The 54,363-nt window shown below is 73.3% G+C and carries 53 protein-coding genes, 5 tRNA genes and 1 pseudogene (2 of these 59 cut by a window edge); 22 read left to right on the forward strand and 37 right to left on the reverse strand.

Going from position 1 to position 54,363, the window contains the following annotated elements; translation table 11 throughout:
* Positions 1-193, reverse strand: partial view of a TIGR02611 family protein gene (locus ACGF3H_RS30745; RefSeq protein WP_362498300.1) — the start only. The gene continues 260 nt to the left of window position 1, outside the view; 193 of the gene's 453 nt are visible here — the first part of the coding sequence; its start codon is at positions 191-193; the stop codon falls past the left edge of the window.
* Positions 194-384: 191 nt separating this feature from the next.
* Between ACGF3H_RS30745 and ACGF3H_RS30750 the strand changes: the two genes are divergently transcribed.
* Positions 385-798, forward strand: a complete 414-nt coding sequence (locus ACGF3H_RS30750) for an SsgA family sporulation/cell division regulator (protein WP_004002642.1) — start codon at positions 385-387, stop codon at positions 796-798.
* 613 nt (positions 799-1,411) lie between these two features.
* Positions 1,412-1,972 (forward strand): CGNR zinc finger domain-containing protein, encoded by a 561-nt coding sequence (locus ACGF3H_RS30755; RefSeq protein ID WP_362498298.1) that lies wholly within the window; start codon positions 1,412-1,414, stop codon positions 1,970-1,972.
* A 51-nt stretch (positions 1,973-2,023) separates the two neighbouring features.
* Here ACGF3H_RS30755 and ACGF3H_RS30760 read toward each other — a convergent pair whose 3' ends face one another.
* Together ACGF3H_RS30760 and ACGF3H_RS30765 are read right to left on the reverse strand one after the other, a co-directional pair.
* Positions 2,024-2,203, reverse strand: coding sequence for a hypothetical protein (locus ACGF3H_RS30760; protein WP_362498296.1), 180 nt, complete (start codon positions 2,201-2,203; stop codon positions 2,024-2,026).
* A 144-nt stretch (positions 2,204-2,347) separates the two neighbouring features.
* Positions 2,348-2,785, reverse strand: a complete 438-nt coding sequence (locus ACGF3H_RS30765; RefSeq protein ID WP_362498294.1) for a hypothetical protein — start codon at positions 2,783-2,785, stop codon at positions 2,348-2,350.
* A gap of 203 nt (positions 2,786-2,988) precedes the next feature.
* Here ACGF3H_RS30765 and ACGF3H_RS30770 point away from each other — a divergent pair, with 203 nt between their 5' ends.
* On the forward strand, positions 2,989-3,513 hold the full coding sequence (locus ACGF3H_RS30770) for a DsbA family protein (RefSeq protein ID WP_362498291.1): 525 nt from the start codon (positions 2,989-2,991) through the stop codon (positions 3,511-3,513).
* Between the two features lie 26 nt (positions 3,514-3,539).
* Here the strand turns inward: ACGF3H_RS30770 and ACGF3H_RS30775 are convergent, their stop codons facing one another.
* Genes ACGF3H_RS30775 through ACGF3H_RS30785 form a run of 3 tightly spaced genes read right to left on the reverse strand, consistent with a single transcriptional unit; the run spans position 3,540 to position 6,287 of the window.
* Positions 3,540-4,364 (reverse strand): GNAT family N-acetyltransferase, encoded by an 825-nt coding sequence (locus ACGF3H_RS30775; RefSeq protein WP_362498288.1) that lies wholly within the window; start codon positions 4,362-4,364, stop codon positions 3,540-3,542.
* Between the two features lie 52 nt (positions 4,365-4,416).
* Positions 4,417-5,238 carry an aminotransferase class IV gene (locus ACGF3H_RS30780; protein WP_393816562.1) on the reverse strand — a complete coding sequence of 274 codons (822 nt, stop codon included), beginning with the start codon at positions 5,236-5,238 and terminating at the stop codon, positions 4,417-4,419.
* Positions 5,235-6,287 carry a chorismate-binding protein gene (locus tag ACGF3H_RS30785; protein WP_362498282.1) on the reverse strand — a complete coding sequence of 351 codons (1,053 nt, stop codon included), beginning with the start codon at positions 6,285-6,287 and terminating at the stop codon, positions 5,235-5,237. Before ACGF3H_RS30785 ends, ACGF3H_RS30780 begins: the two co-directional genes overlap by 4 nt.
* A 178-nt stretch (positions 6,288-6,465) precedes the next feature.
* Between ACGF3H_RS30785 and ACGF3H_RS30790 the strand changes: the two genes are divergently transcribed.
* From ACGF3H_RS30790 to ACGF3H_RS30810, 5 genes are all read left to right on the forward strand, one after another.
* Positions 6,466-6,538 (forward strand) — tRNA-Gly (locus tag ACGF3H_RS30790).
* A 38-nt stretch (positions 6,539-6,576) separates the two neighbouring features.
* Positions 6,577-6,650: transfer RNA gene (locus tag ACGF3H_RS30795), tRNA-Cys, on the forward strand.
* 1 nt (position 6,651) lies between these two features.
* Positions 6,652-6,723 (forward strand) — tRNA-Val (locus tag ACGF3H_RS30800).
* A 19-nt stretch (positions 6,724-6,742) separates the two neighbouring features.
* A tRNA-Val gene (locus ACGF3H_RS30805) sits at positions 6,743-6,814 on the forward strand.
* Positions 6,815-6,828: 14 nt separating this feature from the next.
* Positions 6,829-6,900, forward strand: a tRNA-Val gene (locus ACGF3H_RS30810).
* Between the two features lie 55 nt (positions 6,901-6,955).
* Here the strand turns inward: ACGF3H_RS30810 and ACGF3H_RS30815 are convergent.
* From ACGF3H_RS30815 to ACGF3H_RS30825, 3 genes are all read right to left on the reverse strand, one after another.
* Positions 6,956-7,240 (reverse strand): zf-TFIIB domain-containing protein, encoded by a 285-nt coding sequence (locus tag ACGF3H_RS30815; protein WP_362498279.1) that lies wholly within the window; start codon positions 7,238-7,240, stop codon positions 6,956-6,958.
* Positions 7,241-7,340: 100 nt separating this feature from the next.
* Positions 7,341-8,300 (reverse strand): aminoglycoside phosphotransferase family protein, encoded by a 960-nt coding sequence (locus ACGF3H_RS30820; RefSeq protein ID WP_362498277.1) that lies wholly within the window; start codon positions 8,298-8,300, stop codon positions 7,341-7,343.
* A 566-nt stretch (positions 8,301-8,866) separates the two neighbouring features.
* Complete coding sequence (locus ACGF3H_RS30825; protein WP_362498274.1) at positions 8,867-9,049, reverse strand: hypothetical protein; 183 nt, start codon at positions 9,047-9,049, stop codon at positions 8,867-8,869.
* Between the two features lie 515 nt (positions 9,050-9,564).
* On the opposite strand from ACGF3H_RS30825, the gene ACGF3H_RS30830 reads away from it, so the two are divergent.
* Positions 9,565-11,043: a serine/threonine-protein kinase gene (locus tag ACGF3H_RS30830; RefSeq protein ID WP_362498428.1), complete on the forward strand. Its 1,479-nt coding sequence runs from the start codon at positions 9,565-9,567 to the stop codon at positions 11,041-11,043.
* A gap of 51 nt (positions 11,044-11,094) precedes the next feature.
* Here the strand turns inward: ACGF3H_RS30830 and ACGF3H_RS30835 are convergent, their stop codons facing one another.
* The 9 genes from ACGF3H_RS30835 to ACGF3H_RS30875 form a co-directional block, all read right to left on the reverse strand.
* On the reverse strand, positions 11,095-11,937 hold the full coding sequence (locus tag ACGF3H_RS30835; protein WP_362498272.1) for an RNA methyltransferase: 843 nt from the start codon (positions 11,935-11,937) through the stop codon (positions 11,095-11,097).
* A 1-nt stretch (position 11,938) separates the two neighbouring features.
* Positions 11,939-13,180: a uroporphyrinogen-III C-methyltransferase gene (gene cobA, locus ACGF3H_RS30840; protein WP_362498269.1), complete on the reverse strand. Its 1,242-nt coding sequence runs from the start codon at positions 13,178-13,180 to the stop codon at positions 11,939-11,941.
* 230 nt (positions 13,181-13,410) lie between these two features.
* Complete coding sequence (gene cobT / locus ACGF3H_RS30845; RefSeq protein WP_362498266.1) at positions 13,411-17,697, reverse strand: nicotinate-nucleotide--dimethylbenzimidazole phosphoribosyltransferase; 4,287 nt, start codon at positions 17,695-17,697, stop codon at positions 13,411-13,413.
* A gap of 346 nt (positions 17,698-18,043) precedes the next feature.
* Positions 18,044-19,264, reverse strand: coding sequence for a precorrin-6y C5,15-methyltransferase (decarboxylating) subunit CbiE (cbiE, locus tag ACGF3H_RS30850; RefSeq protein WP_362498264.1), 1,221 nt, complete (start codon positions 19,262-19,264; stop codon positions 18,044-18,046).
* Positions 19,265-19,381: 117 nt separating this feature from the next.
* Positions 19,382-20,020: a GNAT family N-acetyltransferase gene (locus ACGF3H_RS30855; RefSeq protein ID WP_362498261.1), complete on the reverse strand. Its 639-nt coding sequence runs from the start codon at positions 20,018-20,020 to the stop codon at positions 19,382-19,384.
* A 136-nt stretch (positions 20,021-20,156) separates the two neighbouring features.
* Positions 20,157-20,981 carry a MetQ/NlpA family ABC transporter substrate-binding protein gene (locus ACGF3H_RS30860; RefSeq protein WP_362498259.1) on the reverse strand — a complete coding sequence of 275 codons (825 nt, stop codon included), beginning with the start codon at positions 20,979-20,981 and terminating at the stop codon, positions 20,157-20,159.
* 118 nt (positions 20,982-21,099) lie between these two features.
* Entirely contained in the window at positions 21,100-21,837 is a 738-nt protein-coding gene (locus ACGF3H_RS30865) for a methionine ABC transporter permease (RefSeq protein WP_362498256.1), read from the reverse strand.
* Entirely contained in the window at positions 21,834-22,871 is a 1,038-nt protein-coding gene (locus ACGF3H_RS30870; RefSeq protein WP_239770026.1) for a methionine ABC transporter ATP-binding protein, read from the reverse strand. Before ACGF3H_RS30870 ends, ACGF3H_RS30865 begins: the two co-directional genes overlap by 4 nt.
* 422 nt (positions 22,872-23,293) lie before the next feature.
* Complete coding sequence (locus tag ACGF3H_RS30875) at positions 23,294-23,944, reverse strand: HAD family hydrolase (RefSeq protein WP_362498252.1); 651 nt, start codon at positions 23,942-23,944, stop codon at positions 23,294-23,296.
* A gap of 97 nt (positions 23,945-24,041) precedes the next feature.
* Between ACGF3H_RS30875 and ACGF3H_RS30880 the strand changes: the two genes are divergently transcribed.
* Positions 24,042-24,401: a hypothetical protein gene (locus ACGF3H_RS30880; protein WP_362498249.1), complete on the forward strand. Its 360-nt coding sequence runs from the start codon at positions 24,042-24,044 to the stop codon at positions 24,399-24,401.
* 1 nt (position 24,402) lies between these two features.
* Positions 24,403-24,831, forward strand: coding sequence for a hypothetical protein (locus ACGF3H_RS30885; RefSeq protein WP_362498426.1), 429 nt, complete (start codon positions 24,403-24,405; stop codon positions 24,829-24,831).
* A 15-nt stretch (positions 24,832-24,846) separates the two neighbouring features.
* On the opposite strand, the gene ACGF3H_RS30890 is transcribed toward ACGF3H_RS30885, so the two are convergent.
* The 3 genes from ACGF3H_RS30890 to ACGF3H_RS30900 all read right to left on the reverse strand — a co-directional run bounded on the left by ACGF3H_RS30890 (position 24,847) and on the right by ACGF3H_RS30900 (position 27,154).
* Complete coding sequence (locus tag ACGF3H_RS30890; RefSeq protein WP_362498423.1) at positions 24,847-25,344, reverse strand: GNAT family N-acetyltransferase; 498 nt, start codon at positions 25,342-25,344, stop codon at positions 24,847-24,849.
* A gap of 57 nt (positions 25,345-25,401) precedes the next feature.
* On the reverse strand, positions 25,402-25,896 hold the full coding sequence (locus ACGF3H_RS30895) for a sigma-70 family RNA polymerase sigma factor (RefSeq protein ID WP_362498247.1): 495 nt from the start codon (positions 25,894-25,896) through the stop codon (positions 25,402-25,404).
* 76 nt (positions 25,897-25,972) lie between these two features.
* Complete coding sequence (locus ACGF3H_RS30900; RefSeq protein ID WP_362498244.1) at positions 25,973-27,154, reverse strand: glycerophosphodiester phosphodiesterase; 1,182 nt, start codon at positions 27,152-27,154, stop codon at positions 25,973-25,975.
* Positions 27,155-27,712: 558 nt separating this feature from the next.
* Here ACGF3H_RS30900 and ACGF3H_RS30905 point away from each other — a divergent pair.
* Positions 27,713-28,384 carry a lysophospholipid acyltransferase family protein gene (locus tag ACGF3H_RS30905; RefSeq protein ID WP_362498241.1) on the forward strand — a complete coding sequence of 224 codons (672 nt, stop codon included), beginning with the start codon at positions 27,713-27,715 and terminating at the stop codon, positions 28,382-28,384.
* An 83-nt stretch (positions 28,385-28,467) separates the two neighbouring features.
* On the opposite strand, the gene ACGF3H_RS30910 is transcribed toward ACGF3H_RS30905, so the two are convergent.
* From ACGF3H_RS30910 to argH, 4 genes are all read right to left on the reverse strand, one after another.
* Positions 28,468-30,000, reverse strand: a complete 1,533-nt coding sequence (locus ACGF3H_RS30910) for an MFS transporter (protein WP_362498239.1) — start codon at positions 29,998-30,000, stop codon at positions 28,468-28,470.
* A 3-nt stretch (positions 30,001-30,003) separates the two neighbouring features.
* Positions 30,004-30,549: a helix-turn-helix domain-containing protein gene (locus ACGF3H_RS30915; protein WP_362498235.1), complete on the reverse strand. Its 546-nt coding sequence runs from the start codon at positions 30,547-30,549 to the stop codon at positions 30,004-30,006.
* A 106-nt stretch (positions 30,550-30,655) separates the two neighbouring features.
* Positions 30,656-31,627, reverse strand: coding sequence for an aldo/keto reductase (locus ACGF3H_RS30920; RefSeq protein WP_362498233.1), 972 nt, complete (start codon positions 31,625-31,627; stop codon positions 30,656-30,658).
* 73 nt (positions 31,628-31,700) lie between these two features.
* The gene (gene argH, locus ACGF3H_RS30925) at positions 31,701-33,128 is read right to left on the reverse strand and encodes an argininosuccinate lyase (RefSeq protein ID WP_362498230.1); all 1,428 of its coding nucleotides are present in this window, start codon (positions 33,126-33,128) and stop codon (positions 31,701-31,703) included.
* A gap of 119 nt (positions 33,129-33,247) precedes the next feature.
* Here argH and ACGF3H_RS30930 point away from each other — a divergent pair, with 119 nt between their 5' ends.
* The 5 genes and pseudogenes from ACGF3H_RS30930 (at position 33,248) to ACGF3H_RS30950 (ending at position 37,242) form a co-directional block, all read left to right on the forward strand.
* Positions 33,248-33,835, forward strand: a complete 588-nt coding sequence (locus ACGF3H_RS30930; protein WP_362498228.1) for a pyridoxamine 5'-phosphate oxidase family protein — start codon at positions 33,248-33,250, stop codon at positions 33,833-33,835.
* Between the two features lie 3 nt (positions 33,836-33,838).
* Entirely contained in the window at positions 33,839-34,546 is a 708-nt protein-coding gene (locus ACGF3H_RS30935) for a L,D-transpeptidase family protein (RefSeq protein WP_362498225.1), read from the forward strand.
* A gap of 76 nt (positions 34,547-34,622) precedes the next feature.
* Positions 34,623-36,005, forward strand: coding sequence for a ferredoxin reductase family protein (locus ACGF3H_RS30940; protein WP_362498223.1), 1,383 nt, complete (start codon positions 34,623-34,625; stop codon positions 36,003-36,005).
* Positions 36,006-36,032: 27 nt separating this feature from the next.
* Positions 36,033-36,470 (forward strand): annotated as a pseudogene (locus ACGF3H_RS30945) (FMN-binding protein); the annotation flags it as partial.
* A gap of 34 nt (positions 36,471-36,504) precedes the next feature.
* Complete coding sequence (locus ACGF3H_RS30950; protein ID WP_362498420.1) at positions 36,505-37,242, forward strand: FAD:protein FMN transferase; 738 nt, start codon at positions 36,505-36,507, stop codon at positions 37,240-37,242.
* Positions 37,243-37,608: 366 nt separating this feature from the next.
* On the opposite strand, the gene ACGF3H_RS30955 is transcribed toward ACGF3H_RS30950, so the two are convergent.
* From ACGF3H_RS30955 to ACGF3H_RS30980, 6 genes are all read right to left on the reverse strand, one after another.
* Positions 37,609-38,148 (reverse strand): arginine repressor, encoded by a 540-nt coding sequence (locus tag ACGF3H_RS30955; protein ID WP_362498220.1) that lies wholly within the window; start codon positions 38,146-38,148, stop codon positions 37,609-37,611.
* Positions 38,149-38,155: 7 nt separating this feature from the next.
* Positions 38,156-39,361: an acetylornithine transaminase gene (locus tag ACGF3H_RS30960; RefSeq protein WP_362498218.1), complete on the reverse strand. Its 1,206-nt coding sequence runs from the start codon at positions 39,359-39,361 to the stop codon at positions 38,156-38,158.
* Complete coding sequence (gene argB / locus ACGF3H_RS30965; protein ID WP_362498216.1) at positions 39,358-40,260, reverse strand: acetylglutamate kinase; 903 nt, start codon at positions 40,258-40,260, stop codon at positions 39,358-39,360. The genes ACGF3H_RS30960 and argB overlap by 4 nt, the downstream gene beginning before the upstream one ends.
* Complete coding sequence (gene argJ, locus ACGF3H_RS30970) at positions 40,257-41,408, reverse strand: bifunctional glutamate N-acetyltransferase/amino-acid acetyltransferase ArgJ (RefSeq protein WP_362498213.1); 1,152 nt, start codon at positions 41,406-41,408, stop codon at positions 40,257-40,259. The genes argB and argJ overlap by 4 nt, the downstream gene beginning before the upstream one ends.
* Positions 41,405-42,433, reverse strand: coding sequence for an N-acetyl-gamma-glutamyl-phosphate reductase (argC, locus tag ACGF3H_RS30975; protein WP_362498210.1), 1,029 nt, complete (start codon positions 42,431-42,433; stop codon positions 41,405-41,407). Before argC ends, argJ begins: the two co-directional genes overlap by 4 nt.
* 171 nt (positions 42,434-42,604) lie before the next feature.
* A complete protein-coding gene (locus ACGF3H_RS30980) occupies positions 42,605-45,079 on the reverse strand; it encodes an alpha-L-arabinofuranosidase C-terminal domain-containing protein (RefSeq protein ID WP_362498208.1) in 2,475 nt (824 codons plus the stop codon).
* A 135-nt stretch (positions 45,080-45,214) separates the two neighbouring features.
* Here ACGF3H_RS30980 and ACGF3H_RS30985 point away from each other — a divergent pair, with 135 nt between their 5' ends.
* A complete protein-coding gene (locus tag ACGF3H_RS30985) occupies positions 45,215-45,658 on the forward strand; it encodes a DUF6314 family protein (protein ID WP_362498418.1) in 444 nt (147 codons plus the stop codon).
* 198 nt (positions 45,659-45,856) lie between these two features.
* Here ACGF3H_RS30985 and ACGF3H_RS30990 read toward each other — a convergent pair whose 3' ends face one another.
* The 3 genes from ACGF3H_RS30990 to ACGF3H_RS31000 all read right to left on the reverse strand — a co-directional run bounded on the left by ACGF3H_RS30990 (position 45,857) and on the right by ACGF3H_RS31000 (position 48,449).
* The gene (locus tag ACGF3H_RS30990) at positions 45,857-46,441 is read right to left on the reverse strand and encodes a histidine phosphatase family protein (RefSeq protein ID WP_362500014.1); all 585 of its coding nucleotides are present in this window, start codon (positions 46,439-46,441) and stop codon (positions 45,857-45,859) included.
* A gap of 73 nt (positions 46,442-46,514) precedes the next feature.
* The gene (locus tag ACGF3H_RS30995; protein WP_362500013.1) at positions 46,515-46,955 is read right to left on the reverse strand and encodes a GNAT family N-acetyltransferase; all 441 of its coding nucleotides are present in this window, start codon (positions 46,953-46,955) and stop codon (positions 46,515-46,517) included.
* 39 nt (positions 46,956-46,994) lie between these two features.
* Entirely contained in the window at positions 46,995-48,449 is a 1,455-nt protein-coding gene (locus ACGF3H_RS31000) for a PLP-dependent aminotransferase family protein (RefSeq protein WP_362500012.1), read from the reverse strand.
* On the opposite strand from ACGF3H_RS31000, the gene ACGF3H_RS31005 reads away from it, so the two are divergent.
* The gene (locus ACGF3H_RS31005; protein ID WP_362500011.1) at positions 48,448-49,374 is read left to right on the forward strand and encodes a DMT family transporter; all 927 of its coding nucleotides are present in this window, start codon (positions 48,448-48,450) and stop codon (positions 49,372-49,374) included. The genes ACGF3H_RS31000 and ACGF3H_RS31005 overlap by 2 nt on opposite strands.
* A gap of 41 nt (positions 49,375-49,415) precedes the next feature.
* A complete protein-coding gene (locus ACGF3H_RS31010; protein ID WP_362500010.1) occupies positions 49,416-49,610 on the forward strand; it encodes a DUF1918 domain-containing protein in 195 nt (64 codons plus the stop codon).
* 1 nt (position 49,611) lies between these two features.
* On the opposite strand, the gene ACGF3H_RS31015 is transcribed toward ACGF3H_RS31010, so the two are convergent.
* Positions 49,612-50,874, reverse strand: a complete 1,263-nt coding sequence (locus ACGF3H_RS31015; protein WP_362500009.1) for a family 10 glycosylhydrolase — start codon at positions 50,872-50,874, stop codon at positions 49,612-49,614.
* 174 nt (positions 50,875-51,048) lie between these two features.
* Here ACGF3H_RS31015 and ACGF3H_RS31020 point away from each other — a divergent pair, with 174 nt between their 5' ends.
* Positions 51,049-51,921, forward strand: coding sequence for a 3-hydroxybutyryl-CoA dehydrogenase (locus tag ACGF3H_RS31020; RefSeq protein WP_362500008.1), 873 nt, complete (start codon positions 51,049-51,051; stop codon positions 51,919-51,921).
* Between the two features lie 193 nt (positions 51,922-52,114).
* Positions 52,115-52,372, forward strand: coding sequence for a hypothetical protein (locus tag ACGF3H_RS31025; protein WP_362500007.1), 258 nt, complete (start codon positions 52,115-52,117; stop codon positions 52,370-52,372).
* Positions 52,373-52,404: 32 nt separating this feature from the next.
* Here ACGF3H_RS31025 and ACGF3H_RS31030 read toward each other — a convergent pair whose 3' ends face one another.
* Together ACGF3H_RS31030 and ACGF3H_RS31035 are read right to left on the reverse strand one after the other, a co-directional pair.
* Positions 52,405-52,950, reverse strand: coding sequence for an NUDIX hydrolase (locus ACGF3H_RS31030; protein WP_362500006.1), 546 nt, complete (start codon positions 52,948-52,950; stop codon positions 52,405-52,407).
* A gap of 117 nt (positions 52,951-53,067) precedes the next feature.
* Positions 53,068-54,363 carry the 3' portion of a transcriptional regulator gene (locus tag ACGF3H_RS31035; protein WP_362500005.1) on the reverse strand. The gene runs 45 nt beyond the window's last position, so only the last 1,296 of its 1,341 coding nucleotides appear in the window; its start codon lies off the right edge, out of view; the stop codon is at positions 53,068-53,070.

Genomic DNA, 54,363 nt, shown 5'->3' on the forward strand with positions numbered 1-54,363 from the left:
TGATGATGCCGGCCACCACCACGGCCAGCCCCACGACGAAGACGCCGACCTGCCAGCTGACGTGCAGAGCGCGGCGCGCCTTGATGAATTCCGGTGCCCGCGACCCGAGCGCACGCTGGTCCGGAGCGCCGTCCGTCCCCGAACGGTCGTGCGCCACGGCGGCCTCGCCGGGCTTGTTACTCCCCGTGTTCATACGGCCAAACACTACCGGAGCGGAACCTGTCACCGGAATGGGCGCACACCGCGAACGATCTTTCGGCCGGAAGAGTTACGTAAACACACGCAAAACACTCAGAGGGGTTTACAACGGCACCGTAGGTGGCATGTCGATTTCGCCGACGTGCGAATCCCCGAGCGCACACTGAGCGAAAGGCCCTGGCGCTTATGAACACCACGGTCAGCTGCGAGCTGCACCTGCGCCTCGTTGTGTCGAGCGAGTCCTCCCTGCCTGTCCCCGCAGGCCTGCGGTACGACACGGCCGACCCCTACGCCGTGCACGCCACCTTCCACACCGGAGCCGAGGAGACCGTCGAGTGGGTGTTCGCCCGCGACCTCCTCGCCGAAGGTCTCCACCGCCCCACCGGCACGGGCGACGTCCGTGTCTGGCCGTCGCGCAGTCACGGTCAGGGCGTCGTGTGCATCGCCCTGAGCTCCCCGGAGGGCGAGGCGCTGCTCGAGGCCCCGGCGCGGGCCCTGGAGTCCTTCCTGAAGCGCACAGACGCCGCCGTGCCCCCCGGCACGGAACACCGGCACTTCGATCTCGACCAGGAGCTCTCGCACATCCTGGCGGAAAGCTAGGCGAGCCCCCGAAAGCCGCCCGGCGCCGTCGACTCGGGGTGACGGCACGGGCTCGGACAACCGCATACGGCACACACCGGCGTCACCACCGCGGAACCCCGCGGTGGTGACGTCGGCGCGCATGCGCGGCCCCTCCGGAGGCGCGGGTCAGGGACAGGGCTTGCGGGGAGGTGCGCGGCGGCAGCCGGGCGGAACGGCCCTGGCCGCGGGCCGGCGTGCGCGGCAGCGGGGGGAGGGCCGCCCGCGTGGATCGCGTGCGGCAGCCGGGGGCGGCGCGCGCGAAGGGCGGGGACCGAGCCGCCCGCGGGCTGTGTGGCGGAGCCAGGAAGCCTGCGGGCCACCGAGCCGGGGGCGGGGGTCTGCAGGGCTTGGATGGAGGCGCCAGGGCCCCTCGGCGTCACGGCGGGAGCCCGTGGGCCGGGGGACGGGGGCTGGGCGTCTGCGGGGGCGTGCGGTCGGGTGCGGGCGGGAACCGAGGCGCGTTCGGCGGCGTTGTACCGGCGACCGTGGGGTGGAGGCCGTGGGCGGAGCCGGTCCGGCCGCCTCGGAAGCCACTACCATCGGCCAGCATCGGCGGGCGCCCGCGCCCGACCCCCAGGCCAGGGAGCAGAACGTGCTGATCACCCACGACACCCGGTGCGCGCTCGACACCGTGGTGGATCTGGTGAACACCGTGCCGGAGGACGACTCGGCACCGGACGGGCTGCCGGATGTCGCGGCCCTCGAGGAATTCGTGGGAACGCACGAGATCAGCGACGTGGGCGTCCTCTCGGAGCTGGACCTCGCGGCGGTGCGCAAGATCCGCGGACGGTTCGCGGCCGTCTTCGCCGCCCCCGAGCCCCGTGCCGCCGCCGGGCTGATCAACGAACTGGTCGCCGCCGCCGGGACCACCCCCCGGCTCACCGACCACGACGGCTACGACTGGCACATCCACTACTTCGCGCCCGGCGCCTCGGTCGCCGATCACCTCGCCGCCGACTGCGGCATGGCCCTGGCGTTCTTCGTGGTCGCCGGGGAGCAGGAGCGACTGCGCCGCTGCGAGGCGCCTGACTGCCGGCGTGCCTTCGTCGACCTCTCCCGCAACCGCTCGCGGCGGTACTGCGACAGCCGTACGTGCGGGAACCGGCTGCACGTGGCCGCGTACCGGGCGCGGCGCAAGGAAGCCACGGGCTGATCAGGGGCCGACACGGCCCCGGCGGGTGACGCCGGGGACCGCGGGTACGGCTCACAGCAACAGCAGGTCGTGCAGCGCTGCCATGAGGATCAGACACCCGATCACCGCAAGGAAGATCATCAGCGGTGGCTGGGAAAGGGCGAAGAGGCAGCCGCGCGGTTCGTCCTGCGGGGGCGCGGTTTCGCTCTGTCTCGTGTCCAGCTGTGTGTTCAGCTGAGTCGGGTCCGGCATCTCGCGGCGATGATGACGCAGCGCGTCCGCCCGGCGCGATCAACACGCCCGTAAGGACCGGGTGGTCGTCGAGTTCCGCGATGTCCGGTCCGGTTCGTGATCATTCCGGAACGTCCGATGACAGGCCCGGACCGCTGTGTCGTTTCAGATGCCGTGCTTCTTCAGGATGGCCTCGATGTCGCTGAAGTCCTCGTCGCCCTGGGACGCCTTCGCGGGCCGGGGTGCGGTGGGGGTGGCGGAGCCGCCCACGGAGGGCCTGGCGGCCGAGGGGGCGGCATCGCGCCGTGCGGCGGCCCGGGCCTCCTTGCGTTCCTTGCGGGTGCCGCCAAGGCGGCGCTCCACGGCGCGCGTGGTCATGAACAGCACCCAGGCGACACCCAGCACGCCGAAGCCGGCCCAGGCCGTCGGGCTGAAGGCCGTGTCGGCGAGCCACTCCACGACGCCCGTCATCACCAGGCCGACCGGAATCAGTGCGTAGGCGGCGATACGGGCGGCCGTGAGGAATCGCCTGCGGTACGCGGTGACCGCCGCGATGCCCAGGCCGGCCGCGGACACCGCGGAGCAGACGGTCTCGGCAATCATCCGGTCCTCCAGGCTGGCACTCGGTCGGGCATGTGCACTTCGTCCCTTCCATCCTGCACCGCCGGGGCCCGGACGGGCCACGCCCCGGCCCGACATCAGGGAGATCTAGGGGTCGGCTCCTCCCCAGGTGCCGGTGACGGTGCACGCCGGCGACGGCCCGGGTCCGGTTGGGCCGCCCTCGCGGAGGCTGGGAGACTGGGGGCATGAGCGACTCCTCCCCCGTGCCCGCCGCCGTTCCCGTTCTCGACGTCTGGTGCGAGCTGCAGTGCCCGGACTGCCGCACCGCCCTCGACGACGTCCGCGCCCTGCGCGCCCGCTACGGCGACCGTCTCGAGGTGCGGCTGCGGCACTTCCCGCTGGAGAAGCACAAGCACGCCTTCGCCGCCGCGCAGGCCGCCGAGGAGGCTCTGGAACAGGGCCGGGGCTGGCCGTACGTGGAGGCCGTGCTCGGCAGGGTCGCGGAGCTGGACCGCGAGGGAGAACCCCTCCTGGTCGAGGTGGCCCGGGAACTGGGACTGGACGCGGAGGAGTTCGACACCGCCCTCGTCGACGGCCGGCACATCCTGATCGTCGACGCCGACCAGGCCGAGGGCAAGGCGATCGGCGTGAGCGGCACCCCCACGTACGTGATCGGCAGCGAGCGCCTCGACGGCGGCAAGAGCCAGGAGGGGCTGCGCGAGCGCATCGAGGAGATCGTGGACCGGCTCCTGGCGGGCCAGGAGTCCTGAACCACCGCACGCCACCGCTGCGGCCGCTACAGCAACGCCTTGTAGTAGTTGTACCGGGTGGTCTCGTAGCCGAGCGACTCGTAGAGCCGCTCGGCCGGGGTGTTGCCCACGAAGACGTTCAGGCCGACGAGCCGTCGTCCGGCGGCGAGCGCCTGGGTCTCCGCCAGCAGCATCAGCGTGCGGCCGTGCCCCTGCCCGCGATGGGCCGCGTCGGTCTCGACGTCGAAGACGTAGGCCCGGTCCGCGCGCAGCGCCAGCCACAGGATGCCGACCCGGTCGCCGTCGTGCCGGAGCACGCTGAAGAGCATGTCCTCGGTGTCCAGGCCCTGGGGCAGCAGCGTCCGGTGGTCGTTGCGCGCCTTGGCGCGGGCCTCGGCCTCCGGGACGCCCTGGTCCATCCAGGTGCGGGCGTACTGCTCGGACTGGTAGGCCTGCCAGGCGGTGAACTCGGCGGGCGTCATGGGGCGCGAGCCGCTGCCCGCGGGCAGGGCGGGCGGGGTGCCGCCGAGTGATTTCTCCATGCCCCGGGTGCGCAGTACGTAGCCGAGCGCCCGGGCGAGGTGCGGGCCGGCCTCGTCGGCGCCTCTGACGCTCACCTGGATTTGCCGGCAGCCCCAGCTCCGTGCCACCTCCTCCGCGGCGAGGGCGGCGACCGTGCCCCGCCCGCGCCGGCGGTCGGGTTCGTCGATGCGGAGCTGGTGGATCACGGCCACCGAGTCGCCGAAGGCCGCGGAGGTGCCGAGGTGTATCGCGCCGACGGGACGGCTGTTCACGCACACCTGGTAGCGGCGTGAACGGCTCCCGTCGGCCGCGCGCTGAAGCGGCTCGGTCGGCCGCAGGGTCGTGGTCATCAGGGGTGTTCTACCCCGCCGCGCGGCCCGCGGAGCAGCCGGACGACCCGGGTCACGGATCGAGGTCGTCCCCGGACCGCTCCTCGAAGATCCGCATGGCCTTGGCGGTCACCGGGCCCGGGGCGCCCGGCAGTTCACGGTCGTCGACCCGGTGCACGGCCTGCACGTCCCGCAGCGTGGAGGTCAGGAAGACCTCGTCGGCGCGCTCCAGGACGTCCAGCGGCAGGTCGGTCTCGCGGGCGCCGGTCCACTCGACGGCCAGGGCCCGGGTGATGCCGGCGAGGCAGCCGGAGGCGACCGGCGGGGTGTGGAGCTCGCCGTCGAGGACGACGAAGACGTTCGACCCGGTGCCCTCGCACAGCTGCCCGACCGTGTTGCCGAACAGGGCCTCGGTGGCGCCTCGTTCGCGCGCGGGGGCCAGGGCGACGACGTTCTCGGCGTAGGAGGTGGTCTTCAGGCCGGTGAGCGCGCCGCGCTCGTTGCGGGTCCAGGGCACCGTGATCACGGCCGTGGAGTCGGGACGGCGGCCGGTCTCACCGAGGGCGACCACCAGGGTCGTGCCGTGCTCGCCGCGGTCGGAGCCCAGCGGACCGTGGCCGCCGGTGTACGTGATGCGCAGCCGGCCGAGCGGCATGGGGTTGGCCTCGAGGACGGCGGCGCAGGCGCGGCGCACCTCGTCGAGGTCGGGTTCGGGCAGGCCGAGGCCGCGGGCCGAGCGGGCCAGCCGGTCGAGGTGCCGGGTCAGCGCGAACGGCCTGCCGTCCACCGCCTTGACCGTCTCGAAGATGCCGTCGCCCACGGTCAGCCCGTGGTCGAACACGGAGACACGGGCGGACTCGATGTCCTGCAGTCCGCCGTCGAGCCAGATCTTCACGTCTGTTGCGCCTCTCCACTTCCGTCCGCCTCGTACGCACCCGACGCTACCGCGAGCAGCCGGGACGCCTTCAGTTCGGTCTCCCGCCACTCACCCTCGGGGTCGGATCCCCAGGTGATGCCGGCGCCGGTGCCGAAGCGCAGCAGCCCCGCGGCCCGGTCGATCCAGAAGGTGCGGATGCCGACGGCCAGCTCGCCGGTGCCCCGGTCCGCGTCGACCCAGCCGATGCCGCCGCAGTAGGGGCCCCGGGGCGTGGTCTCCAGTTCCTCGATGATCCGCAGGGCGCTCGGCTTGGGGGCGCCGGTGACGGAACCGGGCGGGAAGGCGGCGTCGAACAGCTCCGGCCAGCCGGCGTCGGCGGGCAGTTCGCCGCGCACGGTGGACACGAGGTGGACCAGCCCCGGGTGCTTCTCCACCGCGCACAGGTCGGGCACCGTCACGCTGCCCGTGGCGCAGACCCGTCCGATGTCGTTGCGGACCAGGTCCACGATCATCACGTTCTCGGCGTAGTCCTTCTCCAGCAGGTCGGCCTCGGTCCGTCCGGTGCCCTTGATCGGCCCGGACTCGACGGTGCGGCCGTCCCGGCGCAGGAACAGCTCGGGAGAGGCGGTGGCGATCTCGACCCCGTGGCCGGGCAGCCGGATCGTTCCCGCGTACGGCGCGGGGTTGCCCCGGGCCAGCAGCGCGGTGAGGGCGTCCACGTCGACGTCGGGGGCGACGGGCGCGGACAGCACCCGGCAGAGGTTGGCCTGGTAGACCTCGCCGGTGGCTATGTACGCGCGGATGCGGCGCACGGCGGCGGTGTACGCGGCGCGGTCGAGGGAGGACGTCCAGTCACCGGCGGCCGGCCCCCGCCACCGGCCCGGCACCGGCGCGGGGACGGCGCACGTCCGCACGTCGGCGAAGCGTGCGCAGGTCAGACGGCCTTCGAAGTCCGCGCACACGGCCCAGAAGCCTTGGGAATCGAGGGCGGCGGGATCACTCGTGACGTCGAGCAGACCGGTGGCGAGCCGGTCGCCGAAACGGGCGAGGGGCGGGGCGTGGAGCACGTGGCCGAGTCTAGGCGGCGTGTCGCCGAGGTGACCCGAACGTGTCCTTCCGGGGGCCCTGACCAGGACCCTGCGCCGGGGCACCGCAGCACGCTGCACAAACGCGTTTTTGTGCTGGCTCCGGAATCCGCTAGAGTTCAACACGTCGCCGGGACGCGCAAGCGGACCGAACCGACAGGCGGACGTAGCTCAGTTGGTAGAGCGCAACCTTGCCAAGGTTGAGGTCGCGAGTTCGAGCCTCGTCGTCCGCTCGCAGGAACAGGGGACCTCCCGGGTCTCCTACACTCCTGGTGGAGTGGCCGAGAGGCGAGGCAACGGCCTGCAAAGCCGTCTACACGGGTTCAAATCCCGTCTCCACCTCCAAGGACGATTAGCTCAGCGGGAGAGCGCTTCCCTGACACGGAAGAGGTCACTGGTTCAATCCCAGTATCGTCCACCGGACCTTCGGGTCCCCCGCGCGATTAGCTCAGCGGGAGAGCGCTTCCCTGACACGGAAGAGGTCACTGGTTCAATCCCAGTATCGCGCACGCAGTATCTCCCAGGACGATTAGCTCAGCGGGAGAGCGCTTCCCTGACACGGAAGAGGTCACTGGTTCAATCCCAGTATCGTCCACAGCACCGGAGCCCCCGGCCGTCCCGTACGGCCGGGGGCTCCGTCGTGTCCGCGCTCAGCTGGAGAAGAGCATGCGGCCGAAGCTCTTCTGGCGGTGGTGACCGTAGTGACCGTGGCCGGCCTGCGGTGCACCCCAGGCGGGAGCCTGAGCGGCCGGGTACGCCTGCGGGGCGGCGGGCGGGGCCGGCGGCGCGGGCTGGGACCACTGCGCTTCCAGGCGGGTCAGCGCCTCCAGCTCCCCGTAGTCGAGGAAGATCCCGCGGCAGCCGCTGCACTGCTCGATCTGAACGCCGTTGCGGTTGTAGGTGTGCATCGGTGCGTGGCACTTGGGGCACTGCATGCTCGGCTCAACTCCTCGCCGGTCGGTCCTGCTTCGCGTATCGCCAGGACAGACTCTGTCCGGCGGCGGTCGGTTGCACCCTACTTCGGGAAATCCTGGCTCAACTCGGCGGGGAGGAGGGCGGGGCGGGGGCGACGGCGCCCATTCGCGCGCAGGCGTCGACCAGGGAGTGCTCCACCTCGTCCAGGGCCCGGCCGGCCGCGGCGGCCTTGGCGAGGGCGCGGGCCGCGGTCTGCGCCGTGAGGGCACGCGCCGGCACGTCCAGGGCGGGCCAGGGATCGCCGTCCGGCGGGACGGCCGGGCCGCCGGCCGCGCGGTAGGCGGTGAGGAAGCGGTCCCACTCGTCGGGCGGGAGCAGCCCGCAGGCGTACCAGGCCGCCGGCCGGGCCAGGTCCCAGGCGGGCACGCCGACGCCGAGGTCGTCCACGTCGATCAGCAGCCAGGGGCCGTCGGGGGCGGGGTGGCGGACGAGCTGGCCGAGGTGGAGGTCGCCGTGGCAGAGGGTGGCCGTGTCCGGCATGGCGGCCTCGCCCCGGGCCCAGGCGGGAAGCGCGGTCCAGGCCCGCAGTACCGGGGTGGTGCCCGGGTGGCGGGAGGCGGTCTCCCGCAGCCGGGCGATGGCGCGGGCGGCCTTCTCCGGGCCGCGCATGGCGGGTGTTCCGGCGACGGGCGACGGGGTTCGGTGGAGGCGGGCGAGCAGGGTCGCGGCGGCTTCCCAGGGCGCGGCGTCCGGGGTGTCGGGGTCGACGGGGGTGCCGTACGGCCAGTGCGTGACGAGCCGTCCGCGCAGGTCGGTGGGGGTGGGGTGGAGCGGACGGAGGAGGATGCCGGGGAGACGGGCGGCGACGGTGACCCGGAGCGCCAGCTCGGCCGGGTCCGTCTCCGCGGCGTGGGCCTTGGCGACGGTGCCGGCGTGGCGGACGACGGTGGCGTCGGGGCGGTCGGCGAGGGTGGCAGCGCCGCGGGGGCAGGGGCGGGGGCAGGGGGCGGGCGAGGATGCGTGGGCGGTGGCTATGGCGTGGGCCGTCAGGGCGGGGAGGAGGGCGTCGTCCGGGGTCACGGGGGTGAGGGTACGGGGGGATGGTGCGGGGGGCTGGGCGCGGGGGCTTGGTGCCGGGGGGGGTGGGACGCGTGGCCCGGCGCTGTCGGGGTGCCGGGGGGGGCGCGTGGCCCGGCGCTGTCGGGGTGCCGGTGTGGATGCGGGGCCGGGGTGGGGCGCGTGGCCCGGCGCTACCGGGGAGCGGTGTGGGTGCGGGACGAGGTGGGGCGCGCGGCCCGGCGCTGTCGGGGTGCCTCCCCCACTCTCGGCTTCGCTCGAGCGGGGGGACCCCCACCGCCCACCCGTGCCGCCCTGGGGGTGCCTCCCAGGCCGTTCAGGCACTGGGGGAGGCACGACTGCCGGCAGCTACGGCTGCGGGAGGGCGGTGGTGCGGCTGCGGGAGGGGGGCGGCGTGGGTGCCCGTGGCCGCGGTGGCGGACTCGCTGCCCGGGTGGTGGGGAAAAGCAATGCCGGCGCAGCTCCCCAGCTGCGCCGGCATTTTGCCGTCCGCCGCACCCCCGTCCCCACGGGGTTTCATGGGTGGATGTCCCCGCCCGGACCGCTCTTCCGGGCCTGGGGGTCGCTTCTCAGCGCCCCAGCATCACACCCACGGACGACGCCTGTGTGGCCACTGTCTCCCACCCGTCGAAGACGAGGAGGAGCAGGACCGCCAGGGGCAGGGCCATGAGCGTCGCCACCACGGGGTGGCGGCGTCCCTGACGGCGCTCTTCGCGCGTGCGGACCAGCGTCCGCGGTGCCGTCTGGGCCATGGTCCCTCTCCTGACCGATTCCGTTGTCCTTGGCAGCGGCGGGCGTCTGACCTCGGGGGACGAGTGCTGCACCCGCCGCTTGACCTCAAATCTAGGCGCCCGGGGACCACCGGACGTCATGCCCTCGTACCGATTGCCGGGCCTCCCGGAGGATGAGCCCTCCCCCGCCACGTACTCCCCTGGGTGGAGACCGGTGCGCGCGTTTCGGGGTCTTCCCGGAAGGGACACCCGCCGTCCGGTGACTTCGATCACGTGCGCGGCGCTCCCGTCGCGGTCTCGGCACCGGCCGGGGTCCCCACCCCGCATGATCGTCCTCCCGAGGACCAATCCCCGGCCTTGGCCCGGTGGTTGGGATCACCGGCCGCGGCGGGCGTGCATGCCCCCCGGGGGCCTGACCGACCTTCAACTCTCGCACCCCGTAACGACAATCCCTCGGCCCGAGAGGGCGCGGCCTCTGCGCGCGGGCGGCCGTGGAAACGTAAGCTGTGGCACGTCACAGGGACCGGGCAGCGGGGATGAACATGGCGATGATGCGCCTGAGGCGCGAGGACCCGCGCGTCGTCGGCTCGTTCAGGCTTCACAGGCGGCTCGGCGCGGGCGGTATGGGCGTGGTCTACCTGGGCTCCGACAAGAAGGGGCAACGGGTCGCGCTGAAGGTCATCCGGCCGGACCTCGCGGAGGACCAGGAGTTCCGGTCGCGGTTCGCCCGTGAGGTGTCGGCGGCCCGGCGGATCCGCGGCGGGTGCACCGCACGGCTGGTCGCCGCGGACCTGGACGCGGACCGGCCCTGGTTCGCGACGCAGTACGTCCCCGGGCCCTCCCTGCACGACAAGGTCGTCGACGAGGGCCCGCTCACCGCGGCGGACGTCGCCGCCGTCGGGGCCGCCCTGTCCGAGGGCCTGGTCGCCGTGCACGAGGCGGGCGTCGTGCACCGGGACCTGAAGCCGTCCAACATCCTGCTGTCCCCGAAGGGACCGCGGATCATCGACTTCGGCATCGCCTGGGCGACGGGCGCCTCGACGCTCACGCACGTCGGCACGGCGGTCGGCTCGCCCGGCTTCCTCGCGCCGGAACAGGTGCGGGGGGCGGCCGTCACGCCGGCCACGGACGTCTTCTCGCTCGGTGCCACGCTGGCGTACGCCTCGATGGGCGACTCGCCCTTCGGGCACGGCAGCTCCGAGGTGATGCTGTACCGCGTGGTGCACGAGGAGGCCCAGCTGCACGGTGTCCCGGACGCGCTCGCGCCGCTGGTCCGGGCGTGCCTGGCGAAGGACCCCGACGAGCGGCCCAGCACCCTCCAGCTGTCCCTGCGGCTCAAGGAGATCGCCGCCCGGGAGGCCCAGGGGATCGCCGACGTACGGCCGCCCGCGCCGCGTTCCGGGGAGGCGGACCGCCCCACGGGTCAGCTCGCCGACACCTACCCGGACCGTGAGCGGGTCCAGCGGCGCCCGCAGGGACAGCCGGGTGGCCAGGGCACTCCCCCGCCCCGGGGTGGATCGGGCTCCCGGGGCGGCACGCCCGCGCGGGGCGCCACCCCCTCACGCGGCAGGGGTCCCTCCGCGCGCGACGGTGTGCCGTCGCGCGGGGGCTCGTCCGCGCGGGGCGACGGCGCGTCCCGGGGCGGCGCCGTGCGCGGCGGTCGCGCGGGGTCCCGGTCCGGGGGGCGGCCCACGCCCGCGTCCCGCGACACCGGCCGGAGCGGTACCCGCTCCGGCGGCGGCAGTCGGCCCGGGTCGCGCGGTGGGTCCGGCCGTCCGGGGCCGAGGCCCACCGGGACCCGGCTGCGTCCCGCGAATCCGCGGCTGCTGCGGCAGCGGCTGACCGTGTTCGTGGTGGTGACGCTGCTGGTCGCCCTGGGCATCGCCGCCGCACAGGGGTGCCAGGGGCCGTCCCGGGGGCTCGGTGACGAGCGGGGCGGAGTACGGGTCCAGCAGGAGCAGGTGCGGGCCGACATGCGCGCCGAGGGGCCCGGGTTCGCGGCGTCCGGGCTCTGACCTGCCCGGTCAGGGTCGTCCCGGCGCTGCCGGGGCGTCTGCCACCCCAGGTCAGGTGGATCCCGGGCGGGTGACGTAGAAGACGACCGCCGAGGCGGCCGCCACGTTGAGGGAGTCCACGCCGGCGTCCATCGGGATGCGGACGTGCTCGTCGGCCGCGGCCAGCGCCCCGGGCGTGAGCCCGGTGCCTTCGGTGCCGAAGAGCAGGGCGAGCTTCCCGTGTTCCTTCGCGGCGAGTTCGTCGAGGGTGACGGATCGGTCGCTCAGGCAGAGCGCGGCGACGGTGAACCCCTCGGCGCGCAGCGTGCCGATGTCCGCCGGCCAGGACTCCAGGCGGGTCCACGGCACCTGGAAGACGGCGCCCATCGACACCTTCACTGACCGCCGGTAGAGCGGGTCCGCGCAGCGCGGGGTGAGGAGGACCGCGTCGACGCCGAGGGCGGCGGCGTTGCGGAAGGCGGCGCCGACGTTGGCGTGGTCGACGATGTCCTCGAAGACGGCGACGCGGCGGACCGTGCCCTCCGCCCGCCCGGGAGCGTGCGCGGCGCGCAGCAGGTCGGACACCGCGGGCAGTGGTTCGCGCCGCATGGAGGCGAGGGCGCCGCGGTGCACGTGGTAGCCGGTGACCTGTTCGGCGAGCGCGGGGTCCACCACGTACACCGGGGCGGGGGTGGCGTCGATGACGTCGCGCATGACGTCGACCCACTTGGCCGACAGCAGCATCGACCGCATCGCGAAGCCCGCCTGCACGGCCCGCCTGATGACCTTCTCGCCCTCGGCGATGAACAGGCCCTCGGCGGGTTCGCGGCGGCGGCGCAGCTGGACGTCGGTCAGGTCGGTGTAGTCGTGCAGGCGGGGGTCGTCGGGGTCGTGGAGGGTGACGGGGTCGGCCATGTCACGCGTTTCCCTGCGGTCCCTGCGGCCCCTGGTCGACGACGTCGCCGACGACGATGACCGCGGGGGGCCTGACCTCCTGGGCGGTGACCGTCTCGGCGACCGTGGCGAGGGTGGCGTCGACGCGGCGCTGGGCGGCGGTCGTGCCCTCCTGGACCAGGGCGACCGGGGTGTCCGGGGACCTGCCGTGCGCGACGAGGGTCTCGGCGATCCGGCCGATCTTGTCGACGCCCATGAGGATCACCAGCGTGCCGGTCAGCTTGGCGAGCGAGGGCCAGTCGACCAGGGAGCGCTCGTCGTCCGGGGCGACATGGCCGCTGACCACGGTGAACTCGTGGGCGACGCCCCGGTGGGTGACGGGGATGCCGGCCGCGCCGGGGACGGAGATGGAGCTGGAGATGCCGGGGACGACCGTGCACGGGATGCCCGCCTCGGCCAGTGCCTGGGCCTCCTCCATGCCCCGCCCGAAGACGAACGGGTCGCCGCCCTTGAGCCGTACGACGGACTTGCCCTGCTTGGCGTGCTCGATCAGCGCGTTGTTGATGGCCTCCTGCGCCATGAACCGGCCGTAGGGGATCTTCGCCGCGTCGATGACCTCGACGTGCGGCGGCAGCTCGGCGAGCAGGTCGCGGGGGCCGAGCCGGTCGGCGATGACGACGTCGGCCTCGGCGAGCAGGCGGCGCCCGCGGACGGTGATGAGGTCCGGGTCACCGGGTCCGCCGCCGACCAGGGCGACGCCGGGCGTACGGCCGCGGTGGTGCGGGGCGACGAGGGTGCCGTCGCGCAGGCCCTCCACGACCGCGTCGCGGATCGCGGCGGTGTGGCGGGGGTCGCGGCCCCGGGCGTCGGTGGTGAGCACGGCGACCGTCACGCCCTCGCTGGTGCCGGTGGCGGGGGTCCAGGCGGTGGCCGCGTCGGCGTCGTCGGAGCGCACGCACCACACGCGGTGCCGTTCGGCCTCGGCCGAGGCGGCGGTGTTGGCGGCGGTGTCACTGGTGGCGATCAGGGCGTACCAGGCGTCCGTGAGGTCGCCTTCGGCATACGGGCGTCGCTCCCAGGTGATCTCGCCCGCGTCCGCCATGGCCTCGACCGAGGGAGTCGCCTCCGGGGAGACGAGCCGGATGTCCGCGCCCGCGGCGATGAGGGCCGGGAGGCGGCGCTGGGCGACCTGTCCGCCTCCGAGGACGACCACACGGCGGCCGGTGAGGCGGAGGCCTACGGGGTAAGCGGGGTGTTCGGCCATGAGGGGACGGCTCCTCTTGCGGCAGTGGCGCTGACGTGCGGATTTTATGGCGGGGTGGCCCCTGGGGCCCAGGTGGTCCGGTGGATGGACCGCTTCGCCGGTGCGGGGCGTGGGCGGTCGTGGCCGACCGTTCCGCGCCGTGGACGGGTGCCCACGGCGGCGGGGACCCGGTCGGCACGTCGGCAGGGGGCCGGCACCGTGGTCCGGGAACCCCCTGCCCCGTGCGACCGCTACTTCTCGGTGACGCCCGCCGAGTCGAACGTCGCCACCTCGTGCATCGCCCGCGCCGTGCTCTGCACCATCGGCAGGGCGAGCAGCGCGCCGGTGCCCTCACCGAGGCGGAGGTCGAGGTCGACCAGGGGGCGCAGACCCAGCTTGTTGAGCGCGGCGACATGGCCGGGCTCGGCACTGCGGTGCCCCGCGATGCAGGCCGCGAGGACCTCCGGGGCGATCGCGCGGGCGACGAGTGCGGCGGCTCCGGCGCTGACGCCGTCCAGGATCACCGGGGTGCGCAGGGATGCGCCGCCGAGCAGCAGGCCGACGATGGCCGCGTGCTCGAAGCCGCCGATCGCCGCCAGCACGCCGATGGGGTCGGCCGGGTCCGGCTGGTGGAGTTCCAGCGCGCGGCGCACGACCTCCGTCTTGCGGGCCAGCGTCTCGTCGTTGATGCCGGTGCCGCGGCCGGTGACCTCGGCGGGGTCGGCGCCCGTGAACACGGAGATCAGGGCGGCGGACGCGGTGGTGTTCGCGATGCCCATCTCGCCGGTCAGCAGCGCCTTGTTGCCGGCCGCGACCAGGTCGCGGGCGGTCTCGATGCCGACCTCGATGGCCTGGGCGGCCTCCTCGCGGGTCATCGCGGGGCCGGTGGTCATGTCGGAGGTGCCGGCGCGGACCTTGCGGGGCAGCAGACCGGGGGTGGCGGGCAGGTCGGCGGCGACACCGACGTCCACGACGCAGACCTCGGCGCCGACCTGGGTGGCGAAGGCGTTGCAGACCGCTCCCCCGCCCAGGAAGTTGGCCACCATCTGGGCGGTGACCTCCTGCGGCCACGGCGTGACGCCCTGGGCGTGCACCCCGTGGTCACCGGCGAAGACCGCGACGGCCGCGGGCTCCGGGATGGGCGGCGGGCACTGGCGGGACAGCCCGGACAGCTGCGCGGAGATGATCTCCAGCATGCCGAGCGCGCCGGCCGGCTTGGTCATGCGCTTCTGGCGCTCCCAGGCCTCGCCGAGCGCCTTGGCGTCCAGCGGGCGGATCTGCGCGACGGTCTCCGCCAGCAGGTCGTGCGGGGCCTCGCCGGGCAGGGCGCGGCGGCCGTACGTCTCCTCGTGGACGACCCACGACAGCGGGCGGCGCTTGGACCAGCCGGCCTGCATCAACTCGGGCTCGTCCGGGAACTCGTCGACGTACCCGACGCACAGGTAGGCGACGACCTCCAGGTGCTCGGGCAGGCCGAGGGCGCGGACCATCTCCCGCTCGTCGAAGAAGCTGACCCAGCCGACCCCGAGGCCCTCGGCGCGGGCGGCGAGCCAGAGGTTCTCGACGGCGAGCGCGGAGGAGTACGGCGCCATCTGCGGCTGGGTGTGCCGGCCCAGGGTGTGCCGGCCGCCGCGGGTCGGGTCGGCGGTGACGACGATGTTGACCGGGGTGTCGAGGATGGCCTCGATCTTCAGTTCCTTGAACTGCTTGGCCCGGCCCTTGGGGAGGGACTTCGCGTAGGCGTCGCGCTGACGCGTCGCCAGTTCGTGCATCGCGCGCCGCGTGTCGGCGGAGCGGATGACGACGAAGTCCCAGGGCTGCGAGTGGCCGACGGAGGGCGCGGTGTGGGCGGCCTCCAGGACGCGGAGCAGCACCTCGTGCGGGATGGGGTCGGAGCGGAAGCCGTTGCGGATGTCCCGGCGTTCCCGCATGACCTTGAGGACGGCCTCGCGTTCGGCGTCGTCGTAGGCGGGCGCGGCCGGGCCGGCGGGCTGTCGTACGTCTGCCTCTGCGGCCGTGCTCACGTGCGGGTCTTCCTGGTCTTCCTGTCCGGCGTCCCGGGTGTCCAGGTCGTCGGCGTTCTGTACGGGTGCGGCGTCGGCCTCGTGCGGGGCGGGGATGTCGGCCACGGGATCCTGCGCCGGTGCGTCCTGGGCCTCCGCAGGGAGGACGAGGGCCTCGGGCGGGGTCGGGGCGAGCTGCGGGGTGGTGGGCACCTGGCCGCCGTCGACCGGCACGAACGGGCCCGCCGGCTGGTCCTGGTGGGGCACCGGGGGCTCCGCCGGCTCTTCGGGCAGCGGCGCGGTGTGTGCCGCCTGCGTCGGAGTCACCGCGCCGGTGTCCGGCAGGGACTGGGGGCCCTGAGCCGGGTGGGGCTGCGCGAGGTCGTCCGGCACGGCGGCCTCCTCGGCCACGGGGGTGGGCCTCGGCTCCGGGGCCGGGCCGGGCACGGCGGGCGCCTGCACTTCCTGGGGCACGGGCGCGTCGGCCGGCTGCTGCTGCGCGGGGGCCGGCTCGGCGGTCGCGGTCGGCTCCGTCGTGGCGAGGGGCTCGGCGGTCGCGGTCGGCTCCGCCGTGGCGAGGGGTTCGGCGGTCGCGGTCGGGGCCGACTGGGCCTGATCGACCGGGTCGGTGGTCGCGGTCGGGGCCGGCTGCGCCTGATCGACCGGGTCGGTGGTCGCGGTCGGGGTCGGCTCGGCCTGATCGACCAGGTCGACGGAATCGGGGGACTCCGCCATGACGACGGGCTCCGTGGTCGCGGGGGACTCCGCCGGGACGACGGGCTCGGCCGACGGGGCCGGGTCGGCGGCGACGGCCGGGGCCGGCTCCACGGACTGGGGCTGCTGCACGGCCGCAGAGGGCTGGGACGCGGGGTCTTCCGTCGGCTCGGCGGGCGCCCCGGCCTCTCCCGCCAGGGGCGGCCCGGAGGCTTCGGCGGTGCCGGCGACGGTCGGCGCGGGCTCGGACGCGGGCACCTCGAGGGCCGGTACGTCCTCACCCGGCGCCGCTATGCCCGGCGCGGGCTCCTGCCCGACGGGCTGCTGGGCACCGGTCTCCGGCGCGGACACCACGGCGGCGTCCTGGCCGGGCATCGGCCCCGGCACGGGCTCGGTCCCGGTCTCGGGGACCTCGGCGACCGGCACGGAGTCGGGAGCGACCGGCTCCGCGGCCGACGGGGCCTCGGGGGCCGGCTCGGATTCCGGCGCGGGTGCCTCGGGGGTCGGTACGGACTCGGGCGCGAGTGCCCCGGGGGCCGGTACGGACTCGGGCGCGAGTGCCCCGGGGGCCGGCTCGGATTCCGGCGCGGGTGCCTCGGCGGCGAGCTCGGACTCCGGCGCGCGCACCTCGGCGACGGGCGCGGGCTCGGCCTCGGCGACCGCTTCCGGGGCCGGGGCGGGCTCAGGGGCAGGCACCTCGGCGACCGGCGCGGGCTCGGAGGCGGGCACCTCGGTGGCCGGTACGTCCGCACCCGGCACCACTGCGCCCGGCGCCGGCTCCTGCCCAACGGGCTGCTGCTCGGCACCGGCCTCCGGCGCGGACACCACGGCGGCGTCCTGGCCGGCCACCGCCCCCGGCACGGACTCGGTCCCGGCCTCGGGAACCTCGGCGGCCTCGGCGACCTCGGCGACCGGCACGGCATCGGCTGCGACCGGCTCGGCCCCGGGCGCGAAGGCATCAGGTGCCGGCGCGGGCGGCTGCTGGGCGGCCACCGCTCCCGGCACGTCACCGGTCCCGAACGCGCCCGTACCGTCGGACTCGGGCGCGCTCTCCGCCGGGGGCTCGTGCCCGCCGTCGGCGATGAGCTCACTGCCCGTCACGGGGGCCGTCCCGTCGCCCGGCACGCCCTGCGCGCCCGTGGCCGGGACCCCGGCCACGACGGTCTCCTCCGGTGCCTGGGCGCCGGTCGCCGCCACGGCCTCCGTCGCCACGCGGGTGACGAGGGCCTGGGCCGCGCCCACCGGCTCGTGACGCTGCTCCGGTACCGGAGCAACCGTTTCCGCAGGCGCCGCCCCGGCGCTCGACGGGGCCACCTGCGCGCCCCAGGGCGCCGCCCCCTGCGGAGGCATCGCCGCGGCCTGCGGGACGTCGAGGTACTCGGGGCCGACGGTCGGCGGGCCGGCGTGCCGCACCGGCACGTCGGCGGGGCCGCGGTCGGCGAGGGAGCGGACGGGGCTGGCGGAGGCGTCGGGGATCGGCGGGCCGAGATGCAGGGGCCGACGCGGCGGAGAGGGCGGGGCCGCGGGCTCCACGGCCGGTTCCGGCAGACGGACGCCGCCGAGGTCGACCGAGCCGCTGTCGCGGCCGGACATCTCGTGCGGGCCCGGCTGGTGCACGGTCTCGACGACCGGCTCCGGCGCGGGCGGCGCGACCTCGTTGCCCCAGGCGCTCTGGGCGCCCGGCAGCAGCAACAGGTCCTCGTCCTCGGCGGTGGTCTCGGAGAGGTAGGTGTACGCGCCGGGTGCGGGGACGCCCGGCTGCTCCACCATGCCTGCGTTCTCCGGCAGCCCCTCGCCCGGGATCTGGCCGGTGTCGGTCATGCGTAACCCCTCGCCCATCGGTTAGTGCTCCTACGACCAGCTCACCCGGGACGGCGCACCGACCGCCCCGTGGTGAAGAACGAGCGTGCGTGCCCAGCGGCACGAACGACCCGCCGGAAAAGACGACAAAGCCATTGAGTGGCATTGTCGCGGTCGTTCCCCCGTCACGACAGCTTGATCCGCAACGGCCCGCTGTGGACTGCGCCACGTTGCGCGTCCTCCGGTTCTGCCGTACCACACACCGCCCGAAACTGGCGGGTTTTCAGGACATTGGACGACGAAGCGTCCGGTGTCCGAGTGCGGTACAACAATCCGCCAGCCTACCCCGCGCGGTACGACGATCCGATCACGGGGCGCGGTCGGGCAGTACCCCGCTGAGCAGGAACGCGACGCTCCGCTCCGTCTCCGTCCAGGCGCGGGTGTCGAGCCCGACCGACTGCAGCAGGGCGCACTCGACGCGGTAGCCGTGCTCCGACAGGTCCCTGCCCACGAGTTCGGCCGCGTCGCGGGTCGCCGCGTGGGCGACGATGCGCTGCGGTCGGCGGTCGGCGACCGCGGAGACGACGGCCGCTCCCCCGCCGCCGACGCGGACGACGTCCGGTTCGGGAAGGTTCTCCAGGACGTGCGGGGCGGTGCCGTGCACGGTCTGGAGCTGGACGCCGAAGTGCCGTGCGGTGGCCTCGGTACGGGCGCAGGCGTCCCGGTCGCGGTCGACGGCGATGACGGCGGCGCCGCCGCGCGCGGCCTCGGTGGCGAAGGCTCCGCTGCCGCATCCGATGTCCCACACGAGGTCGCCCAGGCGCGGTCCGAGCCGGGCGAGCTGGGCCGTGCGCAGCAGGTCGGTCTCGCCCTCGCCGAGCTCACCGCCGTAGGCCTCGGCGGGCAGCGACCAGCCGCGCGGTCCGCCGGCGGGGTCCCGGCCGGCGATCCAGCCGCCGCCGTCGGGCGGGGCGCCGGGGCCCGTCGCACCGCCGACGACGATGACGACGTTCGGGTCGCGCCAGGTGTGGTCGGCGGCCTTCTCGGAGGTGACGACGGTGACCTGCTCGCGGGCGGTGCCGAGTTCCTCGCAGATGACGAAGGTGCGGTGGATGCCCTCCATCAGGAGGCCGAGTTCCGCGGGGCCGGCGCCGGGCGAGGTGAGGACCGCGACCTTGGGGTGGGCCCGGCACACGTTCACCGCGCGGCGCAGGGTGCGGGGGTGGGCGACCACCACCTGGGCGTCGTCCCAGGGCATGCCGGCGCGGGCGAAGGCGGCGGCCACGGAGGAGACGGCCGGGTCGACCTCGACCTCCAGGCCGAACTCGGGCGCCCGCAGGGTGCGGACGACGCCGAAGAAGCCGGGGTCGCCGTCGGCGAGGACGACCGCGGTGCCCCGGTGGGCGGCGATGCGGCGGGCGGCGAGGGCGACGCTGCCGAGCCGGATGCGTTCGGCGGCGGGCGGCACCTCGGGGAGGGCGAGGTGGTGTGCGGCGCCGGCCACCAGCGTGGCGGCGCCCAGGGCTGCGCGTGCCGCGGCGGTCAGCGGCGAACCGTCCCAGCCGATCACCGTGACCCGGTCGGCCATCGTCGTCAGTCTCCAGGGGTCTTCGCAGGTCGTGGTCGCGGAATCCGCTCGTGGGCGGGCTCCGTGAGGGTACCTGGTGCGGCCTGGGGCGTGGTGGTGGCGCCGCCGTCCCCCAGGTCAGTTCCAGTCCGTGAAGCTGGTGAAGCCGTCGCTGTCGGCCAGCTGCTCCGCCGCGCCCTCGATGTCCTCGGGCAGCAGGCTCCACACGATGAAGTCGGTGCGCACGTCGGTCCAGGTGCCGTCGTCGGTGCGCATGCGCGCTATGCAGGCGTTGCGCAGGACGCCCTCGCTGATGCAGCCGATCTTCTGGGCGACCTGCTGGGAAGCGGTGTTGTCGGCCGCGGTGCGCAGCTCGATGCGCTCGAGCTTCTGGTCGCCGAAGAGCCACTGGGCGGTGGCGAGCGCCGCCTCGGAGGCGTAGCCCTCGCCACGGGCCCAGGGGGCGACGATGTACGACAGCTCGGTGGACCGCACGTGCCAGTTGGTCTTGGTCAGCTGGACGATGCCGACCAGCCGCTGGGTGAGGAACTCGGTGACGGCGAGGTCGAGTCCGCGGCCGGCGGCGCGTTCGGCGGGGGCGTACTCGGTGATCCAGGAGCGCGCGCCCTGCTCGGTGAAGGGCTGCGGGACGTGGGTCCAGGCGGCGACCTGCTCGTCGTTCATCATCGCCGCGAGGGCGGGGACGTCGTCCTCGTCGAGGGGGCGCAGCACCAACCGCTCCGTGCTGATGGAGATGTTGGGGAAGGTGCTCGTCATGCGCCGCTCCGTAACCTGTGTGACCGTCAGGACCTGCTGAACTGCCCAGCATGCAGCATGAAAGCACCCGGCCGCACCACCGGGTCCCACTCCCCCCGGGAGGGAGCGGACCCGGTGCGGCGGCGCGGCGCTCGGCTCAGAAGGAGGGGAGCACGGACCCGGCGTAGTGGTCCTCGATGAACTTCTTGACCTCGGGGGAGGTGAGGAGCTTCGCGAGCTTCTGGACCCGCGGGTCGTCCTCCTGGCCCTCCTTGACGACGAGGAGGTTGACGTTCGGGTTGTCCTTGGCGGACTCCAGGACGAGGGCGTCCTCGGCCGGCTTGAGGTCGGCCTCCAGGGCGTAGTTGCCGTTGATGACCGCCGCGTCGACGTCGTTGAGGGAGCGCGGGGTCTGGGCCGCCTCCAGCTCCTTGAACTCGAGCTTCTTCGGGTTCTCGGTGATGTCGGCGGTGGTGGCCGAGTTGCCCGCGCCGTCCTTGAGGGTGATCAGCTTCTGGGAGGCGAGCAGCTGCAGGGCGCGGGCCTCGGTGACCGTGTCGTTGGGGAGGGCGATGGTCGCGCCGGTCTTCAGGTCCTCCGCCTTGTCGGCCTTCTTGGAGTACAGGCCGAGCGGCTCCAGGTGCACCGAGGCGACGGACTTCAGGTGGGTGCCGTTCTTCTTGTTGAAGTCGGCGAGGTAGGGCTCGGTCTGGAAGTAGTTGGCGCCCACCGAGCCGTCCTCCGTCGCCGTGTTCGGCGTGACGTAGTCGGTGAACTCCTTGACCTCCAGGTCGAGGCCCGCCTTCTCGGCCAGGTTGTCCTTGACGTAGTCGAGGATCTCGGCGTGCGGGACGGGCGTCGCGGCGACGACCAGGGGTCCGGAGGCGTCGGAGGAGCCCTTGTCCGAGCCGCAGGCGGAGAGCCCGAGGGTGAGGGCTCCGGCGGCGAGGACGGCGGTGGTGATCTTGGCGGTGTTACGCACGAAAAGTGCCTTTCCTGAGGTGGTGCGACCCCTTGGATCAAGGGGTACCGGCGCGGAGCGCCGACGTTGAGGGGGGTGGTCGGGCGACGGGTGGGAGTACGGGGAGTCTTCGGGGGTGTCAGGCGACCTTGCCGACGTCGGCCGCCGCGGGCTCCTTGGCCCTGAGCAGCCGGAGCTTCGGCGCGGCGCCCCCGCGTCCGCCGCGGCGGTGCAGGGTGCGGGCGGCGTAGTCGCCGGCGAACTGGATGAGGGAGATGGCGACGGCGAGGAGCGCGACGGTGACCCACATGAAGGCGGGCTCGAAGCGCTGGTAGCCGTAGCGGACGGCGAGGTCGCCGAGGCCGCCGCCGCCGACGGTGCCGGCCATGGCCGAGTAGCCGATGAGGGCGATGACCGTGGTGGTGGTGCCGGCGATCAGCGACGGGAGTGCCTCGGGGACCAGGACCTTGCGGACGATGGTCCAGGTGTTGCCGCCCATCGACTGGACGGCCTCGACCAGCCCTCCGTCGACCTCGCGGACGGACGTTTCGACGAGCCGCGCGAAGAAGGGGATGCCGCCGATGGCGAGCGGCACGATCGCGGCCTCGCTGCCAATGGTGGTGCCGGTGATCCAGCGGGTGAAGCTCATCAGCGCGACCATGAGGATGATGAACGGCATCGAGCGGCCGATGTTCACGATCTGGCCGATGACCTTGTTCACCACGACGTTCTGGAGCAGGCCGCCCTTGTCGGTGAGGACGAGGAGAACGCCGAGCGGGAGTCCGGCGGCCACGGCGATCAGGGTGGACCAGCCGACCATGATCAGGGTCTCCCAGGAGGCCTGCTCCAGCAGGGGCTGCATCTCGGACCAGGTCACTTGGCACCTTCCTTCACCAGCAGGGACGGTTCCTGGTTCACCACGTCGATCTGCAGACCCTGTTCGCGCAGGAAGCCGACGGGCACGACGTTGTCCTCGTAGCGGCCGGGCAGTTCGATGCGCATCCGGCCGATCTGGAGGCCGCCGACGGTGTCGATGGCGGCGCCGAGGATCGATATGTCGATGTTGTAGGTGCGGGACAGCTGGGAGATGACCGGCTGGGTGGCGGCCTCGCCGTGGAAGGTGACATCGAGGACGGTGCGGTCGTCGCCCGACGCCTCGCCGCCGACGGGGAAGAGGGCGGAGGCCAGTTCGGATCCCGGGGTGGCCAGCAGCTCGCCGACGGTGCCGGACTCGACGATGCGGCCCCGGTCCATGAGGGCGGCCGAGTCGCAGACGCTCTTGACGACGTCCATCTCGTGGGTGATGAGCAGGACGGTCAGGCCGAGCTCGCGGTTGAGGTCGCGCAGCAGCTGGAGGATGGAGCGGGTGGTCTCCGGGTCGAGTGCGCTGGTGGCCTCGTCGGACAGCAGCACCTTGGGGTCGCCGGCCAGGGCGCGGGCGATGCCGACGCGCTGCTTCTGGCCGCCGGACAGCTGGGCGGGGTAGGACTTGGCCTTGTCGGCGAGGCCGACCAGGTCGAGCAGTTCCAGCGCCTTGCGGGAACGTTCCTTCCCGGACCTGCCGAGGATTTCCAGCGGCAGCTCGACGTTGTCCTGCACGGTCCGCGTGGAGAGCAGGTTGAAGTGCTGGAAGACCATGCCGATGCGGCTGCGCGCCTGCCGCAGCTCCCGGCCGGCACGGGGGCCGCGGCCGGCCAGCGCGGTGAGGTCCTGGCCGGCGACGGTGACCGTGCCGGAGGTGGGGCGCTCCAGGAGGTTGACGCAGCGGATGAGCGAGGACTTGCCGGCGCCGGACTGGCCGATGACGCCGAACACCTCGCCCTCGCGGACGTGCAGGTCGACGCCGTCCAGGGCGGTGACCTCGCGGCCGCGTGAGCGGTAGACCTTGGTCAGGCCCGATGTGGTGATCACGTGGGTATCCGTCACTGTCGAGTGCGCGGCGCGGGTGTGGGCGCCGGGCACGGGGGCGTTGTTCTTCGGGGTTCTCGGGGGACCTTCGGAACGCGGCACGGTTCTCGCGGTGGCGATGCGCGGTGGCGGTGGACCGGGGAGAACGTGCGCGGGGCGTGGCTCGGTCGCGTGCGCGGGGCGCGGCGGCGGTCACGAGCCGGCACTCGCTTCGGGGCGCGAGGCTCAGGCGGTGCGGGGGCCCTCTAGAAGGCGCACATTCGGCACATACAACGAGCACCGGGCGTCATCGTCGCCTCGGTCGCAGGGGTGCGGTCGCTCGTGGTGCTCATGCCGATCAGTAAAGCAGACCGCCGCCCGCGACCGGACACCGCTGTCCGCATGATGGACAGCGGTGGACGGTGACCGGACGCGGGCGGCGGTGATCAGCCCCGTACAGCGATCTCGATCCCGTCGTCGGTGACCAGTACGGACAGGGCCGAGAGGTCGTCGACCACCAGGTCGGCGTCGAGTTCGGCGGCCCGGTGGGTTGTGGCCAACGCCACGGTGGTCATGCCGGCGGCCCGGCCGGCCTGGAGTCCGGCGGGCGCGTCCTCGAAGACGACACAGGCCGCCGGGTCGACTCCCAGCGCGCGGGCACCGAGCAGGTAGGGCTCGGGGTCGGGCTTGCCGCGCGTGATGTCGTCGGCGGCGACGAGGGTCTTGGGGAGGATGCCGACGGCGTCGAGCCGGGCCTCGGCGAGCCGCCTCGTGGCGGAGGTGACCACGGCCCACCGGTCGGCGGGGAGCGCGTCGAGGAACGCCCGCGTGCCGGGCAGCAGGTGCACGCCGCCGTTCGGCACATCCTCGACCTCCAGGTGCTCGATCCGTGCGACGGCCTCCGGGACGACACCGGCGGGCAGCAGGTCGGCGGCTATCTCCGCGGCCGGCCGGCCGTGCAGCTCGACCCGGCCGAACTCCTCCGCCGTGATCCCGTACTCACCGGCCCACCGCGTCCAGCAGCGGCGCACGGACTCGAGGGAGGAGACGAGGGTTCCGTCGTTGTCGAACAGCAGGGCCTGGGCGTGGATCGTCATGCTTTCGACCCTACGGCCCCGCCGTGAGGTGCCCGGCCGGGCGTCACGGGCGGGGCCGCGCGCGGCGGGCCCTTTGGGGCGTAATAGGGTCGCTGCCATGCTTGACGTCCTGACGCTGGTGACCGGAGTCGCCGCGCTGCTGCTCGCCGCCTGGTGCGGCTGGGCGGCCTACCGTGACCAGCCGACGAAGGACTGGCACTTCATCGGCATGGCCGCGGTCTCGGTGCTGGCGCTGGTCCAGCTGGCCGTCGGGATCGTGCAGTTGGCGCGGGGCGAGAAGCCGGAGCAGGGCACGACGATCTTCGTGGCGTATCTGCTGGGCGCCTTCGCCTGCGTTCCCGCCGCGGGGTTCATGTCGCTGGCCGAGCGCTCCCGCTGGGGCTCGTTGACGGTCGCCGCCGGCGGTGTGGTCCTCGCCGTCCTGGAGGTGCGGCTGTATGACATCTGGGGAGGCTGAGATGGCGGCGACCGAGGAGAAGCCGGCCCGCACACGGCTGATCGGCGGGCCCGGGATCCTGCTGGTGTGGCTGTACGGGGTGATGGTCGTCGGCGCCGTGTCGCGGTCCGCGTACCAGATCGCCACCGATTTCGACCGTGCTCCGCTCGCCTACACGCTCTCGGCCGTCGCCGGTGTCGTCTACGGCTTCATCACCTACACCCTGGTGCGCGGCGGTGAGACGGCCCGCAGGGCGGCGCGCGTCTGCTGCGCCGCCGAGCTGGTGGGCGTGCTGGCCGTGGGCACATGGACCGTGGCCGAGCCGTCGGTGTTCCCGGACGCGACCGTGTGGTCCGACTTCGGCATGGGCTACGTCTTCATTCCGGTGCTGCTGCCGCTGTCCGCGCTCTACTGGCTGCGCAAGGGCGCCCACCACGGGGCCACCGCCTGAGGCCGTCCCGACCGCTCACGCCGTCGTCGCGTAGGTCCCCGCCGGCTTCTCCAGGACGATCATCCGGACTCCGTCCGCGCCCTCGGCCGTGCCCACCGTCTCGTAGCCGACCCGCCGGTACAGGCGCAGGTTGCTCTCGCTGCGGTGGCCCGTGTGGAGGCGGAAGCGCGTGGCGCCGCGCTCCCCGGCGAGGGCGGCCTCCGCGGCCCGCAGCAGCCGGGCGCCGATGCCGTGGCCCTGGAGGCGGGGGTGGACGCACAGCTTGCCGATGGACGCGGAGCCGTCCTCGGTGACCCGGCCGCGGACCGAGCCGACGACCTCGTCACCGAGCCGCGCCACGAAGACGCAGTCGCCGGCGACCTCGTCGCGCACGGAGTCGAGGGTCTGGACGAGCGGGTCGATGCGGTAGTTGCCGTACAGCGCCGCCTCGCTCTGGAAGCAGAGGTACTGCAGCCGGAAGATCTGCTCGGCATCCTGCTCGGTCGCCGCCGAGATGGTCACGCTCATGCCCATGTGCGCATGCCTCCCGCTCACCTGATCACCTGTGGTCCCCCACTCCTATCCCCGTCCTCAGCGGGCCGCAACCTCCGGCGTCAGCAATCGCCGAAGACATCCCAGACATCTGGAGCGTTCCGGCCCAAGACTGCCCTGTGAGATACCCAACTCCCCCGCGATCTCCCGGTATGTGAGGTCCTTCGGGGACAGCAGCGCCTCGATCAGGCGGGGGCAGCGGCCGGGCAGCCGGCGCACGGCGTCGCGCAGGGCACGGTGGCGGGCCGCGGTGAGGGCGAGCTGCTCGGGCTGGCGTTCGGTGACGTCGGCGGGTTCGCGCTCGTACGGCCGCTCGGCCCGGGCCGTGCGGCGGGTGCGGCGGGCCTCGATGCGGACCGCGCTGCGCAGCCAGCGGTGGGGGTCGTGGGGCGGGCCGTCGGCCTCCAGGCGTTCCAGGAGGCGCAGCCACACCGCCTGTTCCAGGTCTCCGGGCTCGGCGCCGGTGGCATATGCCTCGGCCGAGGCCTCCGCGGCGAGGAGGGGGCGTAAGGACGTGACCAAGTCGTGCGTCATATGCAGTGCGACGCGGCTGCCCGGGGCGCTGGTTGCCCCGGGCAGCCGGATGTCACCCCAACCGGGTGTGTGCCGCTCAGTGGTTGACGAAGTCCTCGCGGGCCAGCACACCGGTGTCCGGGTTGTCGGTGAAGATGCCGTCGATGCCGGTGGCGAAGTACGTCCGGAAGGCCCCGAAGGCGTCGCCGTAGGCGTCGGGAGCCGAGCCCTTGCGGAACTCCGCGGGCAGGAACGGGTTCTCGTTGCGCATGGTGTACGGGTGCAGGATCAGTCCCGCGCGGTGGGCGTCGCGCACCAGGGTGGTCGGCTCGGTGAGGTTGCCGGCCGCGTCCTTCGGGATGATCAGGTCCAGGGTGGGGCCGATGCCCTGGGCGTAGGAGGCGATCTCCTTCAGGCCCGCGGGGGTGACGAGGTCGGCGGTCGTGCGCGGGTCGCCGGTCTCGACGAAGTCCCAGGGGCGGCTCGTCGCGCCGGACAGCAGGACGGCGAGGGGGTTGCCGACGAGCTTGTTCATCCGCTGGATGCTGGTCGGCTCGAAGGACTGGATGATGACGGGCGAGTTCTTCCGGTCCTTGCCGTGCTTGCGCAGCAGCCGCGCCAGGCGCTCCTCCGTCCCCAGGCCCAGCTTGCGGAAGTAGGTGGGGTGCTTGAGCTCGGGGTAGATCCAGACCTGCCTGCCGCGCCTGCGGGTCTGCTCGTCCTGCCAGCGGAGCACCTCCTCGAAGGTGGGGATCTCCCAGCGCCCGTCGTAGAGGGCGTTGTGCGGGCGGTTGGCCGGGATGCGCTCCGTGGCGCGGAGCGTCTTCAGCTCGGCGAGCGTGAAGTCCTCGGTGAACCAGCCGGTGGTGGTGACGCCGTCGAGCGACTTGGTGCGCCTGCGGCCGGCGAACTCGGAGTGGTCGGCGACGTCGGTGGTGCCGCCGATCTCCGGTTCGTGACGGCAGACGAGGTGCCCGTCCTTGGTGGGGACCAGGTCGCCGGCCTCGACGATGTCGGCGCCCAGGTCCAGCGCCAGTTCGTAGGAGCCGAGAGTGTGTTCGGGGCGGTAGCCGCTCGCGCCGCGATGGCCGATGACCGTGGGGACGGGCAGGCCCTTCAGCCCGCCCTGCCCGCCGCCGTGCCGTGCGTCGGCGGCTCTCGCCGTGCCGGACAGGCCCAGTACGGCTCCGCCCGCGCCGAGCACCGCCGCGCCGAGGAGCGCCCGCCGTCCGGTGCCGTCCGCCCGCTCGTCCGACTGCCGCGTTCCCTGCGTTCCCATGGGGGCCTCCCGCCGTTGACCGTCACTGCGGGCCGATCGTAGGGGCGCGTACATGACGAAAGGGAGACCGCCCGCGGAACACGCGGGTGATCCGGGATGTCGGGCGGGCGGGGAGGGGCAGGTGGGGCGGGATGTCTGACGTCCCGTCGGCTTGGGGGTGCCGGGCCGGGGTACCCGACTGGTGACCGCGGCCTGTCGTGGCGGTGCCCGGCGGGCCCCGTGGCCACGGAACAGGGGGCGGCGGTGCGGCCTCCACGGCGCGCCTCACCCGCTCCGCGCGTCGCGCGTGCTTCGATCCGGGCGGTGTGACGACGCCGGTCCCGGCGGGCCGGCACGGCGAGAGCGGCGAGCGTACGCGGGTGGTCCCCTCCTCGCGGACGCGAGTTGCCTCACACCCCGCCGTCCGCGTCACGGCCGTGCGACACCCCGGCACCGCAGGTGAACACGCGTCAACACCGGCCAGGACCCCGGTGAACCCGACGTGCGCGACCCCCCGGGCCGCGAGTAATGTCCTCACCTGCACAGACTCATACCGCATCCCCGACACCGGAGGACCCGTTGTCCCGCTTCGCGCTCATCAAGGCAGTGCTCGGCCCGATCATGCGCCTGATGTTCCGCCCACAGGTGGAGGGCGTGGAGAACATTCCGGGCGACGGCCCGGTGATCCTGGCCGGCAACCACCTCACCTTCATCGACTCGATGATCCTTCCGCTGGTCTGCGACCGGCAGGTCGTCTTCATCGGCAAGGACGAGTACGTCACCGGCAAGGGCTTCAAGGGCCGGCTGATGGCCTGGTTCTTCACCGGCGTCGGCATGATCCCGGTCGACCGGGACGGCGGCCGGGGCGGCGTCGCGGCGCTGATGACCGGGCGCCGGGTGCTGGAGGAGGGCAGGATCTTCGGCATCTACCCGGAGGGCACCCGCTCCCCCGACGGCCGTCTCTACCGCGGCCGGACCGGCATCGCCCGCCTCACCCTGATGACCGGCGCGCCCGTCGTCCCGTTCGCGATGATCGGCACCGACAAGCTCCAGCCGGGCGGCGCGGGTCTGCCCCGGCCGGGCAAGGTCACGGTCCGCTTCGGCGAGGCGATGGAGTTCTCCCGCTACGAGGGCATGGACCGCGACCGCTATGTCCTGCGCGCCGTGACCGACTCCGTGATGACCGAGGTCATGCGGCTGTCCGGTCAGGAGTACGTGGACATGTACGCCAGCAAGGCGAAGGCGGCGTAGCACCGCGCCGGACACACGCGCGGAGGGCGGGCCACCGGATCGGTGGCCCGCCCTCCGCGCGTGTACGCACGGCCTCCCTACGGCTACGGGTGCTCGACGCCGTCCTCCAGGCGCTGACCGCGCAGCAGGAACCAGGCGGCTCCGGCGGCTGCCAGCAGCACCACCGCGCCGACGCCCGAGGCGAGCGTCAGTCCGTCGACGAAGGACTGGCGGGCGGCGTCCAGCAGTGCCCCGGCCGTGTGCGCGGGCAGGTCGGAGGCGGCCTGCACCGCACCGCCGAGCGACTCGTGGGCCGCTTCCGGGGTGCCCGCCGGACCGGTGAAGTCCCGGTAGACGCCGGTCACGATCGAGCCCAGCAGGGCGATGCCGAGGGCCGCGCCGAGCTCGTACGCCGTCTCCGAGACGGCCGAGGCGGAGCCCGCCTGCTCCTTGGGCACGCTGGAGAGGATCACGTCGGCGGTCACGGTGAACGAGAACCCGGCGCCGACGCCGACCACGAGCAGGGCAGCGCCGAGCAGCGGATAGCCGGTGTGCTGGCCGATGACGGTCAGCGCGGCGAGCGCCAGGCCGACGGCGGCGAGCCCGCCGGAGACCACGGCACGCACCGAGAAGCGCCGGGCCGCACGGCCCGCGACCAGGCCGGCCACCACCGCGCCGATCGCGGCGGGCAGTTCGGCCAGCCCGGCCTCGAACGGCGGCCTGCCCTGTACGAGTTGCAGGTACTGCGACAGGAAGAACACCAGCCCGGACAGGCCGAGGACGGTCAGCAGGTCGGCCAGCACGGCGCCGGAGAAGCCACGGCTGCGGAAGAGCCGCATGTCGAGCAGCGGGACCGGCATGGTCAGCTGGCGGCGGACGAAGCCGTACAGCGCGGCGGCGCCCAGCAGGCCCGCGGCGAGCGTGGCCCACCCGAAGCCGTGGGCGGCGGCCTCCTTGACGGCGTACACGACGCCGACCATGCCGACCAGGGAGAGGACGACGCTGGCCAGGTCCCACGGGCCCGGGTCCGGGTTGCGGGACTCGGGCAGCAGCTTGATGCCGACGAGGACCAGGACGACCATCACGGGCAGGTTGATCAGGAAGACCGAGCCCCACCAGAAGTGCTCCAGCAGGAAACCGCCCACGATCGGGCCGACCGCCGTGCCCGCGGAGGCGGTGGCGCCCCAGATGCCCACGGCGAGGCTGCGTTCGCGCGGGTCGTGGAAGAGGTTGCGGATCAGGGCGAGGGTGGCGGGCATCAGGGTGGCGCCCGCGACGCCGAGCAGGGCCCGGGCGACGATCATCAGCTCGGGCGTGGAGGCGTAGGCGTTGAGGACCGATATGAGGCCGAACGCCGTGGCGCCGACGAGCAGGATCCGCTTGCGGCCGATGCGGTCGCCGAGGCTGCCCATGGAGACCAGCAGACCGGCGATGACGAACGAGTAGACGTCGCCGATCCACAGCAGCTGGGTGCCGGAGGGTGCGAGGTCCTCGCTGATGTAGGGGGTCGCGAGACCGAGGACGGTCGCGTCGACGGCCACCAGCAGTACGGCCAGCACGAGGACGGACAGCGCCAGCCAACGGCCGGGGCGCTTCACCGCCTCGGTCGACTGCGCCGACTGCAGGGTGCTGGTCATGGTTCACTCTCTCCGAAGTGCGCCGCCGAGCAGCAGCTCGACGGTCATGTGGGTGAAGTCGTTGCGGGCCACGCGGCCCTCGGTCACCGCCCAGGCGCCGGAGGCCAGCAGGCCGTAGAGCGCCTCGGTGAGCCAGACCGGGGTGAGGTCGATGCGGAACTCGCCGCTCTCCTGGCCCCGGCGGAACAGCTCGGTGAGCAGGGCGTCGATGCGGGCCCAGCCCTCGTTCTGCTGCTCGCCCTCGAACAGCTGGTTCTCGGTGTAGAGGAAGGCGAGCAGGCCGGCGGCCGGTTCGAGCTCCCGCACGAGCCGGCGCACCGCGTCCGCCGCGGGCCCCTCGTGCGGGCGGGCCGCTTCCGTGGCCGCCTCGCACTCGGCGATGCAGTGCGCCTCCAGGGCGCGGACGAGGGCGTCGCGCCCGGCGAAGTGGCGGTGCAGCGTGGCCCGGCTGATGCCGGCGGCCCGCGCGACCTCGTCCATGGTCGCGGTGGCTCTGCGGGTCAGCAGGGCCGCGGCGCTCCGCAGTACCTGTTCTCGATCGACGGCCATGAGACAACAGTAACCCATGTGATACATGCATGTCTCATACTGGGCATGTGTGACTCGCCACCGGCGCACGCGGCACCGGGGCGGTCACACGGGTGCGGGGTTCCGCTCAGTGCCAGGGCAGCTGCCCGCGCCGCTCCCAGTAGGCGCGCGGCTCCTCGGCCAGGGCCGCGAGGCGGGCGATCTGGTCGTCGTCGAGGTCGACGACGGCGGCGTGCAGGTTCGAGCCGAGCTGCCCCACGGTCGCGGCGCCGGAGAGGACCACGCCGGCCCAGGGCAGGCGGAGGATCATCGCGAGGGCGACCGCGTCGCAGCCCAGGGTCGTCTCCTCGGCCACGGCCTTCAGGACGTCCGGCGCGTGCGGCTCGGCGAGGCGGCCGTTGGCCATGCCCTCCTTGACGATCACCGCGACCCCGGCGTCGTGCGCCTCGGCCAGCGCGGGGCCGGCGGAGGTCTCCAGCACGTTGTACGTGGACTGGACGGTGCGGAAGAGGGGCTCGCCGTCGACGGTCACGGCGAGCGCCGCACGGATGGTGTCGGCCTGGGCGGGGCCGCTGGTGGAGAATCCGACGGTGATGCCCCGCGCGGCGGCCTCGGCGAGCTTGGCGTGGAGCTTGGCGTCGGTGAGGGCCGGGCTGTCGGGGGTGAGGGAGTGGATCTGGTAGAGGTCGAGCCGGTCGCCGAGGAGGGCGTCGGTCTCGGCGCGCTGACGCTCGTAGGTGGCGACGCCGTGGTCCTTGACCTCGTGCCGCTCGGCGTCGGCGGACCAGTCGGCGGTGTAGGTGTAACCCCACTTGCTGCCGACGACGACGTCGACCGCGTCGGGACGCTCCCGCAGCCAGTCGGCGAGGAACTCCTCCGACCGCCCGTAGGAGCGGGCCGCGTCGAAGTAGCGCACGCCCTGCGCGTAGGCGGCGTCGAGGAGGTCGTGGGTCCGCTCGCGCAGCGCCTCCACGCTGCGGTCCTCCCCGAGGTCCCGCTCCCGGCCGAGATTGATGTAGCCGGGACGGCCGACGGCGGCGAGGCCCAGGCCGATGTGGCTGGTGGGTGTCGTCACGGCGGCGAGACGGGCGAAGGGCATCGCGGGCTCCGTTCGGTCGGCGCGTACTGCTGCCGACCAACGTAACCGCGATGCCCCTCGGGCACACCGGCTGCTACTTCTTGGCGTTCGCCCACTCGTGCTGGCCGGCCACGTCCGCCTTCACCTCGGCGAGCTGCACGGCGACCGCGCCGGGTGCGGTGCCGCCGCGGCCGCTGCGGGAGGCGAGGGCGCCGGGGACGTTGAGCACCGAGCGGACCTCGGGCGTCAGGTGCGCGGAGATCTTCGCGAACTGCTCGTCGGTGAGCTCGTCCAGTTCCTTGCCCTCGGCCTCGGCGGCCTTCACGCACTCGCCGGCCACCTCGTGCGCGACCCGGAAGGGCACGCCCTGCTTGACCAGCCACTCGGCGATGTCCGTGGCCAGCGAGAACCCGGCCGGGGCCAGCTCCTCCATGCGCTCGCGGTGCACGGTGAGGGTGGCCATCATGCCGGTGAAGGCCGGCAGCAGGACCTCCAGCTGGTCGATGGAGTCGAAGACCGGCTCCTTGTCCTCCTGGAGGTCGCGGTTGTACGCGAGCGGGAGGGCCTTGAGGGTGGCCATCAGGCCGGTCAGGTTGCCGATGAGGCGGCCGGACTTGCCGCGGGCCAGTTCGGCGATGTCCGGGTTCTTCTTCTGCGGCATGATCGACGAACCGGTGGAGAAGGCGTCGTGCAGGGTGACGAAGGAGAACTCCTTCGTGTTCCAGATGATGATCTCCTCGGCGATCCGGGAGACGTTCACACCGATCATCGCGGTGATGAAGGCGAACTCGGCGACGAAGTCCCGGGAGGCCGTGCCGTCGATGGAGTTGCCCGCGCTGCCGTGCTCGAAGCCGAGGTCGCGGGCGACCGCCTCCGGGTCGAGGCCGAGGCTGCTGCCCGCGAGCGCTCCCGAGCCGTACGGCGAGACCGCCGTCCGCTCGTCCCACTGGCGCAGCCGCTCCGCGTCCCGGGACAGCGCCTGGACGTGGGCGAGGACGTGGTGGGCGAAGAGCACGGGCTGGGCGTGCTGGAGATGGGTGCGGCCGGGCATCGCCACGTCGGGGTGGGCCTCGGCCAGGCCGATCAGGGCGTCCTGGAGGTCGGCGATCAGGCCGCCGACGACACGGGCGTGGTCGCGCAGGTACATCCGGAAGAGGGTGGCGACCTGGTCGTTGCGGGACCGTCCGGCGCGCAGCTTGCCGCCGAGGTCGGGGCCGAGGCGCTCCAGCAGGCCGCGCTCCAGGGCCGTGTGGACGTCCTCGTCGGCGATGGTGCCCGTGAAGGAGCCGTCGGCGACGTCCGCCTCGAGCCGGTCGAGCCCGGCGATCATCCGGGTCAGCTCGTCCTCGGTGAGGAGACCCGCCCCGTGCAGCACGCGCGCGTGGGCACGCGAGCCGGCGATGTCGTAGGGGGCGAGCCGCCAGTCGAAGTGGACGGACGCGGACAGCTTCGCGAGGGCCTCGGCGGGACCGTCGGCGAAACGGCCGCCCCAGAGCCGTACGTCACCGTTGTTGCTGCTCACTCGTGTCGCTCCTCACCGTGCAATCACTGGCCTGCATGAGTATGCAGAACTCTGCATGATTCGTCAATCTCGCAGGTAACCGGGGCGCGCCGGGCCCCGCGACCCCATAATCGTTAGACATGGGAAAGACTTATGAGCGCATAGACGGCCGGCTCCGTGACTTCATCGAGGCGCAGCCCCTCTTCTTCACCGCCACGGCGCCCCTGAGCGGCGACGGGACGGTCAACCTCTCCCCCAAGGGACTCACGGGTTCCTTCGCGGTGCTCGACGAACGCACCGTGGCCTACCTCGATTTCGCCGGGTCCAACGCCGAGACCATCGCCCATCTGCGGGAGAACGGCCGGATCACCCTCATGTGGTGCGCCTTCCAGGGGCCGCCGAACATCGTGCGGGTGCACGGCCGCGGGGAGCCGGTCTTCCGCGACGACCCGCGCTTCCCGGAGTTGCTGGCCCGGTTCCCCGGCATCGACCCGAGCGCGCACGGACTGCGCGCCGTCATCGTCGTGACCGCCGAGCTCGTCCGCGACACCTGCGGATACGCCGTCCCCTTCATGGCGTACGAGAACGACCGGGATCTGCACGGCAAGCGGTTCGCGCGGGAGGACGACGCCTCGCTCAGCGCGTACTTCACCAAGAAGGAGCACATCGCGACGAGCATGGACGGCCTTCCCGGGCTGCCGTTGCCGCTGCCCCCGTCTACGGTCTGAGCCATGCGCACCGGTGCCGTTGCCGCCCTCCTCGCCCTGTCCGCCCTCGTCCTGGGCGCCGCGCCCGCCTCCGGGCCCGCGCCCCGGCCGCTGCCGGCCCGGATGGCGGACACCGGCGGCGGCACCCAGCTGATCACCGCGGTCGCCCCGGGCACCGGCTCGACCACGGGCACCGTCACCTGGTGGGACCGCAGGGGCGGCCAGTGGGTCGAGACCGGTTCGGCGCCCGCCCGTTTCGGGGCCGAGGGGCTGGCGGACGGGGCGACGCGCACCCAGGGCACCGACACCACCCCGACCGGTCTGTACGACCTGCCGTACGCCTTCGGCATCCAGGCCGCGCCGCCCGGGACGGCGTACGCCTACCGTCCGGTGCGCCAGGACTCCTGGTGGTGCCAGGACAATGCCTCCCGCGCCTACAACCGCTGGACCGAACCCCGCCCCGCCGACTGCCGCGCCACCGAGGCCGAGCACCTGATCACCTACCCGGCGCAGTACGCACACGCCCTGGTCGTCGGCTTCAACTACCACCGTCCGGTGCGCGGGCGCGGTGCGGGCATCTTCCTGCACGTGAACGGGCGCGGGGCGACGGCCGGCTGCGTGTCGGTGCCGGCGGACGCGATGCGCCGGATCCTGCGGTGGGCCCGGCCGGGGGCCCGGCCGCACATCGCGATCGGCACGTCGGGCGGGGCGACCGCGGTGACCCGCTACTGAACACCGGCGGGGGCTGAACATCCGGGCGGAGCGGTGCGTATCTGTGGGCCAAGGGCCGAGTCCCCACGGAGGAACCGTGACCACCACGCTCGCCGGCGGCCGTGCCGCCCGCCGCCAGACGATGCGGCGCATCCGGCCACGCCGATCACCGGCCGTCCCCCTGCTGCTCGCCGTGTGGGCGGGCGCGGCGGGCGTGTTGTGGCTGTGGTGGCGCAACACGCCCGCCATCACCGACGACACCGGGAAGATCCTCAACGCGGGCCGGATCACCGGGCTGCTCGCCGGGTACCTCATGGCGCTGGTGGTGCTCCAGATGGCCCGGGTGCCCGCGCTGGAGCGGCGGGTGGGCTCGGACCGGGTGGCCCGCTGGCACGCCATGACCGGCCGCTACACGCTCTGCCTGGTCCTCGCGCACCTCGTCCTGATCATGTGGGGCTACGCGGAGCAGTCCGGCAGGGGCCTCGGCGGCATCGTCCAGCAGACGGTCGACTCGATCACCGGACTGCCGGACATGGGCAAGGCGGCCGTCGGCACCGCGCTGTTCCTGCTCATCGGGCTGCTCTCGCCGGGCCCGGTGCGCCGGCGCATCCCGTACGACGCCTGGTACCACGTGCACCTGCTCACCTACGCGGCGGTGTTCCTGACCTTCTGGCACCAGCTGGCCACCGGCAACGACTTCGCCGTCGAGCCGGTCGCCGGCACGGTCTGGTACGGGCTGTACGGGACGGTGACCGCGCTCGTGCTCTGGTACCGCGTCCTGACCCCGCTGCGCCTCAACCTGCGGCACCGGCTGCGCGTCGAGGCGGTGATCGAGGAGACGCCCGGGATCGTGTCGGTGCTGATCGGCGGGCGGCGGCTGCACCGGATGGGCGCAGAGGCCGGGCAGTTCTTCCGCTGGCGGTTCCTGGCGCCGGGGATGCGGTTCAGCTCCCACCCGTACTCGCTGTCGGCGGCGCCGCGTCCGGACCTGCTGAGGATCACCGTGAAGGCGATCGGCGACCACAGCGGCCGGCTGCGCGAGCTGACGCCCGGCACCAGGGTGTGGGCGGAGGGCCCGTACGGCGCCCTGACCGCGCAGCGCCGCAGCCGCGGCAAGGTGCTGCTGGTCGCCGGCGGGGTCGGCATCACGCCGATGCGGGCGCTGTTCGAGACGCTGCCCGGCGCGTCCGGTGACATCACGCTGCTGTACCGGGCCAACAGCACCCAGGACCTCGCGCTGTGGGACGAGCTCGCCAGGATCGCCGACGAGCGCGGGGCCCGGCTGATGTACGCGGTCAACAGCCCGGACGGGGAACGGCCGGACATCTCCGCGGAGAGCCTGAGCCGCAAGATCCCGGACGTCGACCGTCACGACGTCTTCCTGTGCGGGCCGCCCGGTTTCGCCCAGTCGGTGTACGAGGCACTGCGCGGCGCGGGAGTCCCCGCCCGCCGTATCCACCACGAGTCGTTCGCGATGTGAGCGACGGACCTCAGGAGCTCAGCGGAGATGAGGAAGAGCCACCCCGTCCGGCGGGCCGTGCTCGCCGGTGCGGCGACCGTGTCCGGGATCGTGCTGTTGCTGTCGCTGAAGCCGGCGACCGACCCCGCGGCCGCCTCGGCGGCGGGCGGCACCGCGCCTCCCGTGGCCGCGCGGTCGCCGCAGGGCGGGCGGAACGCGGGCACGGGCACGGTCACCGGTGACGTGGCCGACACCCAGTACGGGCCCGTCCAGGTCCGGGTCACCGTCAGCGGCGGCAGGATCACCGCGGCCGAGGCCGTCCAGGCCCCCCGGGGCGGGCGCAGCGACCAGATCACCGCCGACGCCGTACCCAAGCTCAACCAGGCGGTACTGGCGGCCGGCGACGCCGACATCGACGCGGTCTCCGGGGCCACCTACACCAGCGCCGGGTACCGGAAGTCGCTCCAGTCGGCGCTGGACCGGGCCGGTGGCTGACGCGGTGCGCCGGGTGGTGGAGACGATGGGCACCGTCTTCTCCTTCGACGCCCGCGGCGGGGATCCGGCTGCCGTACGGCGGGCCCTGGACGAGGCTGTCGCCGGGCTGCACCGGGTGGACGAGGTGTTCAGCACCTACCGGGAGGACAGCCAGGTGTCCCGGCTGGCGTGCGGCGCGTTGCCGCTCGGGCAGTGCGGGCCCGAGGTAGCGGAGGTGCTGGAGCTGGCGGCGGAGGCGGAGCGGGTGAGCGACGGCTGGTTCAGTCCGTCGTACCGGGGGCGGCTCGATCCGACCGGGGTCGTCAAAGGCTGGGCGGTGGAGCGTGCGGCCCGGCTGGTCGTGGGGGCGGGGGCGAGCGGCGTCAGCGTCAACGGGGGCGGGGACGTGCAGATGCTCGGGACGCCCGGGGCGCGCGGGGCCTGGCGGGTGGGGGTGGCGGACCCGCTGCGGCCGGGCGGGCTCGCGGCCGTCGTCTCCGCCGCCGGAGCGACGGAGCTGGCCGTCGCGACGTCCGGTACGGCGGAGCGGGGGGCGCACATCCTCGATCCGCGCACCGGACGGCCCGCGGTGACGGACCTGGTGGCGGTGACGGTGGTGGGGCCGCGGCTGACGTGGGCGGACTGCTGGGCGACGGCGGCGTTCGCGATGGGGTCGCGGGAGGGGCTGCGGTGGCTGGAGTCCCTGGACAGGGTGGAGGGGCTGCTGATGACGACGGGGGGCGAGGTGCGCCGCACGAGGGGGCTGGCTGGGTTGCTGGGGTGACTGCAGCGCGCCAAGGGGCGCGGGGAACTGCGCGACCGGCCACGGACGGCCCGCACCCGCGTCCCGCAGCAGCCCCCGCGGCGCTGAGGTACCGGCGTGTCACTCCCCCGCGTTGGCGGGGTGCCGCTGCGCCCACCCGTGCCGCCCCAGCGGCACGACTGCCCGCAGCTGGGGCGGCCGGCCGTAGCTCGGCGGCTGGCCGCAGCTCGGGAGGCTGCCCGCAGCTCGGGCGGCCGGCCGCAGCTGGGGCGGCTGGCCGCAGCTCGACGGCTGGCCGCAACCGGTGTGCCCCGAAGGGGCGCGGGGAACTGCGCGACCGGCCACCGACCACCCGCACCCGAGACCGCGGAACAACCCGCGGCGCGCTCAGTGGCCGTTCTGTGCCAGCCGCAGCAGGTGGTCCGCGAGGGCCTGCCCGCCCGTCGGCTCCCGGCTGATCAGCAGCAGCGTGTCGTCACCCGCGATCGTCCCCAGGATGTCGTGCAGCTCCGCCTGGTCGATGGCCGAGGCGAGGAACTGCGCCGCCCCCGGAGGGGTCCGCAGGACCACGAGGTTCGCCGACGCCTCCGCGGAGATCAGCAGCTCCGCGGAGAGCCGCCGCATCCGTTCCTCCTTCGCCGACTCCCCGAGCGGCGCCCGCGGGGTGCGGAAACCGCCCTCGCTGGGCACCGCGTAGATGAGGTCGCCGTCGTTGTTGCGGATCTTCACCGCGTTCAGCTCGTCCAGGTCCCGCGAGAGCGTCGCCTGCGTGACGGTCAGCCCGTCGTCGGCGAGCAGCTTCGCGAGCTGGCTCTGCGAACGCACCGCCTGCCGGTTGAGGATGTCCACGATCCGGCGGTGGCGTGCGGTGCGGGTCTGCGGTACGGCAGGCCCGTTGGTCTGCTCGTGATCCTGCGCCTGGCTCATCGTCGTCTCATTCTCCGGATCGTCCGTCCCCGTGGGCCTCGTGGGCCTGGTCAAGGATGCCGGGCAGCGCCCCGAGGAACGCGTCCACCGCGTCGTCGCCGAGATTCAGCGCGGGCATCAGCCGTACGACATCGGGTGCGGGCGCGTTCACGAGGATCCCGGCTTCCTGAGCCGCCTGCTGCACCGTGGGCGCGAGCGGCTCGGTGAGCACGATACCCAGGAGCAGTCCGGCCCCCCGGACGTGGGCGACCAGCGGGTGGCCGAGGGCCTCGACGCCGCCGCGGAGCTTCTCGCCCTGCCGCTTGACGTTGTCCAGCAGTCCGTCGCCGGCGATGGTGTCGAGGACGGCGAGGCCGGCGGCGCAGGCGACCGGGTTGCCGCCGAAGGTCGTGCCGTGCTGGCCGGGCCGGAGGAGGTCGGCGGCGCGTCCGAAGGCGACGGTCGCGCCCAGCGGCAGGCCGCCGCCGAGGCCCTTGGCGAGGGTGACGACGTCCGGCAGGACGCCTTCGTGGGCCTGGTACTCGAACCAGTGCCCCGTCCGGCCGACGCCGGTCTGCACCTCGTCCAGCACCAGCAGGGCGCCGGTGGCCGCGGTGATGGCCCGCGCCGCCTTCAGGTAGCCGGGCGGCGGCACGACGACGCCGTTCTCGCCCTGGATCGGCTCGATGATCACGAGGGCGGTGTCCTCGGTGACGGCGGCGGCCAGCGCCTGGGCGTCGCCGTACGGGACGTGCGTGACGTCGCCGGGCAGCGGCAGGAACGGCTCCTGCTTGCCGGGCTGTCCGGTCAGCGCCAGGGCGCCCATGGTGCGGCCGTGGAAGCCGCCCTCGGTGGCGACCATGTGCGGCCGCCCGGTGAGCCGGCCGATCTTGAAGGCGCCCTCGTTGGCCTCGGCGCCGGAGTTGCAGAAGAACACCTTGCCGTCGCGGCCGAAGTGCTGGAGCAGCCGTTCGGCGAGGGCGACGGGCGGCTCGGCGACGAAGAGGTTGGAGACGTGGCCGAGGGAGGCGATCTGCCGGCTCACGGCGTCGACGACTGCCGGGTGGGCGTGGCCGAGGGCGTTGACGGCGATGCCGCCGACGAAGTCGAGGTACTCCGTGCCGTCGGCGTCCCAGAGCCGGGAGCCCTCGCCGCGCACCAGGGGCAGGCGGGGCGTGCCGTAGTTGTTCATGAGCGCGCCCTGCCACCGGGCGGTCAGTTCCTCGTTGCTCACGACTCCCCCTGTTCGTCCGGCACGACCATCGTGCCGATGCCCTCGTCGGTGAAGATCTCCAGCAGGATCGAGTGCTGGACCCGGCCGTCGATGACGCGGGCGGTGGTGACGCCGTTGCGTACGGCGTGCAGGCAGCCCTCCATCTTCGGCACCATGCCGCTGGACAGCTCGGGCAGCAGTTTCTCGAGCTGGGAGGCGGTGAGGCGGCTGATCACCTCGTCGGAGTTCGGCCAGTCCTCGTAGAGGCCCTCGACGTCGGTGAGCACCATGAGAGTCTCGGCGCCGAGTGCCGCAGCGAGTGCCGCAGCCGCCGTATCAGCATTGACGTTGTAGACATGTCCGTCGTCCTCGGAACGGGCGATCGAGGAGACGACCGGGATGCGGCCGTCGGCGAGCAGGGCCTCGATGGCGCCGGTGTCGATCTGGGTGATCTCCCCGACGCGTCCGATGTCGACCGGCTCGCCGTCGATCTCCGGCTGGTGCTTGGTGGCGGTGATGGTGTGCGCGTCCTCGCCGGTGAGGCCGACGGCGAGCGGGCCGTGCTGGTTGAGCAGCCCGACCAGTTCGCGCTGCACCTGCCCGGCGAGCACCATCCGCACGACGTCCATGGCGTCCTCGGTGGTGACGCGCAGGCCGGCCTTGAACTCGCTGACGATGCCGTGCTTGTCGAGGGCGGCGCTGATCTGCGGGCCGCCGCCGTGCACGACGACGGGCCTGAGGCCGGCGTGGTGCAGGAAGACGACGTCCTGGGCGAACGCGGCCTTCAGGTCCTCGTCGACCATGGCGTTGCCGCCGAACTTGATGACGACGGTCTTGCCGTTGTGCCGGACCAGCCACGGCAGCGCCTCGATGAGGATCTGCGCCTTCGGGAGGGCGGTGTGCTTCCGAGTGGTGCTCATGAGGAGTACGCGCTGTTCTCGTGGACGTAGTCGGCGGTGAGGTCGTTGGTCCAGATCGTGGCGGTCGCGTCGCCGGCGGCGAGGTCGGCGACGATGTGGACCTCGCGGTAGCGCATGTCGACCAGCTCGCGGTCCTCGCCGACCCCGCCGTTCTTGCAGACCCAGACGCCGTTGATGGCGACGTTGAGCCGGTCCGACTCGAAGGCGGCGGAGGTCGTGCCGATCGCGGAGAGCACGCGGCCCCAGTTGGGGTCCTCGCCGTGGATGGCGCACTTGAGGAGGTTGTTGCGGGCGATGGTGCGGCCCACCTGGACGGCGTCGTCCTCGGTCGCGGCGTTCACGACCTCCACCCTGATGTCCTTGCTGGCGCCCTCGGCGTCCCGGATCAGCTGCTGGCCGAGGTCGTCGCAGACGGTCCGGACGGCCTCGGCGAACTCGTCGTACCCGGGGGCGATGCCGGAGGCGCCGGAGGCGAGCAGCAGCACGGTGTCGTTGGTGGACATGCAGCCGTCGGAGTCGACCCGGTCGAAGGTGACGCGGGTGGCGGCGCGCAGGGCGCGGTCCAGGGTCCCGGTCTCCAGGTCGGCGTCGGTGGTGATCACGACGAGCATGGTGGCGAGGCCCGGGGCGAGCATGCCGGCGCCCTTGGCCATGCCGCCGACGGTCCAGCCGTCCTTGGTCACCACGGACGTCTTGTGCACGGTGTCGGTGGTCTTGATCGCGATGGCGGCCTTCTCGCCGCCGTGCTCGGAGAGCTGACCGGCGGCGGTCTCGACGCCAGGGAGCAGCTTGTCCATGGGGAGCAGGACGCCGATGAGCCCGGTGGAGCAGACGGCGACCTCTCCGGCGCCGGTCCCGAGCACCTCCGCCGCCTTCTCGGCGGTGGCGTGGGTGTCCTGGAAGCCCTTGGGGCCGGTGCAGGCATTGGCGCCGCCGGAGTTGAGGACGACGGCGGTCAGCTCACCGCTCTTGAGGACCTGCTCGGACCAGAGCACCGGCGCGGCCTTGACGCGGTTGGAGGTGAAGACGCCCGCGGCGGAGCGTCGGGGGCCGGTGTTGACCACGAGGGCCAGGTCGGGGTTGCCGTTCTCCTTGATCCCGGCGGCGATGCCCGCCGCCGTGAACCCTTGCGCTGCCGTCACACTCACGGCGCAACTCCGATCGTCGTCAGTCCGGTGGTCTCGTCGAGACCCAGGGCGATGTTCATGCTCTGGACGGCACCGCCCGCGGTGCCCTTGGCCAGGTTGTCGATGGCGCTGATGGCGATGACACGGCCCGCGGCGGCGTCGTACGCGACCTGCACCTGGACGGCGTTCGAGCCGTACACGGAGGCGGTCGCGGGCCACTGTCCCTCGGGCAGCAGGTGCACGAACGGCTCGTCGGCGAAGGCCTTCTCGTAGGCCGCGCGGACGGACTCGGCGCCGACCCCGTCCTTCGCCTTCGCGCTGCACGTGGCGAGGATGCCGCGGGGCATCGGCGCGAGGGTGGGCGTGAAGGAGACGGAGACCGGCTCGCCGGCGACCGCGCCGAGGTTCTGCATCATCTCGGGGGTGTGCCGGTGCCCGCCGCCGACGCCGTAGGGCGACATGGAGCCCATGACCTCGCTGCCCAGCAGGTGGGGCTTGGCCGCCTTGCCCGCGCCGGAGGTGCCGGAGGCGGCGACGATCACGGCCTCGGGCTCGGCGAGGCCGGCGGCGTAGGCCGGGAAGAGCGCCAGCGACACGGCGGTCGGGTAGCAACCGGGCACCGCGATGCGCTTGGACCCCTCCAGCGCGGCACGGCGGCCCGGCAGTTCGGGGAGGCCGTAGGGCCAGGTGCCGGCGTGCGGGGAGCCGTAGAACGTCTCCCAGTCGGCGGCGTCCTCCAGCCGGAAGTCGGCGCCCATGTCCACGACCAGCACGTCCGGCCCGAGCTGCTCGGCGACGGCGGCGGACTGCCCGTGCGGCAGCGCGAGGAACACGACGTCGTGCCCCGCGAGGGCCTCGGGCGTCGTGGCCTCCAGGACGCGGCCGGCCAGCGGCAGCAGGTGCGGCTGCAGCGCGCCGAGCCTCTGTCCGGCGTTGGAGTTGCCGGTCAGGGCGCCGATCTCGATCTCGGGGTGCGCGAGGAGCAGACGCAGCAGCTCTCCGCCCGCGTACCCACTCGCTCCGGCCACCGCCGCACGTACCGCCATGGAAAACCCTCCTCCTGGATGGCATGACTATACGTTTCGCTGCACGTTTATGCAACGCAGCGCGACCGCGGCGGCGGGACCGCCCAGGAGGAGGGGCCGGTCCGGATGCCGGACGGAGCGGTGACCGCGCGGCCCCCGCCGGGGAGACCGCGCGGTCCCGGGGCTCGCCCCTTACCGCTGCTTGATCCGCAGGAACGTCACGGAGTCGGCCGGGAAGGTGTACGTGAACGTCCCCGCCACCCCCGAGAAGGTCGACGTCACCGGTGTCACCGGTGCGTCCGTCTCGGTGTTCACGGCGTCCTGGTCGGCCGCCAGGGTGGTGACCCGCGCCTTGGCCGCGACCTTGGCGCCGCCGAGGTCGACGGCCGTGCGGGCGGCCGTGTCCTGGGCGTTGACGACCTTGACGATCAGCTCGCCGGTCCGCGCGTCCTCGGTGACGATCTGGCGGAACGGCTCGGCCGGCTTGTCGTCGGTGAAGCCGCCCCACTCCTCGCCGTCCAGGTAGAGGGTGACCTGACGGCCCCGGACCTTGACGTCGATGTCGTAGGCACGGCCCGTCTCGATCGAGCCGGCCTTCGACAGGAGCGTCGACTTGCCGCCGTCCGAGGCCTGCTCGACGGCGGACTGGGTGTTGTTCCAGCCGCCCAGGTTCCACCAGTAGTAGTTGCCGGTGTCCTTGACGCCGAAGGCGACGAGGAAGCCCTCCTTGCCGGACTTCTTGGTGGCCCTCACGTGCAGGTCGTAGTTCTGCCAGGCCGGGTCGCCCGCCGTGACCAGGGTGTTCTCGGCGGCGGCGTCGGTCTGCACGTACTGGCCGTCCTGCACGGTCCACGACCCGGCGCCGCTGTGCGTCCACTGCGAGGCGTCACCGGAGAAGTCGTCGGACAGCAGGGTCTTCCCGTCGGCCGAGGTCACCTTCACGTCGTCGTACGCCGCGCTGGTCGCCCAGGTCGACAGGCCGACGGCGCCGGTGATGGGGCCGCTGACGGCCGGGGTGCCGGTGGCCGTGGAGGGGACGACCCGGTCGCCGGTGTTGTTCATGAACAGCTTCTGGACCTCGTAGTTGGCCGAGTTCCAGGAGGCGCGGTTGTTGAACCAGATCAGGTCCGGGCGCCACTGCACGTAGTCCTCGTTGGCGAGCAGCGGGGCGTAGGAGGCGAGCTTGACGACGTCGGCGTTGCGCTCCAGGCCGGTCATGAACGCGGCTTCGGCGAGGGCGTTCTTCCAGGCGTTGCCCTGGGAGGCGTACTCGCCGAGGAAAACCTTCGGGCCACTGCGGTCGTAGGAGTCGTACCGGTCGTTGTTCTGCAGGAACCACTGGGGGCTGTTGTAGTAGTGCTCGTCGACCATGTCGACGCCGGCGTCGCGGTTGAGCTGCCAGGCCGTGTCGAAGGTGGCGCCGGAGTCGTCGGGGCCGGAGTTGGAGACGACCGTGACGTCCGGGTACGTCGCCTCGACGGCCGCGCGGAACTTCTCGAAGCGGGCGAAGAACTGCGCCGGGAGGTTCTCCTCGTTGCCGACCTCGAGGTGAGTGAGGTGGAACGGCTTCGGGTGGCCCATCTCGGCGCGCTTCTTGCCCCACGTGGAGGTCACGGGTCCGTTGGCGAACTCGATGAGGTCCAGGGTGTCCTGGATGTGCCGCTGCAGGAGCGCGTCGTCGTCGACGGCCTTGTTCTGGCCGCACCCGGTGACCAGGGCGGGCACGACGGGCAGCGGCATGGCGCCGATGTCCTCGGCGAAGCGGAAGTACTCGTAGTAGCCGAGGCCGTAGCTCTGGTTGTAGCCCCAGAAGTTGGCGTTGGTGGCACGCTCCTCGACCGGGCCGACGGTGTCCTTCCACTGGTAGGCGCGCTTGCGCTGCCAGCCGGAGGCGGCGCTGTAGTCCTCCATGGAACCCGTGTTGACCAGGCAGCCGCCGGGGAAGCGCAGGAAGCCCGGGTGCAGGGCCTCGATCTTCTCGGCGAGGTCCTTGCGCAGCCCGTTGGACTGTCCCTTGTAGGTGTCGCGGGGGAAGAGGGACACCATGTCGAGGGCGGCGGGCGCGGTCGTGGCGACGGCGAGCCGGCCGCGGTCGCTGGTGCGGGTCGCGGTGAAGGTGGCGGTGTACTTGCGCCAGGCGCCCCGGACGGCCACCTGCCGCACCTGCGCGAGCGTGCCCGCGCTGTCCCGGAGGGAGACGGTGAGGGTGGTGCCGCTCGCGGCGCGGGCCCACACCGAGAAGTCGTACCTCTTGCCCTTCTCGACGCGAATGCCCGTGTTGTAGCCGGCGTTGGCGACCGAGGAACCGGCGGCCAGGGAGAGGTAGTTGCGGTTGCGCTCGTTCAGCCTGCCGTCGTCGTCCACCACCTCGGCCGTGCCGTCGGGCGTCCAGGCGGTGAGCGGCGTGTACGAGCCGTTGTCGGCGGTGGAGTACTCGAAGGAGCGGTTCTGGACCAGCTCGGCGTAGAGGCCTCCGTCGGCGGCGCGGTTGATGTCCTCGTAGAAGACGCCGTACATCGTGTCGTCGATCGCGGGGCCGGTGGCGGCCGGGTCGACGGTGATCGTGTAGTCGGCGACGGCCTCCGCGTGGGCGGGGGACGGCAACAGGGCCGTGGCGGTCAGGAGGGCGGTGGCGCCGAGACCGAGTCTCAGGCGGGTGCGTGACATGGATACTCCGCGGCTCTCGCTCGGGATTGTTCGAAATATCGGACGGTGGTCAGCACTTCGAACGGCAACATAGGGAGGGGGCGGATGCGCGTCAATGGGTCGCGCAGCAACGCACGGGACGGAGAACGGCACTCGATGGGCGAGTTCTGGCCAGTACCGGACGTACTGGCGTACCTGGCGGGGCGGTGGCGCACGGAGCGGTCGGTGCGGGACCTCGCGAGCGGCGACGTCGGCCGCTTCGAGGGGACCACCGTGTTCGAGACGTGCGCGGACGGCACCCTGCGCGGCCACGAGTCCGGTGACTTCACCTGGCGGGGCGTGGCCCGTCCCGCCGAGCGGACGCTGCGCTACGAGCCGGGCGGCGCGCCGGGCACGGCCCACGTGCGCTTCGCGGACGGCCGGCCCTTCCACGACCTGGACCTGACGGCGGGTCGCCATGTGGCCGACCACCCCTGCGCGGCGGACCTGTACCGCGGCGAGTTCACCGTCCGGGGCCCGGACCGCTGGCGGACGGTGTGGCGCGTGGGCGGCCCGGCCAAGGACCTGCTGCTGACCACCGACTACGCGCGCGAGGGCTAGGGCCTGTCGTTTGGATCAGCCGCAGACGCGGGGCCTGGCACGCGCATCTGCCGCGTTGTCGTCGGTTGCCGACGCTCCGCGTCGACGCCCTCCTCCGCCTTGCAGCTGCACGCACCAGGCCCCGCTCACCGGCGCTGACAAGAACCGCCGCTGTCCTGCGACCTGATCCAAACGACAGGCCCTAGCCTCCCGCGGGCGTCAGCCCCGGCCCGGTATCCCGTCGAGGCGGAGGTTCCAGCGGCCCGCGCCGCCCGTCACGGTGGTCGTCGACAGCGGGCGCACGTCGAGGTTCCAGTACGTCGCGGGCGGCGCCTTGAGCGCGTAGACCAGGGCCGCGCGGATCACGGAGGGCTCGGCCACCGCGACGACCCGGTCGCCGTCCTCCCCGGGCCGGGTGTCGAGCCAGCCGCCGACGCGGGTGATGAGGCCGAGCAGCGACTCCCCGCCGTGCGGGGCGGAGCGCGGGTCGGCCAGCCAGGCGTCCACCACCGCCGACTCACGGGCCATCGCCTCACCGAGCGTCAGGCCGCTCCAGCGGCCCATGTCGCACTCGCGCAGGGCGAGTTGGGCCAGCGGGGCGTAACCGAGGGCGTCGCCGGTGGCACGGCTGCGGGGCGTGGGCGAGCAGTAGCGCAGCTCGGCCGCCGCGAGCGGCAGCAGGTCCGGCGCGGCGCGCAGCACCTCGTCCCAGCCGGCCTGGTCCAGCGGCCGGTCGTCCCCGAAGCGCTCCGCGAGCAGGGACGAGCTGCGCGCAGCCGCGACGAACGTGACCCGAAGCGCCATGCGGTGATGGTGGGCCGCGGAAGTGAGCTGGTCAAGAGGTGTTACCAGTGGTTTACCCACAGTTCGTCACGACTCACCGGCCGAAGGCGAGGGCCATCCACTGGTCGGGGCGGTCCAGCGCGGTGAAGCCGATCTTCTCGTAGACCCCGTGCGCGTCGTGCGTGGCGAGCAGGATGCGGCGCAGCCCGTACGGTCTCAGGTGCTCGCGCACGGCACCGACCAGGGCGGTACCGAGGGCCTTGCCGCGCACCGCGGGGTCGACGTACACGTCGCACAGCCAGGCGAAGGTCGCCCGGTCGGTGACGACCCGGGCGTACGCCGCCTGCTCGCCCGTCACCGTGTCGTACACCCCGAAGTTGAGCGAGCCGGCGATCGCCCGGTCCTGCTTCTCGCGGCTGCGGCCGAGCGCCCAGTACGCGTCGGTGGACAGCCACCGGTGCACGCGTCCGGCGTCGATCCGGTCCGGGTCGGTGGAGATCTCGTAGCCCTCGGGCGGGCGCGGGGTGTCGGTCATGCCGGGATGGTCGCAGCGGCGGCCGGACGGCGTCGACAGTTATCTGCGCTCCCCGCCCTGCTCGCGCACCTCGGCCCAGGCCGTGCTCAGCCGCCGCACCCCTTCGGCGATCTCGCCCGTCCCGGCCACCGCGGCGAAGCTCAGCCGCAGGTGGGCGGCCGGGGGTTCGGCGCTGAAGTAGGGGCGCCCCGGCGTGATCGCGACGCCCGCGCGCAGGGCGGCCGCGGTCAGGGCCGCCTCCGCCGTACCGTCGGGCAGGCGCGGCCACAGGTGGTAGCCGCCGGACGGCACGTGGGCCAGGGCGAACTCGGGCAGGTGCAGGCGCAGCGCGGACGTCATCGCGTCGCGGCGGGCCTTCAGCTCGGCGGAGACGGCGCGCAGGTGGCGTGGCCAGGCGGGCGAACCGACGAGTTCGAGCGCCGCCTCCTGAAGGGGCCGGGGCACGAAGAAGGTGTCGACGACCTGGATGGCCCGCAGCCGCTCCAGCACGGGGCCGCGCGCGGCCAGGGCGCTCACCCGGAAGCTCGGCGAGGTCGCCTTGGTCAGCGAGCAGACGTGCACGACGACGCCGTCCGCGTCGTCGGCGGCCAGCGGGCGCGGCAGGGGCCCCGCGTCCTCGTGCACGAGCCGCCGCACGAAGTCGTCCTCCACGACGAAGGCGCCGGCCTCGCGGGCGATGCGCAGTACCTCGCCGCGCCGCTCGGGGGCGAGCACGGCACCGGTCGGGTTCTGGAAGAGGGGCTGGCAGACGAAGACACGGGCGCCGGTCGCCCGGAAGGCGTCGGCGAGCAGGGCCGGCCTCACACCGTCCGCGTCGACGGGGACCGGCACCGGGCGCAGCCCGGCGGCCCGCGCGATGGCCAGCATGCCGGGGTAGGTCGGGGACTCCACGAGGACGGGCGCGCCGGGCGGCGCGAGGGCACGCAGAGCCGTGGTCAGCGCCGACTGCCCGCCGGAGGTGACCAGCACCTCGGCGGCCGTCACCGCGCCGCCGATGCTGCGCGCGAACCATTCCCGCAGCTCCGGCAGCCCCTCCATCGGCGGCCGGCCCCACGCGCCGGGGCGGCGCCCCGCCCGGGACAGTGCCGCCGCCATGGCCCGTTCCGGCTGGAGCGAGGTGTGCAGGTAGCCGCCGTTGAACTCGACGACCCCGGGCGGCGGGGCGGCCAGTGAGACGAGGACGCCGGAGGCGTCCACCGAGCGCGGTACGAGGTCGGCGGCGCCGTCGGCGCTGAGCGCGACCTCCTGCCAGGAGGTGTCCCCGGCCGGGACGGCACGCGGCCGCGAGGGCGCCCGGAAGGCCCCCGCACCGGGCCGGGTCACCACCAGGCCCTCGGCGGCCAGTTGCGCCAGGGCGCGGGAGACGGTCACCGGACTGACCCGGAAGCGATCCACGAGGGCACGGCTGGACGGGAGCTTTCCACCAGGTGAGTAGCGGTCGAGCTCTCGTCGCAGCTGGTTTGCCAGTTCAGCGACACTGCTACGCTCTTGCATGACAGCACAGAGTAGCGCTACCACCCCAGCGAGGATAGCGGTCAGCGGCCCGGCCACGGCATCCGGCGGAAAGTCCTCCGGCACCCTGCTGGCCGCGCTCGGCGTCGTCGCGTTCTCGCTCACCTTCCCCGCCACCGCCTGGGGCCTGGAGGGCTTCGGTCCCTGGTCCCTGGTCGCCGTGCGCAGCGTCCTCGCCGCGCTGATCGCCGGGGGCTGCCTGCTCGCCCTGCGCGTACCGCTGCCCGAGCGGCGGCACTGGTCCGGCCTCGCCGTGGTCGCCGCCGGAGTGGTCCTCGGCTTCCCCCTGCTGACCACGCTCGCGCTGCAGACCTCGACCACCGCGCACGCGGCCGTGGTGGTCGGCCTGCTCCCGCTGACCACCGCGCTGCTGTCCGCGCTGCGCATCGGCACCCGACCCTCGCGCACCTTCTGGATCGCGGCACTGGCGGGCGCGGCGGCCGTGGTGGCGTTCACCGTGCAGCAGAGCGGCGGCGCGCTGACCGCGGCCGACGCCTACCTCTTCGCCGCGCTGCTGGTGTGCGCGGCCGGATACACCGAGGGCGGCCGGCTGGCCCGGGTGATGCCGGGCTGGCAGGTCATCGGCTGGGCGCTGGTGCTCTGTCTGCCGCTCACGGTGCCCGTCACGGCGGTGGCCCTCGCGTACGAGCCCGTGCGGCTGACCGTCCACGGTGTGGCCGGGCTGCTGTGGGTGGCGGTGGGCTCGCAGTTCCTCGGCCTGGTCGTCTGGTACCGGGGCATGGCGGCCATCGGCGTGCCGAAGGCCAGCCAGTTGCAGCTGGCCCAGCCGCTGCTCACACTGGTGTGGTCGGTACTTCTCCTGGGCGAGCACCTGACGGTGGCCGCCCCGCTGACGGCGGCCGCGGTGCTGGTGTGCATCGCGGTCACGCAGCGGTCACGGGGCTGAGCGGCAGACACGTGCGGCACACACGTGAGGAGGCCTCACTGATGCACGCGATGAAGGGTGACCAGCTGGTGCAGCACGGCCGGGTGGTCGGTGAGCACGACAAGGTCGGCGAGATCGTCGAAGTGATGGGCGAGAAGGGCACTCCGCCGTACCGGGTCCGGTTCGAGGACGGGCACGAGGGCGTGTGCTCGCCCGGCCCCGACACCGAGATCCGGCACAGGGAGATGCGGCTGTAGCTCAGCGCGGGGTGTCCGCGGGCTGCCGGTAGTGGTCGGCGGCCACCCGCGCCATCGCGCCGATCCGGTCGTCCGCCACGTCCTTCGCGGCGAAGAACACGTGCCCGCGCACCTCCGGGTGGTCCGCGGCCAGCGCCAGGTGACGGGAGAGCTCGTCCCGGTCCTGCCATGCGGCGGGCTGCGCCGGGTCACCCGCCTTGTACAGCGCCTCGCCCACGTACAGCTGCGTCCTGCTGCCCCGGGCCACCTCGGCCCACCACGGCAGCAGCTTCGCGTAGTCGGCGGCGGGCAGGCCGATGTGCCAGTACAGCTGCGGGACGATGTAGTCGATCCAGCCCTCGCGCACCCACGTGCGGGTGTCCGCGTACAGGTCGTCGTACGTCTGGACGCCCGCGGTCGTCCGCGAGCCGCGCTCGTCGGTGGCCGCGTTGCGCCACACCCCGAAGGGGCTGACACCGAAGCGGGCGGTGGGCCGGGCCTTCTTGACGCGCGCCGCCGTCTCGCGCACCAGCCGGTCGATGTTGTCCCGCCGCCAGTCGGCCCTGGTGGCGAAGCCGCTGCCGTGGGCGCGGTACGTCCCGCCGTCGTCGAAGGCCTGGCCCGCCACCGGGTACGGGTAGAAGTAGTCGTCGAAGTGGACGCCGTCCACGGCGTACTTCTCCACCGCGTCCATCATCGCGTCCTGCACGAAGGAGCGGACCTCGGGCAGCCCCGGGTCGTAGTACAGCTTCCCGCCGTAGGGCACCACCCAGTCCGGGTGCCGGCGGGCGGGGTGCGCGGGCACCAGGTGGGACGGGTCGTCGTGCACGGCGACGCGGTAGGGGTTGAACCAGGCGTGCAGCTCCAGTCCGCGGGCGTGGGCCTCCTGCACGGCCGTGCCCAGCGGGTCCCAGCCCGGGTCCCTGCCCTGGCTGCCGGACAGGTACTGCGACCACGGCTCGTACGCCGACGGCCACAGCGCGTCGGCCGTGGGCCGCACCTGGAAGATCACCGTGTTGAGGCCGTGCCGGACCGCGGTGTCGAGGTGCTCGACGAGCTCGGCGCGCTGCTCGGACGCCGACAGGCCGGCCCGGGTGGGCCAGTCGCGGTTGTTCACCGTGGCCAGCCACATGCCCCGCATCTCGGTGACGGCCCGGCGACGGCCCCCGGGCCTCGCCGGCGGCGCGGGTGGCAGCGGCGCCGCGGACGACGGCGCCGGCGCGGACGCCAGGGTGAGCGCCGACAACGCCGCCACCGCGAAGGTCCGACGCGAGACACGGCCCATGGGAGACCTCCAGAACGCTGCGGATCCGTACCGTCACGGATCGTGTACGGGACCTCAGCATGCCCGACCCGGGGGACGGATCCGCGGCACTGCGGGGGTAACGTGCACGATCGGAGCAGGCGCCGGGGACCCCGGCGGGCCTGCCTCAGCCGTGGAGTCAGCGAAAGGGACGATGTGACCGGCATCTCGGGAGATATCGCACGCGTCGGCGTGGTGGGCTGCGGTCAGATGGGCGCCGGCATCGCCGAGGTGTGCGCCCGCTCCGGCCTGGAGGTGAAGGTCGCCGAGACCACCGGCGAAGCCCTGGAGATCGGCCGGACCCGGCTGTTCAACTCCCTCACCAAGGCCGCCGAGCGAGGCAAGATCACCGAGGAGGAGCTCGAGGCGACGCAGGCGCGGCTGAGCTTCACCACCGACCTGGGCGAGTTCGCCGACCGTGACCTCGTCATCGAGGCCGTCGTCGAGAACGAGCAGGTCAAGACCGAGATCTTCCAGGTGCTCGACCAGGTCGTGACCCGGCCTGACGCGATCCTGGCCTCCAACACCTCCTCCATCCCGCTGGTGAAGCTGGCGGTCGCCACCTCGCGGCCGGACCACGTCATCGGCATCCACTTCTTCAATCCGGCCCCGGTGCAGCAGCTCGTCGAGCTGATCCCGGCGCTCACCACCTCCGAGGGCACGCTCAGCCGGGCGCAGCTCTTCACGGAGAAGGTGCTCGGCAAGCACTCGATCCGCGCCCAGGACCGTTCCGGCTTCGTGGTCAACGCGCTGCTGATCCCGTACCTGCTCTCCGCGATCCGGATGTTCGAGTCGGGCATCGCCAGCCGCGAGGACATCGACAACGGCATGGAGATGGGCTGCGCCCACCCGATGGGCCCGCTGAAGCTGTCCGACCTGATCGGCCTGGACACGGTCGCCTCGGTCGCCCACTCGATGTACGAGGAGTACAAGGAGCCGCTGTACGCCGCTCCCCCGCTGCTCCAGCGCATGGTCGACGCGGGCCGGCTCGGCCGCAAGAGCGGCTCGGGGTTCTACACCTACGGCTGACGCTGAGTGACCGCTTCGCGGGCCCGGCACCCGGTGCGGTGCCGGGCCCGCGGCGTTCGCACCCCGTGTGCGCGCCGGGCCCGCATATGCCGTACGCACACTCTCCCCACACGCCCACCAGGCGAGTTGACTCATCATGCGCATTGCAAGGGATGTGATTCGACCCCCGTTCGACCACGAAAGGAGCGGATTCGTGACCGCCGATCCCGAGCATCCCGCCGTCCCTGGAGAACTCGCAGAGTTACGGCGCCGCCTCGATGTCGCCTACGCCCGCGTGGAGGGCGGGCTGGCGCTGCTCAGCCATCGCACCGAGGAGACCGCCAAGGACCTGGACGAGCTGAGCACCCGGCTCGTGACCCTCGAGCACGCCCGCTGGCCCCTGCCCGCGGTCACCGCGCTCACGGCCGTGGGCGCGCTCGTGGTGGCCCTCTGGCAGGCGTTCGGACGCTGAGCGGCGCGGGGCGGGGCGCAGGGCGCCGGGGATCACGCCATGGCGTCCTGTCCGAGCCGCAGGTGGTGCAGCAGGAGTAACGCGGCCGCCATGTTGGCGGCCGGGACCTCCCCGCGGGCGACCAGGTCGGGGACGAGCTTGAGGGGCACCCACTCCCGGCGGTCCGACTCGAAGTCGTCCACGGGGTGTCCGACGTACTCGCCCTCGTCGGCCCAGTAGATGTGGTGCCGGGCGTCGGTGAGCCCGTTGGACGGCTCCACGCTCATGAGGTGGCGCAGCGGTCCCGGCCGCCAGCCGGTCTCCTCCTCCAGTTCCCTGGCCGCCGCCACCGCGACGTCCTCGCCGTCCTCGACGACGCCGGCCGCGAGTTCCCAGCCCCAGCTGTCGGTGATGAAACGGTGCCGCCACAGCAACAGCACCTCGTTCGCCTCGTTGACCACCGTGGCGACGGCCACGGGGCGCATCCGTATGAGGAAGTGGTCGAGGTGCCGGCCGTCCGGTAGCTCGACATCAGCCAGGTTGACGCTGAACCAGCGATTCGCGTACACATTCTGTTCGTTCTGTTTCGTCCACTGCACGGTTCTGCCACCTTTCTTGAGTAGGTGGCAATATCGCAGCCGGAGCGGCCCGACAGCAGGCGCACGACGGCCGCTCGCGGCGCAGCGGTGGGCGCGGCGTCCCGGGAGGGCGGCGGGCTAGAGCGGTACGCGCAGGGCCCCGTCGATGAGTTCGGCGGCCTCGGCCGTGCCCCCGCAGCCGCTGCGCACCAGGTGCTCGCGCACCGCGCGAAGTCTGTCGCGCAGGCGCTGGGACTCCATTCCGCGGGCCTGTTCCGCCATCTGCACGGCGGTGGCGACCGCCTTGTCGACGTTGCCCCGGCGCAGTTCGACGGTGCTGAGCATGGCGAGCCGGTGCACGCGGCCCCGGTCGTGCGCCGGGTTGTCCACGGCCTGAGCGGCGTGCTCCCCGGCCGCCGCGAGTTCGCCGAGGCTGAGCAGCGCCTCCGCCACCTGGACGTTGACCAGGCCGGGCTGGACATAGCCGGTCTCGTCGGGTTCGTGGCCGCGCCGGATGCGTTCGGCGGCCTGCTCGGCCCGCCGGATGCAGGACAGGGCGCTGCTGCCGTCGCCGAGGTGGGCGTACGACTTGGCCTGCATCGCGTACAGGTCGGAGGCGAGCGCGGGGGTGATGTGCCGGCCGGCGGTGCGCAGGGCCGCCTCCGCGAAGGCGACGGCCTGCCGGTACTCCCGCAGGAACAGCGCCTGGTTGACCAGCAGCGCGATGACGTACGCGCCGAGGCCCCGGTCGCCGCTGGCCTTGGCGAGGCGGAGCGCCTGGTGGAAGTAGCGCTGGGCGAGGCCGTGCGCGTCGGAGTCGTACGCGCAGATGCCGGCGACCGCGACCAGGCCCCCGGTGGCCCGGTGGAGCTGGCGGCCGGTGGCGTCGGTGTAGCCGCCGCGCAGCAGCGGGGCGGCCTCCGCGTTGAGGAAGCCGACGATGCGGGCGCGCGTCGCGACGCCGCCGGCCTTGCGGTACATCTGCTCGTAGTGGGTGCGGGCCGAGCGCAGCATCTCCAGGTCGGCCGTGGTGACCCGGTGCCTGCCGCCGCGGGAGACGTCCACGTCCTCGGGCGGGTTCTCCCACTCCCACACCGGCATCACCGCGGGCGTGCCGGTGAGGGCGGGCGCGCCCAGGATGTGCGGGCGCTGCTGCTGGTCGGAGCGCCACAGGGCGGTCGCCCGCTCCACGAACCCGGACAGCGACCCGGTGTGCGGCGCGGCCGGCTCGCCGGGCACGCCGAGGCCGATGTCGTCGAGGGTGACGGGCCGGTGCAGCCGGGCGGCGAGGACCTCGCAGATCAGGTCGGGCACCTGGCCGCGCGGCCGCTGCCCCTTCAGCCACCGGGCGACCGCGGTGTGTTCGTAGCGCAGCGAGAGCCCTCGCGCCCGTCCCGCCTGGTTGACGTGGGCGGCCAGTCCCGCGTGCGAGAC

This window comes from Streptomyces sp. NPDC048185 (assembly GCF_043202495.1).
In the GTDB taxonomy this organism is placed as follows: domain Bacteria; phylum Actinomycetota; class Actinomycetes; order Streptomycetales; family Streptomycetaceae; genus Streptomyces.

Excerpts from the sequence above, each read along its gene's own strand:
- ACGF3H_RS30750 (WP_004002642.1), top strand. The coding sequence starts at position 385 with ATGAACACCACGGTCAGCTGCGAGCTGCACCTGCGCCTCGTTGTGTCG.
- ACGF3H_RS30760 (WP_362498296.1), bottom strand. The coding sequence starts at position 2,203 with ATGCCGGACCCGACTCAGCTGAACACACAGCTGGACACGAGACAGAGC.
- ACGF3H_RS30765 (WP_362498294.1), bottom strand. The coding sequence starts at position 2,785 with ATGATTGCCGAGACCGTCTGCTCCGCGGTGTCCGCGGCCGGCCTGGGC.
- ACGF3H_RS30770 (WP_362498291.1), top strand. The coding sequence starts at position 2,989 with ATGAGCGACTCCTCCCCCGTGCCCGCCGCCGTTCCCGTTCTCGACGTC.
- ACGF3H_RS30775 (WP_362498288.1), bottom strand. The coding sequence starts at position 4,364 with ATGACCACGACCCTGCGGCCGACCGAGCCGCTTCAGCGCGCGGCCGAC.
- ACGF3H_RS30815 (WP_362498279.1), bottom strand. The coding sequence starts at position 7,240 with ATGCAGTGCCCCAAGTGCCACGCACCGATGCACACCTACAACCGCAAC.
- ACGF3H_RS30825 (WP_362498274.1), bottom strand. The coding sequence starts at position 9,049 with ATGGCCCAGACGGCACCGCGGACGCTGGTCCGCACGCGCGAAGAGCGC.
- ACGF3H_RS30830 (WP_362498428.1), top strand. The coding sequence starts at position 9,565 with ATGAACATGGCGATGATGCGCCTGAGGCGCGAGGACCCGCGCGTCGTC.
- ACGF3H_RS30835 (WP_362498272.1), bottom strand. The coding sequence starts at position 11,937 with ATGGCCGACCCCGTCACCCTCCACGACCCCGACGACCCCCGCCTGCAC.
- cobA (WP_362498269.1), bottom strand. The coding sequence starts at position 13,180 with ATGGCCGAACACCCCGCTTACCCCGTAGGCCTCCGCCTCACCGGCCGC.
- cobT (WP_362498266.1), bottom strand. The coding sequence starts at position 17,697 with ATGACCGACACCGGCCAGATCCCGGGCGAGGGGCTGCCGGAGAACGCA.
- cbiE (WP_362498264.1), bottom strand. The coding sequence starts at position 19,264 with ATGGCCGACCGGGTCACGGTGATCGGCTGGGACGGTTCGCCGCTGACC.
- ACGF3H_RS30855 (WP_362498261.1), bottom strand. The coding sequence starts at position 20,020 with ATGACGAGCACCTTCCCCAACATCTCCATCAGCACGGAGCGGTTGGTG.
- ACGF3H_RS30875 (WP_362498252.1), bottom strand. The coding sequence starts at position 23,944 with ATGACGATCCACGCCCAGGCCCTGCTGTTCGACAACGACGGAACCCTC.
- ACGF3H_RS30880 (WP_362498249.1), top strand. The coding sequence starts at position 24,042 with ATGCTTGACGTCCTGACGCTGGTGACCGGAGTCGCCGCGCTGCTGCTC.
- ACGF3H_RS30885 (WP_362498426.1), top strand. The coding sequence starts at position 24,403 with ATGGCGGCGACCGAGGAGAAGCCGGCCCGCACACGGCTGATCGGCGGG.
- ACGF3H_RS30890 (WP_362498423.1), bottom strand. The coding sequence starts at position 25,344 with ATGGGCATGAGCGTGACCATCTCGGCGGCGACCGAGCAGGATGCCGAG.
- ACGF3H_RS30895 (WP_362498247.1), bottom strand. The coding sequence starts at position 25,896 with ATGACGCACGACTTGGTCACGTCCTTACGCCCCCTCCTCGCCGCGGAG.
- ACGF3H_RS30900 (WP_362498244.1), bottom strand. The coding sequence starts at position 27,154 with ATGGGAACGCAGGGAACGCGGCAGTCGGACGAGCGGGCGGACGGCACC.
- ACGF3H_RS30910 (WP_362498239.1), bottom strand. The coding sequence starts at position 30,000 with ATGACCAGCACCCTGCAGTCGGCGCAGTCGACCGAGGCGGTGAAGCGC.
- ACGF3H_RS30915 (WP_362498235.1), bottom strand. The coding sequence starts at position 30,549 with ATGGCCGTCGATCGAGAACAGGTACTGCGGAGCGCCGCGGCCCTGCTG.
- ACGF3H_RS30920 (WP_362498233.1), bottom strand. The coding sequence starts at position 31,627 with ATGCCCTTCGCCCGTCTCGCCGCCGTGACGACACCCACCAGCCACATC.
- ACGF3H_RS30930 (WP_362498228.1), top strand. The coding sequence starts at position 33,248 with ATGGGAAAGACTTATGAGCGCATAGACGGCCGGCTCCGTGACTTCATC.
- ACGF3H_RS30935 (WP_362498225.1), top strand. The coding sequence starts at position 33,839 with ATGCGCACCGGTGCCGTTGCCGCCCTCCTCGCCCTGTCCGCCCTCGTC.
- ACGF3H_RS30950 (WP_362498420.1), top strand. The coding sequence starts at position 36,505 with ATGGGCACCGTCTTCTCCTTCGACGCCCGCGGCGGGGATCCGGCTGCC.
- ACGF3H_RS30955 (WP_362498220.1), bottom strand. The coding sequence starts at position 38,148 with ATGAGCCAGGCGCAGGATCACGAGCAGACCAACGGGCCTGCCGTACCG.
- argB (WP_362498216.1), bottom strand. The coding sequence starts at position 40,260 with ATGAGCACCACTCGGAAGCACACCGCCCTCCCGAAGGCGCAGATCCTC.
- argC (WP_362498210.1), bottom strand. The coding sequence starts at position 42,433 with ATGGCGGTACGTGCGGCGGTGGCCGGAGCGAGTGGGTACGCGGGCGGA.
- ACGF3H_RS30980 (WP_362498208.1), bottom strand. The coding sequence starts at position 45,079 with ATGTCACGCACCCGCCTGAGACTCGGTCTCGGCGCCACCGCCCTCCTG.
- ACGF3H_RS30985 (WP_362498418.1), top strand. The coding sequence starts at position 45,215 with ATGGGCGAGTTCTGGCCAGTACCGGACGTACTGGCGTACCTGGCGGGG.
- ACGF3H_RS30990 (WP_362500014.1), bottom strand. The coding sequence starts at position 46,441 with ATGGCGCTTCGGGTCACGTTCGTCGCGGCTGCGCGCAGCTCGTCCCTG.
- ACGF3H_RS30995 (WP_362500013.1), bottom strand. The coding sequence starts at position 46,955 with ATGACCGACACCCCGCGCCCGCCCGAGGGCTACGAGATCTCCACCGAC.
- ACGF3H_RS31005 (WP_362500011.1), top strand. The coding sequence starts at position 48,448 with ATGACAGCACAGAGTAGCGCTACCACCCCAGCGAGGATAGCGGTCAGC.
- ACGF3H_RS31000 (WP_362500012.1), bottom strand. The coding sequence starts at position 48,449 with ATGCAAGAGCGTAGCAGTGTCGCTGAACTGGCAAACCAGCTGCGACGA.
- ACGF3H_RS31010 (WP_362500010.1), top strand. The coding sequence starts at position 49,416 with ATGCACGCGATGAAGGGTGACCAGCTGGTGCAGCACGGCCGGGTGGTC.
- ACGF3H_RS31015 (WP_362500009.1), bottom strand. The coding sequence starts at position 50,874 with ATGGGCCGTGTCTCGCGTCGGACCTTCGCGGTGGCGGCGTTGTCGGCG.